Genomic DNA, 57,671 nt, shown 5'->3' with positions numbered 1-57,671 from the left:
CATCATGCTGGCCATGGACCATGACCCGCTGCCCTTCTCCGGGCAGACGCTGATCGCCAACAACGCGCTTCACCGCACGGGAGGGGCGTTCTGGGGCGAGGCCCAGGAATTCGGCGCGATCACGTTGTTCGCGGCGGGCCAGGACATCCCCGGCGTGACCATCCGTGACACCGACATCCACGACTCCACCTACGACGGGATCCAGTTCAAGTCGGGAGGCGGCTCCGTGCCCGGAGCGCAGATCTCGCACGTCCGCATCGACAATTCCGTCAACGGATCCGGGATCCTGGCACATGGCGGCGCACGGGGCAGCGCGACCCTGACCGATGTCACCGTCACCGGCTCCGCCGACGGCGACGTGGTCATCGAACCCGGATCGCAGTTCGTCATCAACGGCAGCGCCGGGGGAGCGGCAGCCCGGAAGTAGATCCGGCCCCCGGACGGGACATCACCCGGCCTTCCGGCCGGCCCGCCTGAGGAGCGGGCCGGCCGGAAGAGCCGGGCGGACGGGTAACGGCCCGGCCGGGAGCGGACCGCCGGGGAGCGGAGCAGCTGTAGGGCCGCGCCGCGGCTACGCGCTCCGGGGCAGCAGACCGGCGTCGATGACCTCAGCGACGAGGGCGGCGCCGCGGCTGTTCTGGTGGATGTGGTCGGTCGTGAGTACGAGGCCTCGCCGCCGCGAGATCGTGTCGAGGCTGCGGCGCAGCACTGCGTGCTGGACGAGGACGCCGACGGCCGCTGCGGGCGTGACCTCCCGGTACGAAATCGGCGGAGGGTCCGCTCGGCGCAGTTCTTCGGTCTGGCGTTCGTGGAGCGGAAGGTAGGCCACCTCGTTGGTGGTGGCGACCTCGGCGATCATCCGGCTGTACGCCCGCGATGCCTGTGCCGCCGCTCCGTCGAGCTGCTGGCCGAGTACCGGTAGCGACAGCAGACCGATCGTCGCGTCGGTCTCCGCTCGCAGCCGTGCGACGACGTCCCCCAGGCACTGTTGGAACCAGCCGGTCGAGGGGCGGTCAGGGAGCTGCTTGCGCTTCATGGCTTGCTCGACGGGGTAGCCGGCAAGGCTCGCCCGGGCGTCGTTGGTCCCGATCAGCACGGTGATCACATCGGGTGGGTTCGTGACGACGGCATCGAGGCGCTGCAAGAGGTTGTAGGCGAAGTCGCCGTTGGTGCCGAAACGGGCAGGCTGCACATCACCGGGAGGGTGGCGTCGTGCGAGAAGATCCAGGTAGTCCACGCTGAACTGTGCGCGGGTGAGGCTGTCGCCGAGGCACGCGATGCGTGTCGTCACGGCGCTTCCTCCGGGCCGGGCGTGCCGACGCGTTCAGTCGGGCGGGTGCCGGTCCGAGGGCGGTGGTCGGTGCCGAGGGTCGGGGTGATGGCCAGGAGGGACGCAGGCCCGTCCGTGTCGACCACGTGCCATACCCCTGCCGGGTTGATCGTGGCCTCGCCCGGTCCGAGCAGAACGCGGTCGAGGGCCCCGTCCACGTCGCGGGTCACCGTCACGGACCCGGTGAGGCAGACGACCAGTTCGTCGCCCGCGGGGTGGCTCTCCCAGTGGTCGCCGAGCCCGTCGTCGTCGAAGATCATCACCATCCGGCCCTCGGCGCCGTCTGCCGCGACCGCGGCGCTGTAGGCACGGAGCACCTCCGGGTCCCAGGTGAAGCCCTCGACGGGTCTCGCTCTCGATCCCAGTCCCAGGTGCACGGGGGTGGTCCGCAGGTCCGTCGCATCGCGTTCGTGGTTGACGAGTCTCATGCCGACGATCGTCCACGACGGCGATCGGGCGGTCTTGAAGAAAATGGAAGAGATGCCGAGGCGACGACCAGACGGCTCGCTGCTACCCGGCTCCGAGGAGGACTTCGCCGCGACGCCAGGCCGTCGGCGATCGGCCGGTGAACTCGCGCCAGTCCCGCACGAGATGGGCCTGGTCGGCGTAGCCGGAGACGGTCGCCACGTCGCCCCACGGGAGCGGGTCCCGCGCCGCCGCCAGCTCGTGCGCGTGCTCGAAGCGCAGGACTCGGGCGAAGGTCTTCGGCGACAGGCCCACCTCACCGCGAAACCGCTCGGTGAGGTGCCGATGGCTCCAGCCGAGTTCCGCGGCGACCGCACCGATCTGGACGCAACCCCGCGCGGCTACGAGGTGGCGCCATGCCTCGGCCACCTCGGGGCGCACCCCGCGCACATGGTCGCCGCAGGCGCCACGGCCGACAGCTCGGAGGAGCGATTCGTCCAGCGCGGTGAACCGCGTCGCCCATGTCGTCGCCGATCGGAGCCGGTCGACCAGCTCGACGGCAAGAGCTCCGAGAAGCTCGTCAAGTGGGACCAGCCGGTGGGCGAGCTCGGCGGCGGGCATGCCGTAGACGGCCCGGGCCCCGAGCGGTGTCAGCGATACCTGAACACCTTGCTGGCGTCCGTCGTGGTGAATCGCGACGGACCGGCACATCAGACCGCCGGCCACGCTGCCGAATCGGGTGACCGGTGACCCGTCGTCGACGCCCGCCGCCACCTCCAGAGGATCCGACAGGCTGATCACCGCGGTGAGCGCGCGGCCCGGCGGGCCGCAGTGCACACCCGTAGGGAGCCCGCGGAGGTCGAAGCCGACATACGAGTCGACGTACTCCCGCAGGGCGGGCGCCGGACGTGCACCGATCCCGGTGGTTGTCTGGTGGTCCTGCATTCTCGTCAGTGTACGAGCCGCCCAGCCCAGGAGGATCAGCATCCAGGGACCGATCACCGCTGTCTGCGGCGAAAGCGGTGCAGTCCATGGCGATGCCTGCTGGCTCAGGAGCATTCGGACCCCACGGACGTACAAGTACGAGCCTTCACGCGAGAGTTGTCCGGTCGGTGCGCGGCCCGGGTGGGGGCAGCGCCGAGATGCGGGTCGAAGGCGATGAACCGGTCTCGAGTCTCTGAGCGCCCCGCCCCCGTCAGGCCCTCCGGTGGATCCCCTCGGCGGTCGTCTCCTCCGGCACGGTCTGCTTCCGCCACGGTGAACCTACGGCCCCAGCAGCACTTTCGCGCCCGTCCTGCCGCCGCCGAGATCGCTTCCCGCCCACGGAGGACGGTTGGGCACGATCCGTTCCCGCGCATGCATTGATACGTTTCAACCCCTTGTCGGGATGTGCCGGAGCTGCTTAATCTCGCCGCAGCGGACCATCGGGGAAGGGGCTCTTGGTGACTGACGACATCTCCACCGCGGTGCTCGACGGGGCTCTCGTCCCCGTCCGGCGGCGACCTGCGCGTGTAGGACTGGTGTCCGGCGGGCTCGGTGCGTACTGGCCGCAGTTCCCCGGTCTCCTCGACCGGCTGCGGGAGTCGGCGCGCTTCGTCACGCGACGGTTCGAGGGGATGGGCTGTGAGGTGGTCGACGCGGGCTTCGTCTCCGACCCGCAGGAGGCGTCCAAGGCCGCGGAAGTGCTGCGCAGGGCCGACTGCGACATCGTGGTGACGTTCCTGACGACGTATCTGACAGCCTCCATGGTGCTGCCGATCGCCCAGCGCGCCCACACCCCGGTGCTGGTCATCGACCTCCAGCCGACCGAGGCGATGGACCACCCGAACACCGGCACCGGCGAGTGGCTGGCCTACTGCGGCCAATGTCCGCTGCCCGAGGTCGCCCAGGTCTTCCGGCGAAGCGGGATCCCCTTCCGCTCGGTCTCGGGCCATCTGCACGACGACAACGCCTGGACGCGGATCGGCAGGTGGATCGGGGCGGCGGGTGTGCGCGGGGTGATGCGTCACGGGCGGCACGGTCTGATGGGGCACCTCTACCCCGGCATGCTGGACGTCTCGACGGACATGACGATGGTGTCCGCTCAGTTCGGCGGGCATGTGGAGGTGCTGGAGTTCGACGACCTGCGCGTCAGGGTCGCCGCGGTGACCGACGGGCAAGCGGCTGAACGTGTCGCACTGGCCCGCAGGGTGTTCACCCTCGACGCTTCGGTGAACGAGGCGGACCTCGACTGGGCGGCCCGCGTCTCCGCGGGGCTGGACCGTCTGGTGGAGGACTTCGGGCTCGACAGCCTCGCCTACTACCACCGCGGCCTCGACGGTGAGATCCACGAACGGCTCGGCGCGGGCATGATCCTGGGTGCCTCTCTGCTGACGGCGCGCGGGATCCCGGTCGCAGGGGAGTACGAGCTCCGCACCAGTCTCGCCATGCTGATCGCCGACACGCTCGGTGCGGGCGGGTCGTTCACGGAGCTCCAGGCGCTCGACTTCCGTGACGGAGTGGTCGAGATGGGGCACGACGGGCCGGCGCATCTCGCCATCTCGTCCAAGGACCCCCTCCTCCGGGGCCTGGGTGTGTACCACGGCAAGCGTGGCTACGGCGTGAGCGTGGAGTTCGACGTGAGACACGGGCCGGTCACCACCTTCGGGATCGGCCAGGAGGCGGACGGCGCGTTCAGCTTCATCGTCTCCGAGGGCGAGGTCGTCCCGGGACCCTTGCTGGAGATCGGGAACACCACCTCACGTGTCGACTTCGGCTTCGACCCGGGGGAGTGGACCGATGCCTGGTCCTCGGCCGGCACCGGCCACCACTGGACCCTGTGCACCGGCCACCGCGCCAAGGACCTCAAGGCCGCGGCCGACCTGCTCGGCATCCTCTTCCGGCAGGTCGACGGCCCCAACGACCTCTGAGGGGAACCCGTTTCGCCGGCCTCCAGGGCCGCGCACGCCGGACCGGGCCTCCGGCCGACGCCCGTGCGGACCCCTTCTCGCGTTCACGCGTGGGAGAGGCCACAATCCGTCCATGTCTCTCACCGCACGGCAGCTCGTCCTGGCGACCCTGGACCGTCAACTCCTGCTCGAGCGGCGGCGACTCGACGTCGCCGAGGCCGTTCGCCGGGTCTGCGCCCTCCAGGCGCAGACGCCCGCCTCGCCCTATCTGGCACTGTGGAACCGCGTGCAGGACTTCGTGCCGGCCGACCTCGACGCGGCGTTCGCGGACCGGCGGGTCGTGAAGGCCACGCTCATGCGCATCACTCTGCACGCCGTCCACGCCGACGACTACGCGCCTTACCACGCTGCCATGTCCAGCTGTCTGCGGGCGTCTCGGCTGCACGACCGCCGCTTCACCTCGACAGGGCTGTCCCGTGCGGAAGCCGACGTCCTGCTCCCCGAACTCGCCGAGTTCCTCGCGCTGCCGCGTACCGGGGCCGAGGTCGAGGGGGAGCTGGCAGGGCGCTTCGGTGAGCACGCGCACCGCGTGTGGTGGGCCCTGCGGACGTACGCGCCGGTCCATCACTTCCCCTCCGGAGGCCCGTGGTCGTTCGGTCCCCGGAACTCCTATCGTGCCGCGACGGCGACGCGGGAGAAGGCGGCTCCGCCGGAGGCGGCTGCCGGTGTCCGGCGACTGCTCTGCGCCTACCTGCGGGCTTTCGGTCCCGCGTCCGCACAGGACTTCGCCCGGTTCACCCTGCTTCCGCGCGCCACGGTCACCCGTGCGCTGGACGAACTCGGCGGCGAGGTCGTGCGGGTGGCCGGCCCGGGCCGAGCTCCCCTGTTCGACGTCGAAGGCGCCGCCGTGCCCGCCGAGGACACTCCGGCGCCGCCGAGGCTGCTGGCGATGTGGGACAGCACGCTGCTGGCCCATGTCGTCCCCGGCCGCCTCATGCCCCCGGAGTACCGTCCGCTGGTCGTCCGGCGCAACGGCGACGTGCTTCCCTGCCTGCTGGTCGACGGCCAGGTCGCCGGTGTCTGGCGCGCGGTCGACGGCGGAGTCGAACTGTCCTCCTTCCACACGCTGGGCAGAACCGCGTGGATGGAGCTGACCGAGGAGGCGGGCAAGCTGTCGGCCCTGCTGGCCGACCGGGAACCAGCCGTCTACCGGCGGTACGGACACTGGTGGGACAAGGGTTTCCCCGTGGCCGAGACCAGGGTCGTCAAGGGCTGACCGGCTCGCCGGACCCGTGCGACCCGACGGCAACACATGGGGAGGCGGCACCTCTCTGCGTCAGGCAGGTCTCATCATCGGTGCGGTCGGACATCGGGTGGGGGCTGCTGGACGTCAGCCGCGTCCTGGCCGAGCGCCGGGAGATCCTCCGAACCGGCTCCGTGCGGCGCGATCGCGCGAACGGGTGCAGGACGGAGCTCAGTTCTTGACGGAGCCCGCGATCTCCCGGGCGGCCTCGGCGGGTGTGAGGTGGGTGGTGTCGACGACCTCGGCCTCGCTGTGCAGCCAGGTGCGGGCCGCCTCGGCATACGGTTCGAGGTGGGCGAGGCGGAACGAGGAAGGGCCGAGAACGGTGTCACCCTGGATACGCCCACGGAGGGTGTCCTGGTCGGCATGGAGGACGAAGTGCCGTACGGGAATGTCATGTCGGGCGAGACCGGAGCTGATCTCGCGCCAGTACTGCTCGACCAGGACGGTCATGGGCATCACCAGGATGCCTCCGGTGTAGTCGAGCACCCGGCGGGCGGTCTCGACCACGAGTGGCCGCCACGGCGGCCAGTGCTGGAAGTTGTCCGTACCAGGCAGCCCCGGCGTGATGTCCATGAGCGTCTCGCCGACCTTCTCGGCGTCGAACACCCGGGAATCCGGGATCAGTTGCTGCACGAGAGCACTGGTCGTCGTCTTGCCTGCGCCGTGAGTGCCGTTGAGCCGTACGATCATGGGACCCACGCTGGTGCCGTATCAGCCGACGTTCGCCTCTTCGGACGTCGACAGGTAGGCGGCCTGCACCCTGCACCCTGGTCCTGCCGGCTCTGCCGGGCAACCGGCACGGGGACAACTTCACAACATGAGGAGCGGCCGGCACCGTGACTGGGCCGAGGTCCGCCCGCCGGGAAGACGAGGGCCCGCGCGCGCCCCGAAGGCCCCTTCGCTTCCGGTCAGTTGCGGATGTCCGTAGCGAATCCAACGGCTGTCCGAGGGCAACCTTGTGGCCCCATGCGTGGTCATACCGGCGTGACCTCCCCCCTGATCCTGCGAGGCCGTGGCACCACGGCCCATTTCGAAGGCCAGTCCGTCCTGCTGAAGCAGAACGGCACCCACCGCCGCATTCCGGTGCGGGCGATCCAGGGGGTACGGGCGGCCGGGGCCAGGGGCGACGCGGCCGAGATCGAGCTGACCAGCGCCGGAGGCGATCCCACCGTCTTCGTGGTGACCCGGTCCTCCCCGGCGGCCGTGACGGCCTTCGTCTCAGCGGTGACCTCAGTACTGCCCGAGCGGCGTGCCCCTCGCGACGGTATGGAGCTGGTGAGCGAGGAGACGTCTGCGGCTCCGTCGTGGCGGCTGTTCCTGACACGGTACTCCGGGGCGGTAGCGGCGGCCGTGTGCGCGGTGGTCCTCTGGACCGCCCTCGTGGTTTACGTCGCGGCGACGGGAGAGCCGGGCCAGTGGCTCATGCCACTCTTCGGGGCGCTGTTCCTGCTTGCCGCGGGCCGCTATCTGCAGCTGGCCGGCGGCATCATGCGTGACCACTGGTCCACCCGTCGTAATGGCATCACGGTCGCCGCGACCTTCGCAGGACGGAACAGCGCGCGCAAGGAGATCTGGCGGTTCACCGATGCGGAGGGCCGGGCACGCACCTACGTCGGCAGCGGGAAGACCGTCAGTCGCGACCCGCGCAGGATCGAGGTGCGCTACGACCCACGCCACGCCGACAAGCTGTACGCCCCTCAGCCGGTGCTCGTGTACGTGGTGGTCGGGGTCGTCGTGACCCCCATGCTGGCGGGTCTCCTCGCCATTGGGCTGTGGCTCACCCTCTGGCAGCTCGTCGACGTGCTCATGGGCTGACCCAGGCTGGGCCGCGCCGCGAGGAGGCCCGGACCGTCGGCGGTGCACTGGTGCCGTATCAGCCGACGTTCACCCTGTCGATGACGGCGCGTAGACGTCGGTCGTCGGTGTGGCGGTTTCGCCAGATGATGTAGCGGCGGATCATGCTGCCCTGTTCCTATGGGTGGCATGGTCGGTGCAACGGCGCGTCACGACAGGGCGAACGTTGCCTGATGCGGCACCAGCCCTCCGTCTTCTGGCGGGTCGCTGATTCGGCCGGCCGCTCGCCACGCCGGTGTTCGTCATGACGCACCACCCGCGCCCGTCGTTCACGCTCTCCGACGCCACGTTCCACTTCGTCGACGGCGACCCGGCCGCAGTGCCCAGGCGAAGCGGGCCGCGCAGGGCAAGGACGTCCGGCTCGGCGGCGGGGTCACGATCACCCGGCAGTTCCTCGAGGCCGGCCTCCTCGACACCTCGCATGTGGCGGTCGCGCCGACGAAGCCCGGCTCCGGGGTCCGGCTGGGGAGTCCCCCCGACGAGCTGCTCGAAGGTTCCACCGGGATGTCGCCCCCAGCCCGAGGGACGCCGTGGGTCGAGCCGCAGGGGGCAGGTCGCGCGGGCTGCGGCCCTCCTGCGCGGGCGGCTGAGCGGTCTGAAGGGAACAGTTTGGCTGTCGTACTTGCATTCGAGTTCAAGGAGCGGGATAAATGGTGTGAAGAAGGGCACAGGTAACTTTTCGGGAAGGCTGCGGTCCGCCGACCCGAACGACACGAGGTGAAGATCCATGGGCAAGATGACCTCCGCGATCAAGCAGTTGCGCGGACGGATCATGGAAGCGGACGGCAAGGCCCTGCAGAACCCGCGGCTGCGGGACGAAGGGCGCCGCCTGCAGGAGAAGGAGCGCGAGGGTCGGTAGCACCCACCCACTCCGCCCCCCTCAGGATGCCGGGCCCTGAGCTCCGGCGCCGTACACCCCGTGCTCAGGCAGTCCCGTCGACTCGAAGGTGTGCACCGAGAGCCCTCGCGGTGTCGTCCGGTGGCTGACGAGCCGCAGGCCGGCCGGGGCGCCGTCGTCCGGGAAGAGCCGTCGGCCCCGGCCGACCACGACCGGGGCGATCGCGAGCCGCAGTTCGTCGACCAGGCCCGCCGCCAGCAGCGACCGGGCGAGCCGGGAGCTGCCGTGGACCTGGAGGTCCCGGCCGGGCCTGCGCTTCACCTCGGCGACCTGTGACGGAACGTCCCCGTCCAGGATCGTCGTCGGGTTCCACCCGGCCTCGGCCATGCTGTGGGACGCGACGTACTTGGGCAGGCCGTTCATCAGGGGTGCGAAGGGGTGGTCGGTCATCGTCGGCCAGTCGCGGGCGAAGTTCTCGTAGGTGCGACGCCCGAAGAGCAACGCGTCAGCCGTGCCGAGCCAGCCGGCCGCCACCTCGATGAACTCCTCGTCCAGGTGCGGCACGAACCAGCCGCCCTGGTCGAAGCCGTCCGAGGGGTCCTCGTCAGGGGACCCCGGGCCCTGGGAGACACCGTCCAGGGTCAGGAACTGCTGAACGACAAGCCTCATCACGCATCGCTCTCTTCCGCTCCGGTGCGGTCCGGGACCACGTGGTCACGGGGCCGACTCTGCCACTTCTCGTGGGGCGGGACGGGGAGACACCCGACGGTTCTGCCGGGGTCGTACGGATGCCGTACGAGGAAGGCCGGCGGAAAGCCGGCCGGTCGGGGGTGCGGGAGAAGCGCCGTGCGGCCGGCGCCTCTCCCGCACCCCGGCGGCACGAGGGCTGCCGCTCAGCAGATGTCGGCCTCCACGGCCGGGCCGTCCCCCCGGGTGCTGTTGATCTGGGCCCGCGGTGAGATCTCGTCGTGGACGCGGAAGTGCCCCGGACACCCCACCGGCGTCCGGGGCCCCTTCTGCGGCAGCCCGGTCAGTCCGTCAGCCCCCGCAGCGCCGTGAGGACGGCCAGGGGGGTCGCCGCCGCCCACGCCTGCGGTGAGCAGGAGTGCGGATACGGCACGGGGCGGGGGTGCCGGTCGCGCGAGTAGCCCGCCATCACCTCGGGCAGCCGGTGCCCGTGGTGCGCCGACGCCTCCAGCAGACCGAGGGCGACCGTGCGGGCCTCGTGGTCGAGCCCGCACCGGGCCAGACCGAGCAGTACCACGGCGTTGTCGTGCGGCCAGGACGTACCCCGGTGGTACGAGAGCGGGTGGTACGCGGGCTGGCCGGACGCCAGGGTGCGGATGGCCCAGCCGGAGAAGAAGTCGGGCTCCAGCAGGCGGCGTCCCACGCGCTGGGCGCGAGGGCCGTCCAGGATTCCCGACCACAGCAGATGCCCGGCGTCCGAGGCCAGCGAGTCGACCTGCCTGCCCCGGCCGTCCAGAGCGAGCGCCGGGAAGTCGGGACCGGTCATCCAGAAGTCCCGCAGGAACCGCTCCCGCAGATCCGCGGCCGCACCGTCCAGCCGGTCGGCGTAGGCGGCGTCGCCCCACAGGGAGCGGGCCGCGCGCGCGGTGCGGACCAGCGCGTCGTAGGCGTATCCCTGCGCCTCGGCGACGGCGATCGGCCCCTCGGCCTGGGTGCCGTCGAGGAAGCAGATGGCGCCCTCGGAGTCCTTCCAGTTCTGGTTCACCAGGCCCCGCGGGTCGGGTGAGTAGACCAGGTATCCGCCGTCGTCCAGGCCTCCGTCGCGGAACATCCAGTCCACGGCGGCCCGTGCCTGGGGCTCCAGACGGGTGGCGAGCGTGTGATCGCCGGTCGCCCGGGTGTAGCTGTCCAGGAGCACCAGGAAGAGCGGGGTGGCGTCGACCGAGCCGTAGTAGCGGCCGTACGGCACCTGGCGGAAACGGGCCAGCTCGCCGTGCCGGATCTCGTGGACGATGCGCCCCGGCTGCTCGCCGCGGCCCGTGTCGTACACGGTTCCCTGGGTCGCGGCGAGGGCGAGAAGGGTCCCCTCCGCCAGTTCGGGCCGGTAGGGCAGCGCGAACAGCGAGGTGAAGAGGGAGTCCCGTCCGAAGAGGGTGAGGAACCAGGGGATTCCCGCCGCGGGCACCCGGACGTGCTCACCGTCCGGGCCGGTCGCGGGGACCCGCAGGGCGGCCAGGTCCCTCAGCCCGCGGGCGCACGCGGCGGCCAGACCGTCGGGTGCGTCCGGCGGGACGGGCAGCGCCGCGTCCGTGAAGGCGGACGTGTCCGCCGTCTGCTCCGCGACGGCCTCGGAAGGCGTGCCGACGAGGGCCGGCGAAGGGGCGCCGTGCGCGTACGCCGTGACGGTGAGCAGGAGTTCGGCCGCACCGTGGGCGGGCAGTTCCAGATGCCAGTCCAGCTGGTGAGCGGTGTCCTGTACGCCGGCGGGCCGGACGGCGGCCGGAGCGGGGGTGGCGCACACCGCCGTGCGGGAGACCCAGTCGCCGCGTTCGTAGGTGAACGTGACTCCGTCCGCGTGGACACGTGCCGTGTGCCGGGCGCCGTCCTTCTCGTAGCGGCGCTTGTCGGAGCGCAGTTCGAACTGGTCGGCGAAGTCGGCGTCCGCGGTCAGCGAGAGCACCGCGGTGACGGGCGCGGGACGGTTGTTGACCAACCGCAGACTCTCCGTCAGGACACCTGCGGCGACGGCCTGTTCACGGAAGACGGTGTAGGCGGCCGGTTCGTCCCGGGTGCCCGGGGGCGTGAGCACGCACAGGGCGGACGTCTCGCCCCCGGACGGGACGAGCACGTCGGGCGCGGTGCCGTCGACGGTGAGCGTCCAACGGCTCAGATGCCGTGCGTCGCGGTGGAACAGGCCGTCCGGGGAGGTGCCGCGGCGGCCCCGGACGCCGCCGTCCGCACCGAGGACTGCGAAGGTGCCCGCGCGCACCAGGGTGGTGTCCGTGCCGTTCACCCGCGTGCTCCGTCCGAGAAGACGTCCATCGCCCTGCCGGCGCCGTCCCGCCCGTCCGAGGCGGCCAGCAGATCGAGGGTGAGGGCCGCTGTCCAGCCGAAGGACCGGGTGCCACGGGCCCCGGCCGTGAAGGGGTCCACGTACTCCGCGAACGAGCTGGACCCGGCGGCGCCCAGCATGGCCGTGCGGAGCGTGTCCGCCGTGCGGTGGTGCCCGTACAGTCGCAGCCCCCGATCGAGCAGCCAGTTGGTGTTGAACCAGGCGGGACCGCGCCAGTAGCGCGAGGGGTCGAACGCGTGCCCCTCGATGTCGTACGACGGTGCCATCGGGACCTCGCCGAGGCGGAAGCCGCTCCCCGTCGCCGTGCCGAGCAGGGCCTCGACGACGTGCCGGGGGAGACCGGGGACGATCAGCGGGACGAGTCCGGCGACACTGCGCTCGGGGATCAGTTCGCCGCCCACCAGGTCACGGCTGAGGAACATGCCGTCAGCGGGTGACCAGAGCCGCTCCACCAGGGCCGCCGTGAGGCGCTCGGCGCGTGCCTCGTGGGGGGCGGGGTCCGCCCCCGTCTCGGCGGCGATCCGGGCGAGGGCGTACTCCGAGACGATCAGGAGCGCGTTGACGCAGGGGTCCTCGACCGCGAAGGCGTGCCCGCCCGGTACGTCCGCGTAGCCGCTGTCCCGGTAGTCGGCGGCGAGCCGTACGTACCGGCCGTAGTCCAGATCGGTGGGGCGCTCCGCGGCCTGTCCGTGGTCGAGGTCGGCGCGCCGGTACGAACCGGGCGGCGCGGGCTCGACGCGCTGCAGCGGGCCGTCCCAGCAGGGGCTGTTGTCCATACCGGGTTCCCACGGATGCACCATCGCCGCTAGCCCGCCGCCGCCGAGGTCACGGCTGCCCGTGAGGTAGTCGTGCCAGGCGACGAGGCGGCCGTACACGCGGGGCAGGAAGCCGCGGCCGCGTGAGGTCTCCGGATCCGCCTCGTGGACGAGCCACGCGGCGAGCGCGTGTACCGGAGGCTGCACGATGCCCGAGGTCTCGGTGCCGGCCGGCGCACCCGCCGGGGCGCCGTCCGTGGAGGAGCGCCAGAAGTCGGGGCTGGGGAAGTACGCGTCGAGAGGAACCGAGGGGCTGAACACGATGTGCGGCACGCGTCCGTCGGCCCACTGGGCGCCCAGCAGACTCTCCAGCTCGCCCTGGGCGCGGCGCACCGACAGATGGCGCAGGCCGATCGCGATGAACGCCGAGTCCCAGCTCCACTGGTGCGGATACAGGCCGCGCGACGGGACGGTGGAGGAGCCCGTCCAGTTGGTGAGGAGTACCCGTGCCGCGCCGCGCCGAAGGGTCAGGTCATCGGCGGCGGCGGGCACGGGGGTTTCGAGGAGCGTCGTCACGCGCCCGACCTCCGGAGGAACGCGGGGACGGAGCGGACGGCCGCGACCGGGTCGCCGGTCAGCCGGCACTCGGCGGCGAGGTAGCCGTCGTAGCCGATGCTGTGCAGGGCGCCGATCCAGGCCGGCCAGTCGAGGTGGCCGGCGCCCGGCTGGAAGCGGTTGGAGTCGCTGACCTGTGCGTGGCCGATGTACGGGGCCGCGGCGAGGATCGAGGCCGAGGGGTCGGCCTCCTCGATGTTCATGTGGTAGCTGTCGATGCCGATGCGGACGGAGTCCAGGCCCACCGTGCGGATGAGGTCCGCGGCCTGTTCCAGCCGGTTGACCATGTGGTCCTCGTACCGGTTGAGCGGCTCCAGGTACAGGGTGACGCCCTCGGCGCGCGCGTGCTCACCCAGCTCGGAGAGGCCGGCGAGCAGCACCTCGCGGTCCTGCTCCTCGCTGCGCGGCGGCTCGAAGGGCGGAAGCCTGCGCGAGAACATTCCGTACGACGCGGGGGTCTGCACACCCAGCGCCCCGATCTCGGCCGCGACGGAGAGCTGCGACTTCATCTGCTCCAGCGCGTCACGGCGCAGCCCGTCGTCGAACGCGGCGAAGAAGTGCAGCATGTCGACGCAGACGGTAGGCATGACCACACCGTCGGCGAGGGCCTGCTTCAGCTCGGGCAGGCGGTCGCGGAAGTGGAAGTCGCCCTTGGACCGCAGTTCCACGGCGTCGAAGCCGGACTCCTGGGCGAAGGCCCACTTCTCCTGGAGCGTGTCACCGGGGAGGAGCTGTTCCTGGCAGGCGGTTTTCAGCATGGGATGCCTTTCGGCGCCGACGGAGGGCGCTCGGGGGTTCTGGCTGTTCGTACGGGGGAGGGGGTGCCCGGTCGCCCGGGCCGACGGGCTCAGAACTCCAGGACGACCTGGAGGGCGTCGGCCGGCGTCTCGTCGAGCAGCACGTACGCGTCGGCGGCTTCCGCCACCGGGACGACGTGGCTGACCAGCGACTTCACGTCGACCTGGCCTTCGGCGACCAGCGAGAGGAAGGTCTGCTGGAGCCGCTCGACGGTCCAGCGTCCGGCCAGCTGCGGGGGCACCCCGCCGATCTGGGAGCAGATCAGCTGGATCCGGTTGTGGTGGAACTCGTCGCCGAGGCGCAGTCCGGCACCGTCGCCCTGATAGAAGCCGGACGCCACGACACGGCCGCCCACGGTGACGGAACGGACGGCCTCGTGCAGGGCCGGGTACACACCGCTGATCTCGATGGCGACATCGGCGCCGGACCCGCCGGTCGCCTCACGGATGCGCTCGGCGACGGTGTCGGTCCGCGCGTTGAGGGTGTGCCGCGCGCCGTACTCACGGGCGGTCGCGAGACGGCCGTCGAGGGCGTCGACCGCGGTGACCCGCGCGCCGTTGAGCTGCGCGAGGCGGGTGGTGAGCAGCCCGATGACGCCCTGGCCGAAGACGGCGACGTCCTCGCCGAGGTGGATGTCGGCGGCGAGGATCGCGTTGTACGCGATGGCGCCGACGCGGGCGAAGGCCCCGGCGAGCGGTTCGAGACCCGCGGGCAGGGTGTGGCCGACCATGCGCTCGGCGGGCACGATGCCCTCGCTGCGGTGGCCCCAGATGCCCCAGACCAGATCGCCGGTGACCGGCATCCCGGGTGCGCCGACGAGCTCCGGCGAGACCTCGGTGACCTCGCCGACCTCGGAGTAGCCCCAGCCGGCCACCGGGTACTCGATCCCGGCCGCTCCGTCGCGGAAGATCCGGGCCTCGGCGTCCCAGGTACGCGTCAGGTACGGGTTCGTACCCCTGTAGGCGGTGAGTTCGGTTCCTGCCGAAATGCCGGAGTAGCGGGTGCGTACCCGCAGATGTCCGGCGGGAAGCGGAGCGCTCTCGTGCTCGGCGACTTCGACCTGACGGGGGCCGGTGAACTGGACGACGCGTTCCACGGGGGGCTCCGGTAGCGCTGGGAGGGGTGTTGCTCGCTGACTTCAGTCGAAGATATCTCAGAGTTATGTCTTGTCAACACGCAAAAGTAATGCTGAGATGCATCAGGAAAGTGCGTAAGTGGCGTGAGGACAGAGCATGGTGATGAAGACCCGACGGTCGAGGGCGACCCTGTTCGGGCTCGCCGCGACCCTTGCGGCAGGCCTGCTGGCCGGCTGCTCGGGCGGCTCCGGCGCGGAGCGGCCCGACAACAGGATCACGGTGTGGTCGCAGGAGAACCTGCCGCCGAGGATGGCGGCGACCAGGAAGGTCGTCAGCCGCTTCGAGAAGGAGACCGGCGTCCAGGTCGATCTCGTCGGCGTGGACGAGGCCCAGCTGCCGCAGCTGATCATGTCCGCGGCGGCGGCCGGCAAGCTCCCGGACGTGATCGGGGCGGTCCCGATGGGCCAGGTCTGGCAGATGTACGGCAACGGCCTGCTCGACACCGAGGTCGCGGACCGCATCGTCAAGGACCTCGACCCGGGCACGTTCAACAGCAACGCGCTCGCGCTCACCGCGGACGACGGCACCCGCCTGGGCGTCCCCTCCGACGCCTGGCTCCAGATCCTCGTCTACCGCAAGGACCTCTTCGCCGAAGCCGGACTCGACGCCCCGGACGACTACGCGAGCGCCCTGAAGGCCGCCGCGGCTCTCGACAAGGGCGGCCGGGACGGCATATCCCTGGCCACCGACCCCTCGGACGTCTTCACCCAGCAGAGCTTCGAGGACCTCGCGCTCGCCAACGGCTGCGAGCTGGTCGACGAGGAGGGCGAGCCCGCCCTCGACTCCCCGGCGTGCCGCAACGCCTTCGCGGCGTACGACGATCTCGCCCGCAAGCACGGCGCGCCCGGCACCCAGAGCGTGGACACCACCCGCGCCACCTACTTCGCCGGGCAGTCCTCGATGATGGTCTGGTCGTCCTTCCTGCTCGACGAGCTGGCGGGACTGCGGTCGGACGCGCTGCCCAGCTGCCCGGAGTGCAAGAAGGACCCGAAGTTCCTGGCCCGCAACACCGGCGTCGTCACCTCGCTGAAGGGCCCCGACGGCAAGGAACCCGCCCAGTTCGGCGAGATCACGTCATGGGCCGTCACCAGGACCGCGGAGACGGGCGCCTCGAGGAAGTTCATCGAGTACATGATGGGCAAGGGGTACGCCGACTGGTTCGGCATGGCCCCCGAGGGCAAGATCCCCGTCCGCACCGGCACGGTGCAGAAGCCGGGCTCCTTCGAACAGGCCTGGCGCGCCAGCGTCATGGGCGTCGACCGCCGGGAGTCCATGCGGAAGGCCTACCCCTCGGCCCTCCTCGACCGGCTCGTCGCCGGTGTCGGCGACATGAAGCGATGGGGTCTCACCCAGGGGCAGGGCACGCTCGTCGGCGCCACGAACGGCGAACTCCCCGTCGCCAAGGCCATCGGGGCGATGACCAGCGGCCAGCTCTCGCCCGACGAGGCCGCGAAGGAGGCCGACGACGAAGTGACCGCCCTCCAGAAGTCCCTCCAGTAGCCGCACGCCGCTCCCTCACGAGGTAACCGACCCATGAGCACAACCCAGAGCGGCGCGAAGAAGCGCCGCGCCCCCTCGCAGAGCTCGAGCAGCCGGGAGAACCGCGCCGGCCTCGCCTTCGTGACCCCCACCTTCCTGGTGGTCCTGGTCGTGGTGATCCTGCCGATCCTGTGGACCGTCCTGCTCGCCTTCCAGAACGCACGGCTCGTCGACATCCAGGAGAACGGCCTCTTCGGCCGCTGGACCCTGGACAACTTCTCCCAGGTCTTCGGTTCCCCAGGCTTCTGGAGCAGTCTCGGCACCACGCTCCTCTACACCGTCGGTGCCACCGCCGGCTCCGTCGTCCTGGGCCTGATCGCGGCCCTCGCGCTGCGCCGCCCCTTCCGCGGCCGGGGTGTGCTGCGCGCCGCCATGCTCCTGCCGTACGTCGCCCCCGTGGTCGCGGTCTCGTTCGTCTGGGAGGTGGCGCTCAGCCCGCAGTACGGCATCGTGAACGAATGGGGCCAGAAGCTCTTCGGGTGGGACGACCCCATCGCCTTCCTCTCCACCAGGTCCTACGAAGTGGGCCTGTTCGGCGTCCACTTCGACATCCCGCTGGCGCTGCTCACCGTCATCGCCTTCGAGACCTGGCGCTACTTCCCGTTCGCCTTCCTCTTCATGCTGGCCCGCCTCCAGGCGGTGCCCGCCGGGCTCGAGGAGGCGGCGGAGGTCGACGGCGCCACCCTGTCCCAGCGCTTCCGGCACATCCTGCTGCCGCAGCTGATGCCCGTCATCGCCCTGCTGTCCGTCCTGCGCTTCATCATGACGTTCAACAAGTTCGACGACATCTACCTGCTGACCGGCGGCGGATCGGGCACGGACGTCGTGGCCGTCCGCGTGTACGACTTCCTCACCTCGCGCTTCGACGTCGGTGCCGCCTCCGCTCAGGCGCTCGTCCTGGCCGTCGTGCTCATGGCCCTCCTGGGCGTCTACTTCAAGTTCTTCGGCAAGAAGATGCAGGAGGAATCGGCATGACCGCCACCCCGACCATGACCCGCGACGAGGCCGAGCGGACCACGCGCCCGGCCCCCGCGCCCCGGCGGCCCCGGCTCACCCGCGCCCAGTTCGAGGAACGGTTCTTCGGCGTCCTGCGCTGGGTGGTGATCGCCTTCCTCGCGGCGATCACGATCGTGCCCTTCTACTACATGCTGATGCTGTCGGTGAAGCCCATCGACGCCCTGCTCCTCGACCCCGGCAACTTGTGGGTCTCGGCGAAGGACTTCACCCTCGACACCTACGACAGCGTCCTCAAGTCCTCCGAGGACGGCGGTCAGGGCTTCCTCGGCATGCTGGTCAACTCGGCGCTCGTCGCCGTCGCCACGGTCCTGCTCACGCTGGCCGCCGCGGTACCGGGCGCCTACGCGGTGAGCCGGCTGAAGTTCTTCGGCAACCGGCAGGTCAGCGCGGTCTTCCTGGCCGTCTACCTCTTCCCGGCCACGCTGCTGGCCGTGCCGCTGTTCGTCATGTTCGCGAAGATGGGACTCTCCGGCAGCCTGGTCGGGCTCGCCATCGTCTACATCGCCCAGACCGTGCCCGTCTCGATCTACATGCTGAAGAACTACTTCGTCACCATCCCGTACAGCATCGAGGAGGCGGCGTCGATCGACGGCGCGTCGCGGCTGCAGACCGTACGCAAGATCATCCTGCCGCTCGCGCTGCCGACCCTCATGGCCACCGGGCTGTACGTTTTCATGATCGCCTGGAACGAGTTCCTCTTCGCACTGCTCTTCCTGGCGGCCGACCCCGAGCGGTGGACGGTGTCGCTGGGACTCCAGCAACTGGCCAACGGCATCGAGGTGTCGAAGACGGTGCTGATGGCCGGGTCGGTGGTCCTCACCATCCCTGTGGTACTCCTGTTCTTCTCCGCCGAACGGCTCCTCACCGAGGGCCTGACCAGCGGTGCGGACAAGGGCTGACGCCGGGACAGGGGGCCGGCGGACGGACCGCCGGGACCCTCGGGCAGCAGGCACGGACGCGACAGACAGGGTGAGGACAGCAGGGATGGCAGGAAACCAGGCCAGCGCGGGGCATCTCCTGCAGCTCATTCGCAGCGGCGAGGCCACCACGCGCGGAGAGCTCCAGCAGGCCACCGGGCTGTCCCGTTCCACGGTGGGCCACCGGCTCGACCAGCTCTTCGGAGCGGGCTGGCTGCGCGGCGCCACCGGGACCTCCACCGGCGGACGACCCTCCGCCCGGCTGGAGTTCGACGCGACGCACGCCGTGGTGCTCGTGGCCGACCTGGAGACCCGGCATGCCCGCGTCGCCGCGCTCGACCTGGCGGGAAACATCCTCGCGGAGCACACCGGGGACCTGGTCATCGCCGACGGCCCCGACCGCGCGCTGGACCAACTGGCCCGCTGGTTCGGCCCGTTGCTGGCCGAGGCGGGATCGGGGGCAGACCGGGTCTGCGGTATCGGCCTCTCCGTCCCCGGCCCCGTCGACTGGGAGTCGGCCCGGATCGTCCAGCCGCCGATCATGCCCGGGTGGGACCGCTTCCCCGTACGGGAGCGCATGCGCGAGGCCTGGACCGAGCACGTCGGCCCGATGCCCGCCGCGGGACCCCTCCCCGTGTTCGTCGACAACGACGCCAATCTGATGGCTCTGGCCGAGCAGCGCGCCGGCCATCCGGAGTGCAGCGCCTTCGTCCTGGTCAAGGCTTCCACCGGGATCGGCGCCGGAGTCGTCGTGGGCGGTGAGATCTACCGGGGCATCGACGGCGGCGCGGGCGACATCGGCCACATCCGCCTGCACGACCGCCCCGACGCGCTGTGCATGTGCGGCTCCTACGGCTGCCTCGCTGCGGTCGCCAGCGGCCGGTCCATCGCCGGGCAGCTCACTTCGGCCGGCGTGCCCACCGCCTCGGGATCCGATGTCCGCGAGCACCTCGCCGCGGGGCAGCCGGACGCCGTGAGGCTCGCCCGCGAGGCCGGGCAGCGCGTCGGCGAGGTCCTGGTCACGGTCGTCACCCTGCTCAACCCCGGTGTGCTGATGCTGAGCGGGGACCTGGCCGGCACCCCGTTCCTCACCGGGGTCCGCGAGCTCATCTACCAGCGCGCCATGCCGCGCACCACGGCCAACCTCCAGGTCGTCACGTCCGAACTGGGCGACCGTGCGGCCCTGACCGGAGCCGCCCGTATGGTCATCGACCACCTCTACGCCCCCGACCGCGCCGATGCCCGCCTCGGAGCCCTGGCCCGCGCCGGCGCCTGAACTCCCCGGCACCGGCACCGGCCCCGGACGCACCGGGCGGCGAGCGCACCCGCACCCACCCACAGCAGAACGACGGAGAAGCACCATGCCCACCGCCCCCCTCCCGGACGCCTGGCCCTACGAACCGGTCCGTGTCGGCCTCGTCGGCGCCGGCCCCTGGGCCCGCGCCATGCACGCCCGCATGCTGGCGGCCGGGCCGGAGACGGCGCTCGCGGCGGTCTGGGCCCGCCGCCCCGAGGCCGCGGCCGAGGTCGCCGGACCCTACGGAGCCCCGGTCGCCGCCTCCTTCGAGGAACTCCTCGACCGGTGCGAGGCGGTCGCGTTCGCCGTGCCCCCGGCCGTGCAGGCGGTCCTGGCCCCGCGCGCGGCCGCGGCCGGCCGGGCACTCCTGCTGGAGAAGCCCCTCGGCGCCGACCTCGACGCGGCGCGCGCGGTGGCGGACGCCGTCCGCGAGCACGACGTGATCTCCCAGCTGGTCCTCACCAAGCGGTACCACCCGGCCACCCGGGCCTTCCTCGCCGAGGCGGCCGCCCGCGAGGTGACGGGCGCCCGCTCCTGCTACCTGCACGGGGCTTTCCTCGGCGGGGAGTTCGCCACGTCCTGGCGTCTGGAGCACGGTGCCCTGCTCGATCTCGGCCCCCACCTCCTGGACATCCTCGACGGCGCGGTCGGCCCCATCGTCTCCGTACGGGCGACGGGCGATCCGCGGCGCTGGATCGAGCTCACCTGCGAGCACGAGACCGGCGCGGTCAGCCAGGCGTCCCTCTCGGGCAGCGTGCGGCTGGAGCGGGCCAGGACGCGGGTCGAGCTCTTCGGCCCGGGGGAGGAACTGGTCTACGACACCGCCGGCATCGACCACGAGGAGTGCTGGCCCGTCCTCCGGCGCGAGTTCGCCACCGCCGTACGGACCGGCCGGGGCACAGGGATCGACGCGGCCCACGGCCTGCACATCCAGAGGCTGCTCGACATGGCCGTGCGCACGGCCGGCTGACCTCCGAGGGCCGGAGCCCCCCGCCGTCCCGGCGTCCCCGTCCCGTAACAAGCCGTGATACCGGCCGAAACACCCGGAACCTACCGTCCAAGCGTCACAGCGGTATACCAAAGCCGGGAGGGCCCGTGGCCGTCATCACGAGTGGAACAGACCGCGAGAAGCCGCAGCAGGGTGAAGGCGGCCCGCTGGGCGAGGAGTACGAGCACGAGCCGGTGCCGGAGCGGGCGCGCCGCGGGCTGCTGTCGGTGTCCGCCGTGTGGTTCGGCTTCCCGATGAACCTGGGCAACGCCGTGTTCGGCGGCGTCATCGTCTACAACCTCGGCCTGGCGCGCGGGGCCGCCGCGATCGTCCTCGGCAACCTCGTGCTCTTCGCCTACGTCGGCGCCCTCAGCTGGCTCGCCGGCCGTACCGGCGAGAACTTCTCCCACCAGGCAGCCCGGACGTTCGGCACGCTCGGCAGCCGGATACCCTCCGGATTCCTGTCCACGGTCGTCATCGGCTGGTACTCCTTCCAGATCGGGCTGAGCGGGACCACGCTCCAGGAAGCCCTGGGCTGGGCGCCGTTGCTGGGCGCGCTCGCCGGGGGAGTGTTCTACACCGTGCTCACGGTCCTCGGCATCAGGGCCCTTTCGCTGATCGGGCTCGTCGCCACTCCGCTCTTCGTCGTCCTGGCGGGCGTCGCCCTCTGGTTCGGTGCGGCCGACGGGGGCGTCTCGCCGGGGGACGCCCTGTCCTACGAGGGCGCCGGCCACGCACTGTCCTTCGGTGCCGCCATGAGCATCGTGGTCGCCGGGTTCTCCGACTCGGGCACGATGACCGCGGACTTCACCCGCTGGGCCCGCGACGGCCGGGCCGCCGTCGTCGCGGCGAGCTGCGCGTTCCCCTTCGCCAACAGCGTCGCCTACCTCGTCGGCGGTCTCGTCGTGGCCGTCGGCGGAGCAGTGGACCCCGCGGTCAACGGAGGCGGATTCCTCGGGCTGCTCACCGGCCACGGGCCTCTGCTCACCTCGGTCGCCGTCCTGTTCGTCTTCGTCAACCTCGGCTCGGTCGCCTCGCACTGCCTCTACAACGGAGCCGTCGGCTGGTCCGCCATCACCCCCTTCCGGATGCGGCCACTCGCGATCGTCCTGAGCGTCCTCGGCCTGGTGGCGGCCCTGACGGGGGTCTGGAGCCTCTTCCTCGACTGGCTGAACCTGCTCGGCATCTTCGTGCCGCCCATCGGCGCCGTCCTGATCACGGACCAGCTGTTCCTGCGCCGGCGCACGGCGGGACGCGAACCCCGGCCGTACCGGCCGACCGCCCTCGTCGCGTGGGCCGCGGGAGCCTGTGCCGCGACGGTGGCCCACTACCTGCTGCCCGGTTCCGTCGACGCGGTCATCGGCATGGCCGTCGCGTGCGGCGTTTACCTGGCCGTCGAGCGTGACACCGCGCCCTCGCCGCTCACCCGGGCAGCCTGACCCGTCCAAGGAGGACACCCCGTATGGACCGCACCGCACGCGACGAGATCTGCCGCCTGTCCGTCACCGAACTCGCCTCCCGTATACAGAAGTCGGAGGTGTCTCCCCTCGAAGCCGTGGACGCGGTCCTCGACCGTACGGCGGAGGTGGACCCCGCTCTGCACGCCTTCTGCACCCCCGTCCCCGACCAGGCGCGTGATCGTGCCCGCCGCATCGGTGAGCGCCTGGCGCACGGTGAGGACGTCGGCCCGCTGGCGGGCGTGCCGATCGGGGTGAAGGACCTGATCGCGACCCGGGGCATCCGCACCACGTCCGGCTCGCCCGCCTACGAGGAGTTCGTGCCGGACGAGGACGACATCGTGGTGGAACGCGTCCTCGGCGCCGGCGCCGTGGTGCTCGGCAAGACCAACGCCACCGAGTTCGGCTACAGCGCCGCGGGCCACAACCCGCTCTTCCCCGCCACCCGTAATCCATGGAACACGGCGCTCACACCCGGTGGTTCGAGCGCGGGATCGGCAGCGGCCGTCGCCGCGGGCCTCGGGCCGGTCTCACTGGGGTCCGACGGGGGAGGCTCGGTGAGGGTGCCGGCCGCGCACTGCGGGCTGGTCGGCTTCAAGGCGGCGATGGGACGGGTCCCGGTGTGGCCCGGCTGCCGCGACGAGCGCTACCCCGGGGTCTCGGGTTGGGAGTCGCTCGAACACATCGGCCCGCTGACCCGCACGGTCGCCGACGCGGCTCTGATGATGTCCGTGCTGGCCGGGCCCGATCCGCGTGACCGCCACTCGATCCCGTGCGGTGACGTCGACTGGAACGGGGCGCCCCACGAGGCGGGTGTCCAGGGACTGCGCGTCGCCTACAGCGCCGACCTCGGCTACCTCGCCGTCGACCCCGAGGTGCGCCGTGTCGTCGACGCCGCGGTGGGCGTCCTGGAGAGGGACCTCGGCTGCCGGGTCGACGCGGTGGATCCCGGATGGGACGACCCCGCCGAGGCCTTCGCCGCCCTCATCGCCGCCGAGACGGACCTCACCGGCATGCGCCGCCTCGTCGATGAGCACGGCGACCGTATGACGCCCCATCTCGTGGCGATGATGCGACGCCGCTGGACGGCCGAGGAGTTCACCGACGCCAACATCGTCCGCAAGGGCGTCGTCAACCGGACGGCGCGGATGATGTCCACGTACGACCTGCTCGTCACGCCGACCGCCGCCGTGCCGCCCTTCGCCGTCGGCATCCAGGGGCCCGAGCGCATCGACGGCCGGGAGGTGGCGGACACCGCCTGGACCGGCTTCACGTTCCCGGCCAACCTCACCGGCCAGCCCGCCGTGAGCGTGCCCGCCGGCTGGACCCGCGACGGTCTGCCGGTGGGGCTCCAGATCGTGGGCCGGCACCTCGCCGACGCGCAGGTCCTGCGTGCGGCGGCCGCGTTCGAGCGCGCGGCGCCGTGGGCCCACCGGTGGCCCGCCGAGCCCGCGGTTCAGCCGGAGCGGGACGCGCCGGGTTCGTCGAACAGGAGGCGCAGCGCCTCCTCCCGGTAGTGGCGTACGTGCCGGAGCGCACAGGCGGCCGCCGCCTCGGCGTCGGCCGCGGCGATCGTCTCGTACAGGCGGCGGTGCTCCTCCCGGACCGAGGAGGGGGCGTCTCGCCCGTGGCCCGGCCGCCGCCCACCGAGTCGCCGGGCAGATCGCCGCCGTGGCCCCGGCAGACCCCGCCGAACAGGCCGTCCCAGAATGCGTTGAGGTCTTCGGGCGTGGAGGTCGCCCTGGCAGGGTCATTGCCGAACGACCGGCCGGCCCGTGAAGCCCGGGCCCCCGGTCAGTGTGACGGCGAGCAGGGCCGGACCCCGGTGAAGGGTGCATCCAAACCCCTTTGCAGAAAGGAGAGTTGTGTGCGTCAGGGAGGCTCGGAGGTGTCCCTGACCGGTGTGTCCTCGACGCGGGAGCCCGGTGCTCCGCGGTTGGCGGCGGCCGGGCTGTGTCCGTGCTGGGGCGGTGCCTCGTCGTCGCCGGCGCCGACTCCGGCCGGCGGGGTGCGCAGGACCAGCAGGGCGACGTCGTCGCCGCTGGGGTCGATGCGGGCCAGGAGCTCGTCGAGGAACTCCTCGACGTCCCGGCCGGCGAGCTCCGCGGCGTGCCGGCGCAGCGTGGCGAGACCGGCCGCGATGTCACGGGTGCGGCTCTCGACCAGCCCGTCGGTGTAGAGCAGAAGAGTCGACCGGGGCGGGAGATCCGCGCGGGCGTCGGGCCACCCCAGCCCCATGTGCAGGGCCGAACTGAGACCGAGCAGGGGGCCGTGACCGTCCTCGAGGAAGCGCGTGCGGCCGTCGGCGGTGATCAGGAGGGGCGGCGGATGCCCGGCGTTGACCCAGTGCAGTTCCCAGGGCCCGCCCTCGGCTCCTTCCACGCGCGCGAAGACACAGGTGGCCATGGGGGCGTCGCTGGTGTGGGTCATGGCCTCGTCCAGGCGGCGCATGATCAGGCTGGGGGGCTCCGTCCGGTCCCAGGCCAGGGCACGCAGCATGTTGCGCACCTCCGCCATGTGGGCGGCCGCCTTGAGGTCGTGCCCGACGACGTCGCCGATGACCATCGTCAGGACCCCGTCGCCGAGGAGGAAGGAGTCGTACCAGTCCCCGCCGATCTCGGCGGCGCTCTCGGCCGGCCGGTAGCGGGCCGCCAGCGTGAGGTGGTCGACCTGCGGCAGTGGGGTGAAGAGCTGGCGCTGCATGGTCTCCGCGACGTGGCGCTGCTGCTCGAAGAGTTCGGCGGCCTCCATGACGAGGCCGGTGCGACGCGCGATGTCGGCCAGTACGAAGACCTCGGCATCGGTGTAGGAGGAGCCGGGCGCCACGCGTGCCACGGTCAGCGCGCCGAAGACCTGTCTCCGGGTGTGCAGGGGCACCACGACGGCACAGGTGCCTCCCAGGTTCTCGAACAGTTCCCGGTAGGCGCTCGCCAGAGGGCTGTCCGGCTGCTCACTCAGGGCGTCCGCGTCCAGGACGACGGGCTCGACGCCTCGCAGCGCCTGGACCACCGCCGACCGGGTCGAATCGGGGAGCGGCGGCAGCGCCCCGGTGAGCCCCGACACCGCCCCTTGGCCGCCCGGTGTGCGCACGGCCACCCGCTCCATCCCGCCCGGCTGTCCCGCCGTACGGGCGTCGATCGCCGCCCAGTCGCCCAGGTCGGGCACGAGAAGCCCGGCCAGCCTGTTCAGCATCTCCGGCGTCTCCAGGGTGGAGATGAGGACGGTCGAGACCTCCGCCACCATCGTCAGCCGGGCGGTGAGTCCCTCCAGCGCCGCCAGGTAGGCCGCGGTCTGCTCGGCCGCGTCCCGGTGCAGGCTGAAATCGTGGAAGACGACCACCGTGCCCTCCACGCGCCCCTCGTGCCTCAGGGGGGTCGCCGCCCAGATGACCGGGACGAGGCTGCCGTCCCCGCGCAGGAAGAGCTCCTCGCTTCCCTCGGCCGGCCTGCCGCTGTCCAGGACGGCCAGCAGCCCGCACTCCTCGCGCGGTACCGTCCCGCCGTCCCGGCGGCGGTGCAGCAGATCGTGCATGTCGTGACCGAGCATCTCCTCCTGCCGGCGGGCGAGGAGCTCCTGCGCCCGCGGATTGCACGCGGTGAGCAGGCCGGTGGTGTCGGCGACGAACACCCCCGCTCCCAGACTGTCGAAGACCGTGCGCATGAAGCCGAACTCCAGAAGCCCGTCCGATGACCTCACGGTGCGGGCCTCGCCGCCGTCGGACGGCCCCCGGCGCCCGCGCCCACCGGCGTCACGCCGCCCGGGCGGTCCGGCGACGGCACCCGCACGGGTGGCACCAGGTCCGCCACCGGGAACGTGGTCTGGGAGGTCATGCGCTCATGCCTTCCGCGTCGTGGACGAAGCAGGCCCGGTCCGTCCGGCGAGGGCGCCGGACGGCACCACCGCATCTGTTCATCATTCATCCGGTACGCCCGTTCCGCCGCTCGGGCAGGCAGCGGGACGCGGGGGCACGCGCGGCGGCACACGCCTGCCGGGGACCACCGGGGGTAGGCGACCGGTCGGCGGGGCGTGCGTCCCCGCCACCCGCGCCGGGCGCACGGACGTCCGGCGGGCATCGGGCGCTCCACCGCACCGCCGGGCCCGCTCCGGGTGCGGAGGAAGCCGAGTGAACCGAGGATGCGAAGGGGTGGCGAGCCGCACCGACCGGCCCCGTCGTACCGAGAAGCGACATCCGAGGGAGACAACACAATGGCGCCCGAGCGATCCTCTTCCGGCAGCACGGCAACGCGAGATGCCGGGCTCGCCCTTCCCGTGGCCGAACGGGCGGGCTGGAGCGATGTGGACGTGCGCGCGGTGGACACCGTCAGGGTGCTGGCCGCCGACGCCGTCCAGAAGACAGGCAACGGCCACCCCGGTACGGCGATGAGCCTGGCACCCCTCGCCTACCTGCTGTTCCAGCAGGTCATGCGCCACGACCCCGCCGACGACCAGTGGGTGGGCAGGGACCGCTTCGTCCTTTCCTGCGGCCACACCAGCCTCACCCTCTACATCCAGCTCTACCTGGCCGGCTACGGCCTGGAGATGGACGACCTGAAGGCGCTGCGGACCTGGGACTCGGCGACCCCCGGCCATCCGGAGTACCGGCACACCCGGGGCGTCGAGATCACCACCGGCCCGCTGGGCCAGGGCATGGGCGCCTCCGTGGGAATGGCGATGGCGGCCCGCCGGGAGAGGGGTCTCCTCGATCCCGACGCCGCCCCCGGTGCCAGCCCGTTCGACCACCACGTCTACGTGCTGGCGTCCGACGGCGACATGATGGAGGGCGTCGCGTCCGAGGCCGCGTCCCTGGCCGGCCACCAACAGCTCGGCAACCTCATCACCTTCTACGACTCCAACCACATCTCCATCGAGGACGACACCGACATCTCGTTCAGCGAGGACGTCCCGGCCCGCTTCGCGGCGTACGGATGGCACGTCCAGACGGTGGACTGGACCCGGACGGGCGACTACGTCGAGGACGTCGACGCGCTGCTCGCCGCGATCGAGGCGGCCAAGGAGGAGCGGTCCCGGCCCTCGTTGATCATGCTGCGCACGATCATCGGCTGGCCCGCCCCGACGAAGCGCAACACCGGCAAGGCGCACGGGGCGGCGCTGGGTGACGACGAGGTGGCCGGCACCAAGCGGCTCCTCGGCTTCGACCCCGAGGAGTTCTTCCCCGTCGAGGACGACGTCCTGGCCCACACCCGGGCGGTGGGGGAGCGGGGCCGGGCGGCCCGGGAGAGCTGGCAGCGGGCCTACGAGGAGTGGCGCACCGCCGACCCGGAGCGGGCGGCCCTGCTGGACCGGCTGCGCGAGCGGAAGCTGCCCGTGGGCTGGACCGACGCCCTGCCGGTGTTCCCGGCCGACGCCAAAGGCATGGCCACCCGAAAGGCGTCCGGCAACGTCCTCACCGCCCTCGCGCCGGTGCTGCCCGAACTGTGGGGCGGCTCGGCCGACCTCGCGGGCAGCAACAACACCACCATGGACGGCGAGCCCTCGTTCGTCCCCGCCGACCGGCAGACCGACGAGTTCGCCGGAGGCCCCTACGGCCGGACCCTGCACTTCGGCATCCGCGAGCACGCGATGGGCGCCGTGCTCAACGGCATCGCCCTGCAGAGCCTGACCCGCCCCTACGGCGGCACCTTCCTCACGTTCAGCGACTACATGCGGCCCGCGGTCCGCCTCGGCGCCCTGATGAAGCTGCCCGCCACCTACGTGTGGACCCACGACTCCATCGGCCTGGGGGAGGACGGCCCCACCCACCAGCCCGTAGAGCACCTGGCCGCGCTGCGCGCCATCCCTGGCCTCGACGTCGTACGCCCCGGCGACGCCAACGAGACCGTGGTCTGCTGGCGGACGATCCTGGAGCACACCGACCGCCCCGCCGGCCTCGTCCTCACCCGGCAGAACCTGCCGGTGCTCGACCGCGACGACGGTGTGCACGCCGCCGCCGAGGGAGCGGCGCGCGGCGCCTACATCCTCGTCGAGGCGTCCGAGAGCGTCCCCGACGTCATCCTGGTGGCGACGGGGTCGGAGGTCCAGATCGCGCTCGACGCCCGCAAACTGCTGGTCGACGAAGGGCTGGCCGTACGCGTCGTGTCGATGCCCTGCCGCGAATGGTTCGCCGCGCAGCCGCTGCCGTACCAGGACGACGTGCTCCCGCCCGACGTGCGCGCCCGCGTCAGCGTGGAGGCCGCCGTGGGCCAGGGCTGGCGCGAGGTGGTCGGTGACGCGGGCCGGATCGTCAGCCTGGAGCACTACGGCGCGTCCGCCGACTACCAGCGGCTGTACGAGGAGTTCGGCATCACCCCGGAAGCGGTCGCCGCTGCGGCGCGCGCCAGCATCCGGGACGCGGTGGAGCCTCCCAGGCCGGGTGGGCGACGGGCCTAGCCGGGCGGGCGACGGGCCTGGTGGTGCCAACGAAGCACTACCAGGAGCTGTCCGCAGTCTCGGTGGACTCCACCGTCCGCCGGGCTCACCAGCATGCGGCCGGAGCCAGGAAGGGGGGCACCCGGCCGCTTCGGACCCGAGGATCACGCACTCGGACGCTCCCGCGGTGGCTTGAGCACGAAGGTCCACCTGGCCAGTGACAGCCGGGCACGGCCTCTGTCCATCCACGTCACCGCGGGCCAGGCCGGAGACGCGCCGGCCTTCGAGGCGGTCATGGCCGGAATCCGGATCCCGCGAAGCGGACTTGGCAGGCCAAGAACCCGCCCTGCGGTCGTTCTTGCGGATCGCGTCTACTCTTCCCGCGCGATCCGTGGCCACCTCCGTCGACGCGGCATCCGTGCCGTCATCCCGCAGCCCGCCGACCAGATCAGCCACCGTCTGCGGCGAGGCCGCCCGCCCGGCTTCGACGCTGAGACATACAAGGAGCGCAATGCCGTCGAGTGTTGCAACGCCCAACTCAAGCAGTGGCGCGGCCTCGCAATGCGGACGGACAAACCCGCCATCGTTTACCAGGCCGCCCTCCACCTTGCTGCCATCCTCATCTGGACCCGGCATTGAGCAAGGTGTCCGAGAGGTTCGTCAGGCCAGTGCGTGGACGACGAACCGGTTCCGCTCTCCGTCAAAGATGCCAGCCAGGAGGTCGTGGCTGTCGGTCACCTCAGAGATGCCCCGGGTCTCGATCCTGTCCGACCACGCGTCCAGGTTCGACCGAACCACTCTGGCAGCCCGTACGGCTCGCTCACCGCGTCCCAGAAGAGTCGTTGAGTGACTCGATCAGCCGACCGCGCAGGTCAACGATCAGCTCGCCGTCCGTCATCGCAGCAGACCACTGAATCCTGCGAAGCGATCCACAGCGTGGCCCAGGTGAGTCTTCACGCGGTGGTATCTCCCTGTCACCAGGACAGGAGATACCACCGCGGTCATTTTCAGGGCAGGAATTCGAAGAACGCACGGTCAGGCGCGAAGTTGCGAGAACACACCGTCACGTCCCTACCCTTGAGATAAGCCAGCAACCACTCACTGAACGTCATCTCGTGGAGAGTCCAGGCCGGACTGTCGAACTCCTGGACAACGACGCGCCAGGGCGACGAGGGCTCGGCGGGCACGCGAAGGAAAACCGCCTCGCCCGTCGTGGCCGTCGCCACCGGCATCAGTTGCCCGGCGTTCGAGCCCACCGGACTGGGCAGGAACTCCGCCATATCCTCCTCGCGCCAGAGCTCGAGGTCCCTCCTGATCATTGCTCCCAGATCGTGCAGAAGATGATCGGCGGGATGCTTCAAATACAACTGCTTGTTGACCACAATCGAACCATAGGCGTCAACGATCTCACGGAAGTCCGCAGGAAATTCGATGCCGAGTTCCTGCTCCAGTTCGATCCATGGCGCCGGATCCGACCAGTTGAACCGGGGTTCGCCCAACAGGGCTGTGATCTCTGGAAGCGTTGCCACCACTAGGTCCTTCTAGGACATCGAGCCGATGCTTGTCTTGGAGTTGACCGTAGTACAGGAGTACGTCTCCTCGACCCCCTGGGGTCCGCAGACCGGAGGGAGAAGCCCGTGCAGTCCGGCCAGGTGGATGGCCGCTGTCTCTTCGGAACGGGTCGGCGATCCCACGCCAGCGCTCCGAGCGGGTGACGCGGCGTTCGACGGTGGTGCGCCGGGTGTACGCCTCGCGGTCTTCGGCCCGGGGGTGGTGGGTCAGTCCCAGCGGTCCTGGTTGATGAAGCGGCTGAAGCCGCGCCAGGAGTTGGGGCCCATCACGCCGTCGATCGCGCCGGTGTAGCCATGAGCGGCGGCCAGCCGCTGGACCGCGGCCCAGGTCTGGGTACCCGGGACCCCGTCGACGGGACCGGTGTATCCCCAGTCACGCATGTTCCGCTGGAGCGCCGCGTACGTGTTGGCGCCCGGGACCCCGTCGATCGGACCGGTGTACCCCGACTCGATCCGCAGCCAGTTCTGCGTCCGCTGCCACATCACCGGACCCGGCACACCGTCCTGCTCGGTCGACGTCTTCGGCAACCCACCACCGCCGGGCGGCGGATCGGTCGGCTCGGTGAAGTCGAACGCCCAGGGGCGGGCCCGGTCGAGGTCGACGGGCGAGGTACCGGCGACGGAACCGACGGAGGTGTACTGGTGGACCGCCCAGTCGGGGTAGCGGCCTCCGAGGTCGGGCGCACCGGGCCAGGTGCCGTCGTTGGAGCCCCAGGAGGCGGCCCATAGATGGGCTCCGGCGGCGATGGTGCGGTCCCATGTGCCCGAGCGCAGCGCTCCCGTACTGACGTAGAACCACGGGACGTACGCACCGACCCGTTCACGCACACGGTTGAACCAGGTGGACACATCCGCGTCGTTCCAGAGCCGGGTGGAGTCGTCGAGCACCTCGACATCCAGGGCGAGCACGTCGCCGGCCCGGTAGTCGTGCAGGTGGTCCACGAAGTAGTCGGCTGCGGCCGTGGGCGTGAGGAAGTCCCCCGTCAGCCAGTAGTGGCCCACGCGCAGACCGGCGGTGCGGGCACCGTCGACATGGCCGGGGTAGGAGGACGAGACGTACGGCCCCTGGGCGAGCTGGCACCCCCCGGCCTTGGCGATGACGAAGCTTCGGCCTTCCACGGCGGCGCGGGCGTAGTCGATGCCGGCCTGGTAGTTCGAGACGTCGACGCCCTCCAGGTCCGCCGCGGCCCGCGTGGGAGCCGGGCTTCCGGCGACCGAGGTTCCGGCGGTGGTGACGATCGCCGCCGGCGCCAGGGCGGTCGCCACGGCGCCGCGTATCAGAGTTCTCCTGCGCATGGTTCCTCCGGTGGTGGTGGGGGACACCCGGGTGGATATGTCATGTGCTTATCAAGTCTATGCGCGTAGGCTACCGTGATCCCGAGTCCCATCACCAGGTCAATTCGTATTACTGCCAAGGGAGTTGACGTGTGCGAGAACCACGTGTCCGACGATGCCCGGGATGAACGGCCTCGGAGGGAACTGAGCCGGCGCACGCTGCTGCGCGGCTCCGTCACCACGCTCGGCATGGCCGCCGGCGGTGTGCTCCTCTCGGGGGGCCCCGCCCAGGCGCTGGACATCTACAACCCGTTCAGCGGCTACCGGATGACCGGCACCTGGCAGGACCACCTGAACGACGGTTCACTGGGCGGCCTCGACTACGGGATGGGGGTCGGCACCGCGCTCCCCGCCGCGGGCGCCGGTGTCGTCACCAACATCCCCGACAACGGGACCGGCGGACACACGGTGACCATCACCCACAGCGACGGTTACCGGACGCAGTACATGCATCTGTCGCGGTTCCTGCTGGCCAACGGCACCTCGGTCGGCCAGGGCGGCATCGTCGGGTACTCCGGGGGTGCCGTCGGCGCACCCGGGTCCGGCAGTTCCACCGGACCGCACGTGCACTGGCATCTGATCACCCCGGGCGGCACCCGGGTCAACCCGCTGAACTACCTGGGAGGCGGAGGGGGTGGTGGGTTGCCGAAGACGTCGACCGAGCAGGACGGTGTGCCGGGTCCGGTGATGTGGCAGCGGACGCAGAACTGGCTGCGGATCGAGTCGGGGTACACCGGTCCGATCGACGGGGTCCCGGGCGCCAACACGTACGCGGCGCTCCAGCGGAACATGCGTGACTGGGGATACACCGGTCCCGTCGACGGGGTCCCGGGTACCCAGACCTGGGCCGCGGTCCAGCGGCTGGCCGCCGCTCATGGCTACACCGGCGCGATCGACGGCGTGATGGGCCCCAACTCCTGGCGCGGCTTCAGCCGCTTCATCAACCAGGACCGCTGGGACTGACCCACCACCCCCGGGCCGAAGACCGCGAAGGGCGCGGGGAAGGGCCACGGACGTCGCCCTCCCGCCGCACCGCTCAGCCCGACGGATGAGCTCGACCGATCAGCTCAGGGGCACGCCGCCGGGGCGCGCGGCGACTGCGGGCGCCCGGCGCGGTGGCGGCACACCAGCCGGATTCCGGTCCGGCAGGTGTGCCGCGGTTGTGCTCCCACCGAGGGCGGCGGATTCTGTAGGGGACGAAGGGCGGCCGGTGTGGCGCCATGACTGCATGGAACACGGAGCATACTGCCGATTTTCGTGGCCCCCTCGATGTCACCAGGGCCGCCACGGCGGTGCTCGACGCCCAGGACACGGTCATCGGATGGAGCCCCGCCGCGGAACGGCTGCTCGGGTACCGGCCGCACGAGATCGTCGGCCGGCCCCTGGCCACGTTCCTGTCACCCGGTCCGGCGCCCCACGCCCACCCGGTCCCCCCTCGGCAAGGGGGCAACGACATCAGGGCCGCCCGGCACCGGGACGGGCATGAGCTGACCGTCGTCACCGCGGTGTGCCCTCTGCCCGGTGCCGGTACGGCGGAACGCGTCCTCCTCGCCGCGGAGCTGGGGGATCTCCGGCGGTGGGAGTCCCGGCTGGCCCTGTTGAACGGACTGGCCGCCCAGTCGCCGCTCGGCCTGGCCATCTACGACACCGATCTCTGCCTGACCTGGTGCAACGCGGCGTTCGAGCAGGAGATGGGGCGGCCGTTCGACCATTTCCGCGGCCTCCGGGCCGACGAGCTGTACTCCGACGGAAGCTTCGTGACACAGGGGCATCCGCCCACACTCGACACGGTCATGCGGCATGTACTGGACACCGGCGATCCGTTCGTCGACCTGCACTTCCGGGGCCGGCCGCCCAGTGACCCGGACACGGACCACGTCTGGTCCTGCGCCTACTACCGGCTCCAGGACGCCGATGGTCATGTGTTCGGAGTGTGCGAGGACGCCTTCGACATCTCCGACCGCTACGAGGCACAGCAGCGCCTGGCCCTTCTCGTCGAGGCGGGCCGCGGAATCGGCACCGCCCTCGACGTGCGGGTCACCGCCGAGAAGATCGCCGAGGTCGCGGTTCCCGAGTTCGCCGCCACGGTCACGGTCGACCTCTCGAGGGTGGTCCTGGAGGGCGAGGTGCCGGCCACCGGCGACCCCTCCGCGATGTCCCTGGTACGGGTCGCCCGCTGCGCGGCCGAGGACCCCGGTGCACAGAGGCAGTACCCTCCCGACGCCCGCCCCCCACCGGTGGACTACCCGCCCGGTTCGCCGCAGGACCGCAGCCTGTCCTCGGGCGGCCTCGTGGTCGACGACACGGTCCTCGTCGTGCCGCTGCGAGCCGGGAACAGCACGCTGGGACTCGTCACCTTCATCCGCGGCACCGGCTCGGCCGCCTTCGACGGCGGCGAGGTGGCACTGGCCGACGAGCTGGCCGCCCGGACGGCGGTGTCCATCGACAACGCCCGCCGCTTCACCCGTGAACGCGCCGCGTCCCTGGCGCTCCAGCGCCGGCTGCTGCCGCACCACGTGCCGGAGCAGTCAGCGGTCGAGTTCGCCTACCGCTACCTGCCCGCCGACGACGTGATCGGGGTCGGTGGTGACTGGTTCGACGTCATCCCGCTGTCCGGGACCCGGGTCGGGCTCGTCGTCGGGGACGTGGTCGGTCACGGCCTGCAAGCGGCCGCCACGATGGGGCGGCTGCGCACGACCGTACGGGCGTTCGCCCAGCTGGACATGGATCCCGTCGAACTGCTCTCGCGCCTCGACGACCTGGTCGGCCAGTCCGCCGAGGGGCGCCGGGGCGAGCCGGGCACACCCGACGGCACGGACGCCGACGTGACCACCGGGGCGACCTGCCTCTACGCGGTCTACGACCCCGTCTCGCGGCGGTGCGTCATGGCCAGGGCCGGGCACCTGCCGCCGGCGGTCGTCGCCCCGGACGGCGGGCCGTCGCTCCTCGACCTGCCGGCCGGCCCGCCCCTGGGCCTGGGCGGCCTGCCGTTCGAGTCCATGGAGTTCGAGCTGCCGGTGGGCAGCCTGCTGGCCCTCTTCACCGACGGCCTCGTCGAGGCCCGCGACCGCGACATCGATGATGGACTCGACACCCTGGGACGTGTGCTCGGCGACCGGCGCGCGTCGCTCGAAGCGCTGTGCGACCGTGCCGTGGCGGAACTCCTGCCGGACGGCTCGGCACCCGACGACACCGCCCTGCTGCTCGTCCGCACCCGCGAACTCGACAGTTCGCAGGTCGTCGAATGGGAGCTGCCCTCGGAACCCGCCGCCGTCGGCCGGGCGAGGGAGCTGGCCACCGGACAACTGGGCCGCTGGGGCCTGGAGGAGCTGTCGTTCGCGACCGAACTCGTCGTCAGCGAGCTGGTGACCAACGCGGTCAGATACGCCGAAGGGCCGCTGCACGTACGCCTCATCCGCGATCGCACCGTCCTGTGCGAGGTCGCGGACGCGGGCCACACCTCACCGCACCTGCGCTACAGCGGCGACGAGGACGAGGGCGGGCGCGGCCTGTTCATCGTCGCGCAGCTCGTCCAGAGGTGGGGCACGCGCTACACCCGCTCCGGGAAGACCATCTGGACCGAGCAGCCCCTGCCCGCGGGATGAGCGCGGCCACGGACTCCGGCGGGCCCGCCCTCAGCTCATCTGGCGCCGGACCAGCTCGTGGAGCCGCCCGCCCGTGTCCGCGAGGAGCTCGGCGGGCGGCCCCTCCTGGACGACACGGCCGTCCGCCATGACGACGACGCGGTCGGCATCCATGACCGTGGACAGCCGGTGCGCGATCACGACACGGGTGGCCCGCAGGGATCTGGTGCTCTCGATGACGGTGCGCTGGGTCTCGTTGTCGAGGGCGCTGGTCGCCTCGTCGAAGAAGAGGATGCGGGGGCGTCGCACCAGTGCCTGGGCGATCATCAGCCGCTGGCGCTGGCCCCCGGAGATCGAGCCGCCCCCGGAGATCATGGTGTGCAGCCCCATCGGCATGCGCTTGATGTCCTCGGCCAGCCCCGCCATCGCGGCGGCCTCCCACGCCTCCTCCTGCGTGAAGACCTCGGCGCCGCAGATGCAGTCCAGGATCGACCCGGACAGCGGCTGGGCGTTCTGCAGGACGACCCCGCACTGACGGCGCACGGCCGCCCGGTCGAGCGCCGCCAGGTCCTGGCCGTCGTACAGGACACTGCCCGAGACCGGCTTGTCGAAGCCGATCAGCATCCTCAACAACGTCGACTTCCCGCATCCGCTGGGACCCACGATCGCGACGAACTCGCCGGGCCGTACGGTCAGCGACACCTCGTCGAGGACGACGGGTCCGTCGTCGGAGTAGCGGAAGGTGACTCCGCGCGCCTCGATCCCCCCGGAGAGCGCGCCCGGCTGGGTGCTGGTGCCACGTACCTCGGGTGCCTCGTCGAGCACCGGCCTGATCTGCTCGAACATCGGCAGCACCGCCGCGGCGGACACGAACGCACCCGTCAGCTGGGTGACGGCGGTCAGCAGCATGGTCACGGACGTGTTGAAGGTCAGGAACTCACTGGCCGTCAGGGAACCGCGTGCCGGACCGGCCAGCAGGACGAAGATGACCAGTGAACACAGCGGAAGGTAGACCGCGTTGAGGACCGTCGTCAGGTTCTTGATCCGGCCCGCCCGCTTCTGCAGCTCACGGCTGCGCGCGAACTCCGCCGCCCAGGCCCCGTACGCGAAGCTCTCCGCCGCCGCGACGCGCAGCTTGGGCAGCCCCCGGAGCGTCTGGAACGCCTGGTTGTTGAGTCTGTTGCCCAGCTCGACCAGCCGGCGCTGCCAGCGGAGCTCCCACATGCCCATGGTGAGGAACACCCCGGCGATGACCACCAGCATGGCGACGGCGGTGAGAGCCAGCGGGACGCTGAACCAGAGCAGCAGGCCCAGGTTCATCGCGCCGAGTGTGCCCGCCTGCACCACGACGGGTCCGGTGCCGGAGAGCACCCGGCGGATGGCGCTCACTCCCATCGCCGCGCTCGCCAGCTCTCCCGTTGAACGCTCGGTGAAGAACTTCGTCGGCAGCCGCAGCAGGCGGTCCCAGACCGCGGGCTGGAGCGTGCTCTCGACACGCCCCTCCATCCGCAGGATCGTGAGGTTCTGGAGCAGCATGAAGGCGGCCGAGACGACGCCGGCGATGATGACGGCCAGCGAGACCTGCACGATGAGGTCGTTCTGCGCCTGGGGGACGTACACGCCGAGCACCTTGCCGGTCGCGACCGGCACCAGGGCCCCCAGAGCGACCGTCACCAGTCCCGCGAGCAGCAGATTGCGCAGGTCGCCCCGGGTCCCGAACAGGGCGAAGCGCAGCAGTTGCCGCTTCCTGAGGGGCTGTTCCGGCAGTGGCCTGTAGAACATCACCGCCCTCTCGTCGAACTCCCCGGCCGAGGCACCGTCGATCCGGCTGCGCCGCCCGGTCAGCGGGGTGACCGCCTCGTAGCGGCCGCGGCGCCAGAGCAGGGCGACCGGCGCCCCGGACGCGGCCCGGTGACCGACCAGCGGACCGGCGTTCTCGCGCCACCAGCGCCCGTCCAGCCGCACCGCGCGGGTGCGGACACGTGAGGCGACCGCGACCCGCTCGACCGGGTCGACGCGCTCGCTCACCGCCCCGCCCGTCACGGGCTCCGCGAGGACGATCCCGGAATCGCGGGCCACCAGGCGGCAGGCCGCGTACACCGCGTCGTCCGATCCGCCCGTCGTGGGCGAAGAACCCCTGCCGGACCGGCCGATCGAGGTCAGCAGAGCCCGGTCGGCCTCCTTGCGGACGGCCTCGCCCGCCTTCATGCCGGCCGCGGCCCTGTCCTCGTGGGCGCGCTCCAGCTGCTCGATCCAACGGTCCAGCGCCGACAGCAGCCGGTACTGCTGGTTGACCATGCCCTGCCACATGTCCGGGTCGACGAGCAGGTCACCAGCGGCTTCCGCGCTGAACGCGGCGCCGTACTGGACGCTGCCGGGCGACACCGGCAGCCACAGGATGTCCTCGTCGCCCGCAGTCTCGTCGAAGGCGGTCCGTCCGTCCAGCGGGGCCTCGAACAGCACCCGCTGGCTGCGGCCCACGCCGAGGGAGAAGGCGTGCTCCAGCAGACTCAGGGTGGCGTCACCGGTGTCGTAGTGGCTGCGGTACTGCCCCTCGTGCGTCCCTTGGCCGGCGTACGCGGGCCGGTACAGCTCACGCAGCGGGATGCGGCGCAGCGCGCACTCCTGGAGCGGTCGTCCGACCAGGGTGTGCTGCGGGCCTTCGACCGGGCCCAGGACGAGGGTCCCCGGCTCGAGTCTGCCCAGGAAGTGCCAGTGCCCCTGCTCCAGCGCGTCCACGGCGAACAGGTCGAGGGCACCGCCCACGACGAGCCAGAGCACCTGGGGGCCTTCCAGGGACAGGCTGCGCAGTCCGGTGCAGTCGACGGGCTCGCCCAGGGCCCCGAGCGCGCCGGTCACCGGGTCCTGCCCGGGGGCCCCGGCGCCCGCGACGGGATGTGCGGATGTCACGTCAGTGCTCCCTGACCAGTTCGGCGTAGGCGCCCCCGGCGGCCACCAGATTCTCGTGGCGGCCGCGTTCCACGACCGTCCCGTGGTCCAGGACCACGATCTCGTCGCTGTCGCGGACGGTGCTCAGCCGGTGTGCGATCACGACGCAGGCACAGCCGCGCCGCCGCAGGTTGTCGATGATGATCCGCTCCGTCTCGGCGTCCAGCGCGCTGGTCACCTCGTCCAGGACCAGGACGCTGGGGCGGCGCACGAGGGCCCGGGCGATCTCCAGGCGCTGGCGCTGCCCTCCGGAGAAGTTCCTGCCGTCCTGTTCCACCCGGCTGTGGAGGCCGCGGGGACGGCGGGCGACCACGTCGTACAGGGCGGCGTCCCGCAGGGCCTCGGCCACGGCCTCGTCGGGGACCGAGGGGTCCCACAGCGCCACGTTGTCCCGGACCGTCCCCTCGAAGAGGAAGACGTCCTGGTCGACGAAGGACACGGACGCGGCCAGCGCGCCCCTGGGAACGTCCTCCAGACGCTGACCGTCGATGCGGATCGTCCCCTCCCACGGGCTGTAGAGCCCCGAGATGAGCCGCGAGACCGTCGACTTGCCGCTGCCCGAACCGCCGACGAGCGCCACCTGCTGCCCCGGCCCCACGGACAGGGAGAAACCGGTGAGCAGAGGCTTGTCGAGGGGGCTGTAGCCGAAGGTGATGTCCTCCAGCGTCACATGGCCCTTGAGACGTCGGGTGCTCGCCGCCGGCTCGGGGCGGGAGTACAAGGCGTCGACCGGGAAGTTCTCGACGTCCTTGAGGCGGGCCACGTCGGCGGCGAAGTCCTGGACCCGGCCCGCCACCCCGTTGAGCCGGGTGACCGGCGCGGTGAAGCGGGTCACCAGCGCCTGGAAGGCGACGAGCAGGCCGATCGATAGGTGCCCCTCGACGGCCCGCAGCCCGCCGATCCACAGGATCAGGGCGCTGTTGAGCGTCGCGAGGGCGGGAGCGACGACGCCCAGCCAGGCGCTCGGCACCCCGAGGCGCTGCTGCTCCTCCAGTGTCGTCGCGTGCTGCCCCGCCCACCGGCGGAAGTACCCGTCCTCGCCGCCGGTGGCCTTCATCGTCTCGATCAGCTGGAGACCGGTGTACGAGGTGTTCGTCAGCCGCGCACTGTCCGCCCGCAGCTTCTGGGTGCCGGTGGCACGCATGCGCACGACGACGCGCATGGCGACCACGTTGAGCAGCGCGATTCCCACGCCGATGACGGTCAGTTGCGGATCGTACGTCCACAGCAGGAACGCGTAGAGCAGCACGACGATACCGTCGACGCCGGCCGCCGTGAGGTCCCGGGCGAGCGTCTCGGCCACCGCGTCGTTCGACTGCAGTCGCTGGACGAGGTCGGCGGGGCTGCGCTGCGAGAAGAAGGTGACCGGCAGCCGGAGCAGGTGCCGGAAGAAGCGCGCGCTGCCGAGCGTGGACGAGATGATGCGTCCGCGCAGCAGATTGGCCTGCTGCAGCCAGGTCAGCACGACGGTGAGGGCGACCATGGTGCCCATGGCGGCGAACAGGACGCCCAGCAGCGAGGTCTGTTCGCCAATCATGAACATGTCGATGTAGGTGCGGCTCAGGGCCGGGAGCGTCGCACCGACGGCCACCAGCAGGAGACTGGAGAGCAGGGCGACCAGCATCGTGCCCGTGGTCCCGCGCAGCCGGGCCGGGAGAGCGGCCATGACGCCCGGCTTCCGGCCGCCGCGCCGGAAGTCCTCACCGGGTTCGAGGACGAGGACGACCCCGGTGAAACTGGTGTCGAAGTCCTCGGTGGGCACGAACCGGCGCCCCTTGTCGGGGTCGTTGATGTACACGCCGCGCCGGCCGAGCCGGCGTCCCGTGCCGTCGTACACGACGTAGTGGTTGAACTCCCAGAACAGGATCGCGGGCGCCTGGACGTCCGCGAGGGCGGCGGGCTCCATCTGCATGCCCTTGGCCCGGAGGCCGTAACCGCGTGCGGCCTTCAGCACGTTGCTGGCGCGTGAGCCGTCACGTGAGACGCCGCACGCGATCCGCAGCTCCTCCAGCGGTACGTGGCGGCCGTGGTGGCCCAGCACCATCGCGAGCGAGGCCGCACCGCACTCCAGGGCCTCCATCTGGAGCACGGTGGGCGTGCGCACGGACTTCGTCCGCCCCGGCTTCGGCGCGGGTGCCCGCCGCCTGGAGCCCGGCGTGCCTTCGGGACGGTGCCTGCCGCGGCCCGGAGGGGGGAGCTGCCGGGTGGCGGCGGGGGAGGGGTGAGGTGCGGTCACGGGAGCAGCCAATCGATCGGTCGCTGGTCGGCGAGACGGACGGAGCCGGTGGCCAGGGTCATCGAGCCGATCGCGTACGGAGGACCCTCGGCAGAGGACCACCGGTAGCCGGACTTCGTGGAGTCCGAGCGTTCGATCCTCACCAGGACCGCCAACGGCCTCCCGTGCCGGGAGAAATGCTGGCCCAGCTGGGCGTCGCCGAGGAATCGGGTGATCTGCTGCCGCGTCTGCGCGGCCCCGCCGACCGCGGCCACCTCGCCGCGCAGCACCCCGTACTGCTGGGCGGGCACCGACTGGACGGTGACGTCCACGGAGGCGCCCACCGGGACCGATGCCGCGCTGCTGCCCGAGACGTACAGGAGGACCACCAGCGGGTCGTCGTCGCCGTCGATCCTCTCGACGCTCGCCACGTCCGCGCCGGTGGTCACCACGGCTCCGATCGTGGCGGTCACGGAGGTGAGCCGGCCCGCGTCGATCGTACGGACGACGCGTTCCCCCTTCTCCGTACGGACCTTGAGCAGGGGGGAGTTCCGGGGCAGCGTCTCGCCCTCGTCGGCGAGCACCTCGGTGATCTGTCCCGCGACCGGGCTCTGCAGGATGTAACTGCCGCGCGTGTGCGTGAGGATGCCGGACGCGTCGAGCGTGCTCGCGACCGAACCGGTCACGGCCCAGAAGCAGGCGGCGGCCATCACGGCGACGGTGACGCAGAGCACGAGCAGGCCCTGCGGGCGGGCGAAGCGCACCGGAAGGTCGAGCTGTTCGGGCGACTGCAGCTTGGAAAGGGCCTGCTGGCGGAACTGCACGTAACTCTTCCCTCACCTGTCAGCGGTCGGCACCGAGCCCCGGAACCGACGGGTTCCGGGGCTCGGTGGGGTACTGCCGTGTCTCAGAGACCGGCGGTGAGGCCGGTGGCCAGGCCGGTGACCGCGCCGGTGTTCACGCCGGTGGCACCCTCGACGAGACCGGTGACCGAGCCGACGACGCCGGCGACCGGGACGATGCCCTCGACGGTGCCCGTGACGTTGCCGAGCACGCCGCCGACGAGGCCGCCCGAGACGTTGTCGAGGTCGCTGTCGGAGATCTCGGCGGTCTCGACCTGGGGGGTGTAGTTCATGATGAGCGCTGCCCTTCGTATGGAAATTGCTTATGTACGGAAACCCGTACCGCGGCCTCCGTATGGCCCAGGATCAAAGCACGCCTGTGCCTCGCACAGCCAATCGGACTGCGGCGCATCCGTGGTTATCGGACCGCTGGAATCGACTTACGTGCAGAAGTGTTCATTCCGTGGCGGCAGATTCTTCACGAGCTTCACCGGATGAATTCCGAGCAGTCGCCCCGTCGCACCCCCCAAGTGGGGCACTCCCACCCCAATCGCCCCAAGGGCTCGCCCGGACCAGGCGTTTCGTGCCGGGTCGCATGGTCGGTGTGCGCACGCCGTGTGCAGATTTCCCCGATCCCGAGCTTCCCGCAATTCCGGTCGCCAGGCGTGCGGGTCGGTGCGGAGAATTCGGAAGCTATCGATATTCACGCGTTCGTGAAAGGTGAACACGACTCTATTTTCGTATGTGCCGTCCGGGAATGGAAGGCGCTTTCATGGAGTGCATTCCGGTATTTCGTGCCCACCGTGGCACGCGACCTCCTGATGTATGGAGAAGATGTGCCGTCCCTCGTGGCGGGTGCGGGGTGGATCGGGCGTGGGCGGTGAGGGCCTGAGGGGGCGTCGCGGAGTGAGGGTCTGATTCATCCGATGAAACGACTGCACCACCCTTCTCTCGGGTGGCGCGCGGCGCTACCATCGGGGTGCTTCATGGGAGCGCTCCCACCTCTGTGTCAGTCCCGTACCGCCGCAGTTCGGCGGACCAGCTCGGAGAGGACGTTTCCGTGCGCCTGAGCGCCAGACCGATCGCCGCCCTAGTGGCGGCACTTGCCCTCACTGCCGGGTTAACGGCCACCGGAACCCCGGCGGTCGCACGCCCGGACGACAGGCCCGCCGTGGCCGAAGCATCGGATGTGTCCATCGCCGCGGACACGTACACCTGGAAGAACGCACGGATCGACGGAGGCGGCTTCGTCCCGGGCATCGTCTTCAACCGGTCCGAGAAGAACCTCGCCTACGCGCGCACCGACATCGGCGGTGCCTACCGCTGGGACCAGACGGGCAAGCGGTGGACTCCGCTGACGGACTGGGTGGACTGGGACCGGTGGGGCTGGTCCGGGGTGGTGAGCCTCGCCTCCGACACGGCCGAACCGGACAACGTGTACGCCGCCGTCGGCACGTACACCAACAGCTGGGACCCGACGAACGGGGCGGTCCTGCGCTCCTCGGACCGGGGCGCCTCCTGGAAGGCCGCCACGCTGCCCTTCAAGCTCGGCGGCAACATGCCGGGACGCGGCATGGGGGAGCGGCTCGCGGTCGACCCGAACAAGAACTCCGTGCTGTACCTCGGCGCCCCCAGCGGCAAGGGCCTGTGGCGGTCCACCGACTCGGGCGTCACCTGGTCGGAGGTCACCGCCTTCCCCAACCCGGGCAACTACGTCGCGGACCCCACCGACACCAGCGGATACGGCAACGACAACCAGGGCATCGTGTGGGTGACCTTCGACGAGCGCTCCGGAAGCGCGGGCAGCGCCACCCAGGACATCTACGTCGGGGTCGCCGACAAGCAGAATACCGTCTACCGCTCCACGGACGGCGGCAGCACCTGGTCCAGGATCGCCGGCCAGCCGACCGGATACCTCGCGCACAAGGGCGTACTCGACTCCTCGACCGGCCACCTGTACCTGACCACGAGTGACACGGGCGGCCCGTACGACGGTGCCAAGGGCCAGATCTGGCGGTACGACACGGACTCCGGAGCGTGGACGGACGTCAGCCCGGTCGCGGAGGCCGACGTCTACCACGGCTTCAGCGGCCTCTCCGTCGACCGGCAGAAACCGGGAACCCTGATGGCGACCGCCTACAGCTCCTGGTGGCCCGACACCCAGATCTTCCGCTCCACCGACAGCGGCGCCACCTGGTCCAAGGCCTGGGACTACACCAGTTACCCCAATCGCTCCAACCGGTACACCCTGGACGTCTCCTCCGTGCCCTGGCTCAGCTGGGGTGCCAACCCCTCGCCGCCCGAGACCTCCCCCAAGCTGGGCTGGATGACGGAGGCCCTGGAGGTCGACCCGTTCGACTCTGACCGGATGATGTACGGCACCGGTGCGACGGTCTTCGGCACGGAGAACCTCACCTCCTGGGACTCCGGCGGCCAGTTCAAGATCACACCCATGGTGAAGGGGCTGGAGGAGACGGCCGTCAACGACCTGGCGAGTCCTCCCTCCGGCGCGCCGCTGCTCAGCGCGCTCGGCGACATCGGAGGCTTCCGGCACACCGACCTCGATGCCGTGCCGGCGATGATGTTCACCTCCCCGAACCTGGACTCGACCACCAGCCTGGACTTCGCGGAGACCTCCCCCGGCACGGTCGTCAGGGTGGGCAACGCGGACGCCGCTCCGCACATCGGCTTCTCCACCGACAACGGGGCCAACTGGTTCCAGGCGTCCGAGCCTTCCGGTGTCACCGGCGGCGGCACGGTCGCGGCGGCGGCCGACGGCAGCGGGTTCGTGTGGAGCCCGGAGGGCGCGGGTGTCCACCGCACCACCGGCTACGGGAACACGTGGACCGCCTCCACCGGGATCCCGGCCGGGGCGACGGTCGAGTCCGACCGTGTCGATCCGAAGAAGTTCTACGGGTTCAAGGCCGGAACCTTCTACGTGTCGACCGACGGCGGCGCCAGCTTCACCGCCGGGGCGACCGGCCTGCCGGCCGAAGGGAACGTCCGCTTCAAGGCGCTGCCCGGCACCGAGGGCGACATCTGGTTCGCGGGCGGCGCGGCCGCCGGCTCCTACGGGCTGTGGCGTTCCACCGACTCGGGCGCGACCTTCACCAGGTTCACCGGCGTCGAGCAGGCCGACAGTGTGGGCTTCGGCAAGGCGGCCCCGGGCGCTTCGTACCAGACGGTCTACACCAGCGCGAAGATCGGCGGGGTGCGCGGCATCTTCCGGTCCACCGACAAGGGTGCCACCTGGACGAGGATCAACGACGACGCCCACCAGTGGGCCTGGACCGGAGCGGCCATCACCGGTGACCCGAGGGTGTACGGGCGCGTCTACGTCTCCACCAACGGCCGCGGGATCCAGGTCGGCGAGACCTCGGACACCGGCGGAGGCGGCACGGACCCGGATCCCGACCCGGATCCCGACCCCGACCCGGGCGACTCCTCCTGCTCCGTGACGTTCAAGGTCACCAACCAGTGGTCCGGCGGATTCCAGGCGGATGTGACGGTCACGAACACCGGCACCACCGCCTACGACGGCTGGCAGCTGGGCTGGTCGTTCCCCGGGAACCAGAAGGTCACCCAGATGTGGAACGCCTCCCACCAGCAGTCCGGGGCGAAGGTGACCGTGACGAACGTCGGCTGGAACGGCAAGGTGGCACCCGGATCCTCGGCGGGCTTCGGCTTCACCGGCACGGTGACGGGCGCCAACGCGAAGCCGGCCGCGTTCACGCTGGGCGGTGAGACCTGCACCGTCGGCTGAGGCTCGCGGGCCGGTGCGGGGAGGAATCGGTCCCCGCACCGGGCCGCAGGTGGATGAAATAGACATATCGACCCCGGTGTGGTGCATTGAAGTGAACGCACCACACCGGGGAGGTACCCGTGGCCGACGTCGATGTGCTGATCGCGGGGGCGGGCCCGGTGGGCCTGACGGCCGCGTCCGAACTGTGCCGGCGCGGCGTGTCGTGCAGGGTCGTCGACCAGCTCCCCGCCCGCCTCCCCTATGCGCGGGCGGTGGGCGTCCAGCCACGGACGCTGGAGATCTGGGACCGGATGGGGATGGTCCGCGAAGCGCTGGAGGCGGCCGTCCCCCTCAAGGGCCAGCTGCTCTACGTCAACGGCGAGGAAGGGCCCCGGATCGATCTCCGGCTGCCGCCGGAGGTGCCCTACGGCTTCGCGGCCCTCCCGCAGTACGAGACCGAACGGCTCCTCGAGGAGCTCCTGCTCCGGTGGGGAGGTCAGGTCGAACGCGCCACCGCACTCGTCTCCTTCGAGCAGGACTCCGACGAGGTGAGGGCGGTCCTCTCCCTGCCCTCCGGCAGTACCGAGGAACTGACGGCCCGCTACCTCGTGGGCTGCGACGGGGCCCACAGCGCCGTCCGCAAGGGGCTCGGACTGTCCTTCGAGGGCGCGGCGCTTCCCGAGGAGTACATGCTGGGGGACGTCGAGGTCGACTGGGACCTGCCGGAGGGATACGGGATCCGGGCCTCGCACGTCGTCGACGGGCGCACGGACGACATCCTGGTCTGCATCCCGCTGCCCGGTGAGAAGCGCTACCGGATGTCCATGGCCACACCACCCGAACTCTCCCGGGCCACGAGGGCGGACGCGGACGGCGTGACGCACGGTCTGAGCGGCGATCAGAGTCCGGTGCCGGGGATCGGCCACATCCAGACGGTGCTCGACCGGCTCTCCCCCCGCCCCGCGACCGCATCCTCGCTCCGCTGGTCCTCGGTCTTCCGCATCAGCCACCGCATCGTCGGCCGGTACGGCCGTGGGAGGGTCTTCGTGGCCGGCGACGCCGCTCACATCCACCCGCCCACAGGGGCCCAGGGGATGAACACAGGGGTCCAGGACGCGTTCAACCTGGGATGGAAGCTCGCCGCCGCGGTACGAGGTCACGCGAGTGCGGGGCTGCTGGAGAGCTACGACGCCGAACGCCGCCCGATCGGCGAGGAGGTGGTCGCGAGGACACTGCGCCACGTGAGGAGCGGCGTCCAGGACGACCCGGCCGACCCGGAGACGATGATGCTCCGCGAGGCCCAGCTCCTGCTGGGCTATCGCGGCAGCCCGGCCGTGGCGCCCGGCGGGTCGGAACCGGACGGCCCCGCACCGGGTGACCGCGCGCCCGACTGCGGCGGCCTCCTGTACTCCCTGGGAACCTTCCCCGTCCGGTTGTTCACCCTGCTGCGGGAACGGGAGCACACGCTGCTGCTCTACGCGGACCGGGAGGACCTGCCGACATCGTTCGACGAGGTCGCGAGGGAGGCCGCCCGGGCCGCGCACGGCCTGCTGAACACCTGCGTGATCCTCGCCCCGCACCTGCGCGCACCCACGCCGCACCTGCCCGCCCTGCACGACGGGGTCGGCGAGTTCCGCCGTGCGTACGGCGTGGTGGGCGGCGAGGCGGTCCTCGTGCGGCCCGACGGGTATGTCGGGGTGCGGGCCGCTCCGGCGGACGGCCTCGAACTGCGCGCGTACCTGGAGACGCTCTTCGGCACGTGACGCCGCCAGGGAAGTGCCGGTCGGGAGGGGACGGGCATGACGCGGGGCCCGGCAGTGACCGCCGGGCCCCGCGCCGTCCGATGAGCCGACTCCGCTCATCTCACCCCGGCTCAGGGAAAGGACACCACCTGGGACGGGATGGTCGACGTGCCGGACGTGGGGGATCCGGTGTTGTTGATGACGTGCTCGTACTGCCCCTGGCCGCCGAGCGAGACCACGAGCAGGTCGTGGAACTTCACTCCGGGCTTCACCGGGGCCTGGAATCCGTGCTGCTGGCGGATGGTCGGGTCGACGTTGAAGTAGCAGTAGCTGCCCATGCCCCAGCCCTCGTGGGTGGTGACGGAGTCGCCGACCTTGTAGGCGGCGTAGCCCTTGATGTCACCGTTCTGGATGGCGGCCTGGTTCGGGGCGTCGTACGCCTTCTCGTTCTGGAAGAAGATCGTCTTCCCGTTCTCGCCGTACCACTGGACGTCGTACTTGTTGAAGTGCTCGACGAACAGACCCGTGGCCAGCACGTCGTCACCGTTCACCCGGAGTCCGTAGTCGGAACGGTTGGTCTCCCACCCGACCCCGTCGCCGTGGTCGGCCCGCCACAGCCAGGTGTGGTCGATGATCGTGTCGTCGCTGTTGACCACCATGCCGGTGGTCGCCTTGCCGGCGCCCGCGCCGCCGACCCGGACGAAGACGTCCTGGAGGCTGGTCGGGTTCGCCGAGTGGTCTGCGGCCGCGCCCTCCGGTCCGACCTGGACGAGGACCGAGGAGTTCTGCGTCCCGGCGTCGACGAGGAGTCCGGCGAGCTTGACGCCGTCGACGTCGCCGACCTTGATCGCGGTCACACCGTTGTCCGGGATGATCGTGGCGAGGCCGAGCCCGAGGGCGACGGTGTTCGCACGGTTGATCTCGATGGCCTCGTTGACGTGGTAGACGCCCGGGGTGAACAGCAGGTGCAGCCCCTGGCGTACGGCCGCGTTGATCGTCTGCGCGGTCGCGCCGGGCTTGACCACGTAGAACTGGCTCAGCGGGATGGACTCACCCTGCGGGGTGCCGTTCCACGAGACGCCGCGCGCGTTGGTGCGCTTGGCGGGGACGAAGACCTTGTAGGTGTTGCCGTCGAGGTAGAGGAAGGGCTTCTCGCGGGAGACCGGGGTGTTGTTCAGGGTGGTGTAGGGCGGCTCCGGGAAGCTCTGGGCGGGGGCGCCCTCGACGCCGGAGAACGTCATGTTCCAGACGCCGTTGCCCCAGCTGCCGATGGAGCTGTCGCGGGTGTACCACTGCTGCTGCGAGTAGGGCCCGACCTGGCCGTCGATCTTGCTGTCGGCGATGTAGCCGCCGCTGGCCCAGCCGTAGCCGTTGGGCGCGAGGTTGAGGCCGCCCTTGACGTGCATGCGGCGGAAGGGGGCGGCCTGGGAGACGGCCCAGCGGTTGGTGCCGCTGACCGGGTTCAGGGCCAGGTTCTCGGCCGAGCGCCAGAAGTTCTGGGTGGCGTTGCCGTTGAACCAGCCGGCGTCGACGGTGACATCACCGTTGAAGGTGGTGTCGTCGGGCTTGAGGCCGAGGCCGGCGATGGAGGTGTAGAAGCCGATCTGGGCGTTGATGTTGCTGTAGGTGCCCGGCTTGAACATCAGCGCGTAGCGGTCGGTGCCGAACTGGTTCGACTCCTGCTTCCTGAAGATCTCGTCGACCTTGCCCTGGATGTTGGGCGTCGCGGGGTCGAAGACCAGGACGTTGGGGCCGAGGTCACCGCCGCCGGGGATCTGCGGGTCGCCCCCGCCGGTGGTGCCGAACACCTGGAACTCCCAGAGCGAGTGGCCGTATCCGGTGGCGCGGGCGGTGCCCGTCAGCCGGACGTAGCGCGCGGTGCCGGAGACGTTGAGGGTCTCCGTGCCGCCGGGACCGGTCGTGGTGGAGTACGCGGTGCTCCAACTGCTGTTGTCGGAGGAGAACTCGATCCGGTAGCCGGTGGAGTAGGCGGCCTCCCAGCGCAGCACGATCTGGCTCACCGACGCGGCGGCGCCCAGGTCGACCTTGATCCACTGAGGGTCGGAGAAGGCGCTGGCCCAGCGGGTACCGGTGTCACCGTCCACCGCGGAGGCGGCGGGGGTGCCGCCGTTCTCCTGGCTGGAGGCGGTGACCGGCTTTCCCTGGGAGAGCAGCGTGGGCGCGGCGCTCGCGGAGGTCTGGGGGAGGAACGCGAGGAGTGAGAGGACCAGTCCGGCGACGACGGCCAGCACGCCGCTGCGTCTTCCGGTCAGTGCGAGAAGGGGTCTGTGGAGGTTCGGGGGTGCGTACATCGGGGGTCTCCTGAGTCGTGGGGCGGGTACACGACGCGCACAGGCAGAGAGCGCTCTCTCCGACTGTGCGCGATACTCCACCCTTGTTACGAACGCGTCAAGAGATGTGCAACAACAGATGTATCAGGGCCTGTTGACGACAAGTACTGATGGTGTGTCCCGCTGATGACCCTCTCCGTGTGACCCGCCCGGTGACGGAGTGTGAGATCCGACGCGCCGTGGATTCAGGAAATGGCGTCGCGGTTCACGGGGCGGCGTACGTCCGTACGTAGTCGAAGTCCGCCGTGGTGCCCGCGCGGTTGTGGGAGACGAGACCGATCCTCAGCTCGCCCTGGACCGGAAGCGTCCATACGCCGCCGGCCGACCAGTGAACGCCGTCACGGCTGGTGGACGCGCGTACCTCGTGCTCCCCGTGCGCGGCGTCGTGGTGGTACGCCATGCGCAGCCACATGGTGCCGGCCGTGGGTCCCCCGAACATCGGGGCGTTGGCCACGGCGGTCGGCGGGGTGGTCGTGGGGCGCTCGCCCTCCTTGCCGAACTCGCTGACATCGAGGACCGCGCCGTTGCCGTTGGTGAGCGGAAGGACGGAATGGACGAGCTTGAACCAGCGGTCGTCGTCCTCGTACAGCACGAGACCGGCCTGCTGGGCGGTCCGGTCGGGGGTGAACCGGAGCTTCGTCTCGACCGTGTAGTCGCCCTTCGGCGCGTCCCGGAGCAGCACGGAGGCCGTGTTGTCGTTCAGATGAAGCTCGGCGTCCTGTGTCGGCCAGGAGAACGAACCGCCCGAGACGGTGACGCCCGCCGACGGTCCGCGCACCCACTGCCAGGGGGAACCGGCGGCAGTGCCCGGAACCGTGGCCCCGTCGAACTCGTCGCTGTGACCGGGCAGGAGACGCCCCGGTGCGGCGGTGGCGACCCGCTTCGTCACCGGCCGGTACAGGGCGGCGGCGCCCACGTTGTCCGCTGCGGCCCCCGCGCCCCGGGCGGCGGCCCCCACCGACCCCCTGCGCACGGCGGCGGCCGGCAGGTCACGGGACTGCACGGCCACCGGGTCCCGCAGCCGGTCGCCGGTCACCTCGGCCGTCAGCCGGGTGCCGCGCAGTTCGACGGACACGTTGTTCCAGGTGTCCCAGGAGAATCCGGACGGCAGCGCGGTGGCCTGCTCGCCGCGGCTCCTGCCACCCACCCGGACGTCGGTGACGAGGGCGCCGCGCGCCCGGTCCAGCCAGGCGACGATCCGGTTGCCGGGATCGCGGTAGGCGACGGCGAGCCCCGTCGCGCCGTCCGCCGACGTCACCTTCAGATCGGCCTCCGCGCGCAGGTCGGCGGGCGCGCGTCCCCCCGCCAGGAGGTACGAGGCGCTCTTGCCGGCAGCGGCCGGGGTGTGCACCGCGTACCCGCGCGCGTCCGGGTCGGTCGCGGTGGACCAGCCGGAGCCTCCCTCGGTCCGCCAGCCCTTCAGGCCGTCGTCGTTGAACGTCCCGCCGGCAACGGGAGAGGTCACCGGTGCGGCCGTCGGCCCGTCCGAAGGACCCGCGCCCGCCCGTACCACGGGCCATCCGTCGATCCAGTCGAGCCGGTCGACGAGCATCGGGCGCCGGGTCAGCTTCAGCGTGCCGTTCGAGGCCGGGGCGAGGTCCGGGGACTCGGCGGGGATGCCGTGGTAGACCAGCCAGTCCTGACCCGCCAGGTCGGTCTGCAGCGCGTTGTGACCAGGACCGATCCACCGGTTGCCGTTGGCCCCGGCGACCACACCCGCCTTGCTGGTGAGGGCCATGAGGCCGGTGCCCTCGTCATCGGTGAACGGACCCGTGGGACTGGTGGACCGGCCCACCTTCACCTGGTAACCGCTGTACGCGCCGTCGCAGCAGCCCGCGTCGGAGTAGAAGAGGTAGTAGAAGTCGTCACGCCGCACGACGAAGCCGCCCTCGACACGACGGCCCCGGGCCACCTGGGTGACCTCCCCCTCCGTCCGCGTCAGGTCGGCGTTCATCCTCGCCACGCAGATCGTGTCGTAACTGCCCCAGTACAGGTACGGCGTGCCGTCCGTGTCGGTGAACTGGGCCTGGTCGATGTTGCCCGCCGGGCATCCGCTCGGGGAGGGCAGGACGGCCCCCCGGTCGGTCCACGGGCCGGTGGGGGTGGCGGACGTGACCACGCCGACCGTGTTGCGTCCCGGCACGGAGTAGTAGAGGTGGTACAGGCCTGCCGTGTAGCGCACATCGGGTGCCCACAGACGCGAACCCCCGTGCCAGGCGGGCTTGTTCCCGGGCGTGAAGACCTCGCCCGCGTACTCCCAGGTCACCATGTCGGCCGAGCGCAGGATCGGCAGCATGCGTTCGCCGTCCTCGCCCTTGCTCTGCATGACCGGGTTCTGGGTGCCGTAGGCGTACCAGAGACCGTCCTTGCCGCGGATCACCGCGGGGTCGGGGAACGTGTCCACGGTGCCCGCGGACACCGGGTTGGTGTACGTCGTCGCGGCGGCAGGACGGTCCTGCGCGTTCGCGGCGGCCGGACCGCCCCGGGCGCCGTGCGACGGAGCGGAGCCGAGGGTGAGGATCCAGACCAGGGCAGCCGCCCCGGCCGCCCACCGGGGCAGGGAGGTCCTTCGCGTGCGTCTCATGAGGTCTCCGTGAGTGTCCCGCCCGGATCCGCGGCCGCGGTCCAGGTCGTGTCATCGGTCTCGAAGGCGCTGAGGCTCGGGTCGTGGTCGGATGCGCCGATGTCGTACATCGACGTCATCCAGTGGTAGAAGTTGTCCCCGCGGTCCCTCAGCAACTCGTAGAGCCGCCGCATCAGACGGGCCCGCACCGCCCCGAACTCCGGATGCGTGTAGCGGTTGCTGAGCTCGTGGGGGTCCGCCACCAGGTCGTACAGCTCGTTGACCGACTCCGGGTTGACGACGAGCTTGTAGCGGTCGTCGCGGATCATCCGCTGCGGGTAGGGGAAGTGATGGCCGTGGAACTCCGCCACCAACTCCTCGGGCCAGTCGCGTTGTTCGCCCGTCACCAACGGGACCAGGCTGCGGCTGTCCACCGCCGGGGACGGGTCGCAGCCCGCCAGTTCGAGCAGGGTGGCCGTGCAGTCGGTGAGGCTCACCAGCTCGTCCCTCACCTGCGGGGCGGCCCCCGGGATCCGGATGATGCCGGGGATGCGGTAGATGTCCTCGTACATCGCCGGCCCCTTGTCGTGGAGCCGGTGGGCACCGGTGAACTCACCGTGGTCCGCGGTGAAGAACACCGAGGTGTCCCCGCTGAGTCCCAGTTCGTCGAGCCTGGTGAGGATGCGCCCGATCTGCTCGTCTATGAGGGTGACGTAGCCCCAGTAGACGGCGATCAGCTTGCGGGTCGTCTCGATAGGGATGGTGTCGAAGGCCCAGTGCGCGCTGTAGTTGCGCTGTACGGGCGGTTTGCCCTCGAAGGTCTCGGCGATGGACGGGGGCAGTTCGACGAGATCCGGGTCGTAGAGGTCGAAGTAGGCGTCCGGGAGCAGATAGGGCAGATGCGGGCCGAAGAAGTGCGTGGCCAGGAAGAACGGCTCGTCGCCGGCGGCGTACCTCTCCAGGTGCTCGATGGCCCGGGTGGCGAGGTAGTGCTCGAACGTCGCCTCCACCGGCTGGTGCAGCCGGGCGGCCAGCAGGTTCCCCGGGTTCCCGCCCGGCGCCGTCCCCCGGATCGGTTCCGAGATGCGGTACGGCGGGAGCCCGTTCTCCTCCAGGTACGCCAGGTAGTCCGGGTGGTCGACCGGATTGTGCCAGCCGGGCAGGTCGGGGCCCTCGAAGCCGTACGAGGCGGCGTTGCGACGGGTGCCGCCGTGCCACTTGCCGATCAGGCCCAGCCGGTAGTCGCGTTCGGCCAGCGCGGCCGGGAAGGTGAACGCGTCCTCGCGAAGGTCCTCCAGATAGCCCACGTTCCGCTCGTAGTTGGCGAGCAGCCGGTGCCGGAACGGCGCCTGTCCGGTGAGCAGGCTCGCACGGGCCGGGGTGCAGATGGCCGTGGGCGTGTAGAAGCGGCCGAAGCGCGTACCGGTGGCCGCCAGCCGGTCCAGGTGGGGTGTGGCGACGTGCGGATTGCCGTAACAGCCGAGGGTGTCCACCCGGTGCTGATCGGTCATCAGGAACAGCAGGTTCACTTCTTGTACGCCTTCGAGTAGAGGTCGCCCTCGTAGTACGTGTCCGCCGCGGGGGCCTTCGCGAGCTGGCCCGTGCCCACGAAGAACTCGCTGAGGCCGTCCAGCCAGCCGTCCACGGTGCCGTCCTCGGTCCTGGCCACCAGATCGGCCGTCGACAGCGTCTCCACGTTGGCGGCGTCGGCCGCCACCTTGGCGCGGTCGATCTTCAGCAGCGAGGCGGCCGCGGCGATGGACTCGTCGGGATGGGCGGCCCGCCAGTCGTTGGCCTTCTGGAGGACCTTGACGACCTTGGCGTTCAGCGCGGCATCGCTCCTGGCGGGCGCGACGAAGGCGGTGGGGAACGCCCGGTCCGTGAAGTCCGCCGTGCTCGCCACCTCCTCGAGCCCCGGCCTCTTCGCCTTGATCGTGTCGATCAGCGGATACCAGAGACCCGCCCCGTCGATCTGCCCGGAGACGAACGCCGAGACGATGGTGGAGGGGTCCATCGGCACCTTCTCGATGTCCTTCTCCGACATCCCGGCCTTCTGCAGTGCGAGGCTGAGCGCCATCGCACCGGACGTGCCCTCGGGCACACCGATCTTCTTGCCCTTGAGGTCCTCGACGGAGGTGATGCCGGGCTGGGCTATGACCCGGTCGGCGCGGGCGAGCGTGTTGACCGCGACGACCTTCGCCTTGCCGGAGGCGGGCAGCCACATCGCCCCGGGGCCGATGTATCCGAAGTCGAGGTTGCCCGAGCCGAGTGCCTGGATCTGCAGGGGGCCGTTGGTGAACGTCTCGTACTCGGGGCTCAGCCCTTGCTCCTTCCACAGCCCCTGCTCGTCCGCGATGGCGAGGAGACTTGCTCCGTTGTAGTCGCTGATGTAGCCGAAACGGACGGTGGAGGAGCCGTCGGCCGACGAGTCACCGGAGCAGCCGGTGACGGAGAGTGCCAGGGCGGACACGGCGGCGACGGCCGCCAGGGCGCGTTGAGGTAGACGCATGACGCAGGCTCCTTGAGGGAGTTCGGGGAAGCGGGTGAGGGGGCGGGGCTTCAGGCGGCCGGGGCTGCCGGGGTCTGGTGGTAGACGGCGGTCCACACGGCATTGCGGATCCGGGCGAACGCGGGGGAGAGGCGCATGGCCTCGGTGCGCGGGTAGGGCAGGTCCACGTGGATGACCGAGTGGATCCTGCCGGGCTTCGCCGCCATGACCACGACGCGCCGGGCGAGGTACACCGCCTCTTCCACGTCGTGCGTGACGAACAGGACCGTGCGCCGGTCCCTGCTCCAGGTCTCCAGGAGCTGGTCCTGCATCTGGACCCGTGTCAGCGCGTCCAGAGCGCCGAAGGGTTCGTCCATCAGCAGCACCTGCGGATCGACGGCGTAGGCCCGGGCGATGGCGCAGCGCTGCTTCATCCCGCCGGACAGCGTCTTGGGCAGCGCGTCGGCGAAGTCGGTGAGGCCGACCAGTTCGATGGCGAGCTCCGCCCGCAGCCTCCGTTCCGCGGCGGGGACGGAGGCCAGCTTCAGCCCGAACTCGACGTTGCCGCGCACGGTCAACCAGGGGAACAGCGCGTACTGCTGGAAGATCACCCCGCGGTCCGGACCGGGGCCCGTGACCGGCCGGCCGTCGACGAGGACCTCCCCCGAGGTCGGCGTGGCGAGCCCGGCCGCCAGATTCAGGAGGGTGCTCTTGCCGCAGCCGGACGGGCCGACGACGGTGACGAACTCCTCGTCACCGATGTCCAGCGACACCTCGTCCAGCGCGGTGAAGGCGGTCCTCTTCAGCGGAAAGGTCCGAGAGACCTTCCGGAAGGAGATCTTGGCGTTCATCGGGTCTCCTGCCAGCGGGTGAGGCGTCGTTCGGCGAGCAGCAGCAGCCGGTCCATCAGGAGGCCGAGCAGGCCGATGGTGATCAGGACGACGAAGATGGTGGGGAGGTCGTAGTAGAGCTGGGCCTTCTGCATCTGGTAACCGAGCCCTTCCTGCGCCGCGATCAGTTCCGCCGCGACGAGGGTTCCCCAGGCGGCTCCCAGGCCGATGCGCATCCCGACGAGGATGAACGGTGCGGAAGCGGGGACGACCACCTTGAGGAAGATCGTGCCGTCGCGGGCGCCCAGCACCCGCGCCGCGTCGATGAGTGTCCGGTCGACCCCGACGACCCCCTGGAAGGCGGCCACGACGCTCGACAGGAAGGCCGCCAGGAAGATCACGAAGACCTTGGGGACCTCGCCGATGCCCAGCAGCACGATGGCCAGCGGAATCATGGCCAGCGGCGGCACCGTGCGGAAGAACTGGACGTACGGCTCCAGCAGCCCGCGCGCCACCGGGTACCAGCCCATCAGGAAGCCCACGGGCACGGCCAGCGCGGTGCCCAGCGCGAATCCGGTCAGGACACGTCGCAGGCTGGCCAGGGAGTCCTCGGCCAGGGTGCCGTCCGCGATCAGCTCGCCCGCCCTGCCCGCCACGGCGGCCGGGCCGGGCAGCGCCTGGACCCCGAGCGAGGCCAGCCAGGCCCACAGACCGACGCCTGCCGCCAGCGCGATGAGATTGAGGGCGAACGCGGGGATGCGGAGGCCCTTCGGGCGGGGCTCGCGGGTGCGTTCCGCCGCGTCCCGCGCAGGTGCGGTCCGCTTCAGTGGTGTCTCCGTGGAACTCATGCGGTGTCCTCGGGAAAGTCGTCGCCGCCCGCATCCGGGTAGCGGGCGAGCAAGGGGGATTCATGGAGGGCGAGGGCGACGCCGCCGAGCGCGCCCCCCGCTTCCCCGAGTCCGGACGGCAGCAGCGTCACGCGCCCGCGGGCAAGCGGCATGACATGTGCGTCGAGCGCCTCCTGCACGGGGCCGAGCAGTGCCTCCCCCGCCCGGGCGAGCTCACCGCCCAGCACGATCACCCCCGGACCGACCGCGTTGACGACCCCGGCGAGGACCGTGCCCGTCCGGAGCCCCGCGGTGCGCAGGACCTCGTGCGCCGCCCCGTCGCCGTTCCCGGCCGCCCGCAGGAGGGTGGGGATGTCGTCGGCGCGGCCGCCCAGAGCGCGGTAGGAGGCGAGGACGGGGCCGATCGACGCGATGGTCTCCAGGCACCCTCTGCCCCCGCACTCGCACGGCTCGCCCGTGGGATCGGCGGTGATGTGCCCGAGCTCGCCCGCCAGGCCGTCCACGCCCCGGTGCAGCGAACCGTTCACGACGAGTCCGCCGCCCACTCCGTGTGAGAGTCGCAGGTAGAGCACGTCCTGGCTCGCTGCGGCCGCCCCCCAGGTGGACTCCGCGAGGGCGGCGAGCCGGGTGTTGTTGTCCAGCAGGACCGGAGCACCGAACCGCTTGCCCAGCAGCTCGGCCAGGGTCGCGAGAGGTTCCTCCGGTGCGCCCGCCGCGGTCCGCACCGGCCCCACGACACCGACGCCGACGGCGCCGGTCGTGCCGAGCGAGGACAGCCGCAGGGTGCCGCCGGCCAGCGACGCGACCAGTCGCTCGGCCAGCTCCACCCGCCGCTCCAAGGAGAGCCCGGGCGGATGGGCCCGGCTCGCCGAACCGATCACCTCGTGCGCCACATTGGCGGCGGCCACATGGACGGCGCGGCGGGCGAAGTCGATGCCGACGGCCTGCCCTGCTGTGGGATTCAGCGTGAGGTGCTCCACCGGCCGGCCGCGCCTGCGCGGACCCGGGTCCGCGGCGGCCGCCACGACGGCACCACTCGCGACCAGGGTCCCGACTATGTCGTACAGCGTGGTGCGTGACAGTCCGGCCTGGCGTCCGAGCTCGGCTCGGCTCTGCGGTCCGTGCCGGCGCAGCAGCCCGAGTACGCGTTCCTCGTGCCCGCGCCTCAGCCGCGAGAGAGGTCCACCGTGTGAGTGCATGGCCACCAGCATGCGGACCACGCGATTTTTTCGTCAATGACCCGGAAAAATATTCATGTTGCCGCAATGACGGCGGGTCGGGCCTCGTGCGCACGTGGCGGAGGCCGAGATTCCCCGTGGTGCTGCCCGGCCGCTCCGGACATGCCGTCAGGCCCGCCGCGCCCGGGAGCGTGGCAGCCGGGGACGCGATGTCGTCCATGCCGCCGGCCCTGTGGCTTCCTGTCCCGGCGGTTCGCCGCGGGCGAGAGATGAGGAGGAAGCCGAGGAGCACCGTGCGGACTTATACACCGATGACCGCCCCCTCCCAAACCTCCCTCCGGCGTGGCGTGCCGTCCAACGGGTGACATCTGGCTCCCTGTCACACGTTGGGCCCACCGCATCCCTCTCATGCGGCCTCCCCGAGTGGTGCGCCCCGGGATTTCGGCTGACGGTGGATCACGTCGCACCCGTGATCCGATGAGCCGGCAACCAGCCGGTCAGCGCGGGAGTGGCGAAAGGACTGTGTATCCATGCGCTCTGCCCGCACCCTGTTCGCATCGGCCGCCGTCACGGCGGTCCTCGCGGTCTCCGTCCCCGCCGCATACGCCGTGACCTCGGCGGACGACTGGGAGAAGGACAGCGGCTCCTCCGCCAGCAGCAACGACGACCGTGAGAAGCCGGACTCGTGGAAGCACGAGAAGCCCGAGGGCGGTGTGCACACCGGCGGTGGCGCGCTGGCCGGTGTGTCGGCGGACGACTGGGAGAAGGACAAGGAGTCCGGCTCCGGCAGCAACGACGACCGTGAGAAGCCGGACTCGTGGAAGCACGAGAAGCCCGAGGGTGGTGTGCACACCGGCGGTGGCGCGCTGGCCGGTGTGTCGGCGGAC

At 71.1% G+C, this 57,671-nt stretch carries 41 protein-coding genes and 4 pseudogenes (1 of these 45 cut by a window edge); 20 read left to right on the top strand and 25 right to left on the bottom strand.

Translation table 11 applies throughout. From position 1 onward, the window contains the following. On the top strand, window positions 1–427 hold the end of the coding sequence (locus ACIRJR_RS16540) for a CARDB domain-containing protein (protein WP_403780227.1). It extends 2,972 nt beyond the left edge of the window; 427 of the gene's 3,399 nt are visible here — the last part of the coding sequence; its start codon lies off the left edge, out of view; it ends in the stop codon at window positions 425–427. Between the two features lie 144 nt (window positions 428–571). Here ACIRJR_RS16540 and ACIRJR_RS16535 read toward each other — a convergent pair whose 3' ends face one another. The 3 genes from ACIRJR_RS16535 to ACIRJR_RS16525 form a co-directional block, all read right to left on the bottom strand. Beyond that, window positions 572–1,291, bottom strand: coding sequence for an SGNH/GDSL hydrolase family protein (locus ACIRJR_RS16535; RefSeq protein ID WP_403780224.1), 720 nt, complete (start codon window positions 1,289–1,291; stop codon window positions 572–574). Next, window positions 1,288–1,758, bottom strand: a complete 471-nt coding sequence (locus tag ACIRJR_RS16530; RefSeq protein ID WP_403780221.1) for a cupin domain-containing protein — start codon at window positions 1,756–1,758, stop codon at window positions 1,288–1,290. The genes ACIRJR_RS16535 and ACIRJR_RS16530 overlap by 4 nt, the downstream gene beginning before the upstream one ends. A gap of 82 nt (window positions 1,759–1,840) precedes the next feature. Beyond that, window positions 1,841–2,680, bottom strand: coding sequence for a helix-turn-helix domain-containing protein (locus ACIRJR_RS16525; RefSeq protein ID WP_403780218.1), 840 nt, complete (start codon window positions 2,678–2,680; stop codon window positions 1,841–1,843). A gap of 509 nt (window positions 2,681–3,189) precedes the next feature. Between ACIRJR_RS16525 and ACIRJR_RS16520 the strand changes: the two genes are divergently transcribed. Beyond that, window positions 3,190–4,644 carry an arabinose isomerase gene (locus ACIRJR_RS16520; RefSeq protein WP_403780374.1) on the top strand — a complete coding sequence of 485 codons (1,455 nt, stop codon included), beginning with the start codon at window positions 3,190–3,192 and terminating at the stop codon, window positions 4,642–4,644. A 112-nt stretch (window positions 4,645–4,756) separates the two neighbouring features. Further along, on the top strand, window positions 4,757–5,899 hold the full coding sequence (locus ACIRJR_RS16515) for a winged helix DNA-binding domain-containing protein (protein ID WP_403780215.1): 1,143 nt from the start codon (window positions 4,757–4,759) through the stop codon (window positions 5,897–5,899). A gap of 198 nt (window positions 5,900–6,097) precedes the next feature. Here ACIRJR_RS16515 and ACIRJR_RS16510 read toward each other — a convergent pair whose 3' ends face one another. Next, the gene (locus ACIRJR_RS16510) at window positions 6,098–6,619 is read right to left on the bottom strand and encodes an ATP-binding protein (RefSeq protein WP_403780212.1); all 522 of its coding nucleotides are present in this window, start codon (window positions 6,617–6,619) and stop codon (window positions 6,098–6,100) included. A 294-nt stretch (window positions 6,620–6,913) separates the two neighbouring features. On the opposite strand from ACIRJR_RS16510, the gene ACIRJR_RS16505 reads away from it, so the two are divergent. Continuing rightward, window positions 6,914–7,744 (top strand): hypothetical protein, encoded by an 831-nt coding sequence (locus ACIRJR_RS16505; protein WP_403780209.1) that lies wholly within the window; start codon window positions 6,914–6,916, stop codon window positions 7,742–7,744. Window positions 7,745–7,802: 58 nt separating this feature from the next. Here the strand turns inward: ACIRJR_RS16505 and ACIRJR_RS16500 are convergent. Continuing rightward, window positions 7,803–7,921: pseudogene (locus tag ACIRJR_RS16500) on the bottom strand (IS630 family transposase); the annotation flags it as partial. Between the two features lie 82 nt (window positions 7,922–8,003). On the opposite strand from ACIRJR_RS16500, the pseudogene ACIRJR_RS16495 reads away from it, so the two are divergent. Both ACIRJR_RS16495 and ACIRJR_RS16490 read left to right on the top strand, forming a co-directional pair. Beyond that, a pseudogene (locus ACIRJR_RS16495) lies at window positions 8,004–8,373 on the top strand (hypothetical protein); the annotation flags it as partial. Window positions 8,374–8,510: 137 nt separating this feature from the next. After that, on the top strand, window positions 8,511–8,642 hold the full coding sequence (locus tag ACIRJR_RS16490) for a hypothetical protein (RefSeq protein ID WP_403780206.1): 132 nt from the start codon (window positions 8,511–8,513) through the stop codon (window positions 8,640–8,642). Between the two features lie 21 nt (window positions 8,643–8,663). Here ACIRJR_RS16490 and ACIRJR_RS16485 read toward each other — a convergent pair whose 3' ends face one another. The 5 genes from ACIRJR_RS16485 to ACIRJR_RS16465 all read right to left on the bottom strand — a co-directional run bounded on the left by ACIRJR_RS16485 (window position 8,664) and on the right by ACIRJR_RS16465 (window position 14,925). Continuing rightward, complete coding sequence (locus tag ACIRJR_RS16485) at window positions 8,664–9,290, bottom strand: dihydrofolate reductase family protein (RefSeq protein ID WP_403780203.1); 627 nt, start codon at window positions 9,288–9,290, stop codon at window positions 8,664–8,666. Window positions 9,291–9,651: 361 nt separating this feature from the next. Then, window positions 9,652–11,601, bottom strand: a complete 1,950-nt coding sequence (locus ACIRJR_RS16480) for a glycogen debranching N-terminal domain-containing protein (RefSeq protein ID WP_403780200.1) — start codon at window positions 11,599–11,601, stop codon at window positions 9,652–9,654. Then, a complete protein-coding gene (locus tag ACIRJR_RS16475; protein ID WP_403780197.1) occupies window positions 11,598–12,992 on the bottom strand; it encodes an MGH1-like glycoside hydrolase domain-containing protein in 1,395 nt (464 codons plus the stop codon). The genes ACIRJR_RS16480 and ACIRJR_RS16475 overlap by 4 nt, the downstream gene beginning before the upstream one ends. Further along, complete coding sequence (locus ACIRJR_RS16470) at window positions 12,989–13,789, bottom strand: sugar phosphate isomerase/epimerase family protein (protein WP_403780194.1); 801 nt, start codon at window positions 13,787–13,789, stop codon at window positions 12,989–12,991. Before ACIRJR_RS16470 ends, ACIRJR_RS16475 begins: the two co-directional genes overlap by 4 nt. Window positions 13,790–13,878: 89 nt before the next feature. After that, window positions 13,879–14,925: a zinc-binding alcohol dehydrogenase gene (locus ACIRJR_RS16465; RefSeq protein ID WP_403780191.1), complete on the bottom strand. Its 1,047-nt coding sequence runs from the start codon at window positions 14,923–14,925 to the stop codon at window positions 13,879–13,881. Between the two features lie 136 nt (window positions 14,926–15,061). Between ACIRJR_RS16465 and ACIRJR_RS16460 the strand changes: the two genes are divergently transcribed. The 7 genes from ACIRJR_RS16460 to ACIRJR_RS16430 all read left to right on the top strand — a co-directional run bounded on the left by ACIRJR_RS16460 (window position 15,062) and on the right by ACIRJR_RS16430 (window position 23,697). Beyond that, complete coding sequence (locus tag ACIRJR_RS16460) at window positions 15,062–16,465, top strand: ABC transporter substrate-binding protein (protein ID WP_403780188.1); 1,404 nt, start codon at window positions 15,062–15,064, stop codon at window positions 16,463–16,465. Window positions 16,466–16,498: 33 nt separating this feature from the next. Next, the gene (locus ACIRJR_RS16455; protein ID WP_403780185.1) at window positions 16,499–17,479 is read left to right on the top strand and encodes a carbohydrate ABC transporter permease; all 981 of its coding nucleotides are present in this window, start codon (window positions 16,499–16,501) and stop codon (window positions 17,477–17,479) included. Window positions 17,480–17,493: 14 nt separating this feature from the next. Continuing rightward, entirely contained in the window at window positions 17,494–18,420 is a 927-nt protein-coding gene (locus tag ACIRJR_RS16450) for a carbohydrate ABC transporter permease (protein WP_403780371.1), read from the top strand. Between the two features lie 85 nt (window positions 18,421–18,505). Then, complete coding sequence (locus ACIRJR_RS16445; protein WP_403780182.1) at window positions 18,506–19,714, top strand: ROK family transcriptional regulator; 1,209 nt, start codon at window positions 18,506–18,508, stop codon at window positions 19,712–19,714. A gap of 85 nt (window positions 19,715–19,799) precedes the next feature. Further along, complete coding sequence (locus tag ACIRJR_RS16440; protein ID WP_403780179.1) at window positions 19,800–20,705, top strand: Gfo/Idh/MocA family protein; 906 nt, start codon at window positions 19,800–19,802, stop codon at window positions 20,703–20,705. A 125-nt stretch (window positions 20,706–20,830) separates the two neighbouring features. Beyond that, entirely contained in the window at window positions 20,831–22,162 is a 1,332-nt protein-coding gene (locus ACIRJR_RS16435; RefSeq protein ID WP_403780176.1) for a cytosine permease, read from the top strand. Window positions 22,163–22,185: 23 nt separating this feature from the next. Beyond that, window positions 22,186–23,697: an amidase gene (locus ACIRJR_RS16430; protein ID WP_403780173.1), complete on the top strand. Its 1,512-nt coding sequence runs from the start codon at window positions 22,186–22,188 to the stop codon at window positions 23,695–23,697. On the opposite strand, the gene ACIRJR_RS16425 is transcribed toward ACIRJR_RS16430, so the two are convergent. Both ACIRJR_RS16425 and ACIRJR_RS16420 read right to left on the bottom strand, forming a co-directional pair. Then, window positions 23,637–23,864: an FCD domain-containing protein gene (locus tag ACIRJR_RS16425; protein WP_403780368.1), complete on the bottom strand. Its 228-nt coding sequence runs from the start codon at window positions 23,862–23,864 to the stop codon at window positions 23,637–23,639. The genes ACIRJR_RS16430 and ACIRJR_RS16425 overlap by 61 nt on opposite strands. Before the next feature lie 188 nt (window positions 23,865–24,052). Then, window positions 24,053–25,876, bottom strand: coding sequence for a SpoIIE family protein phosphatase (locus tag ACIRJR_RS16420; protein ID WP_403780170.1), 1,824 nt, complete (start codon window positions 25,874–25,876; stop codon window positions 24,053–24,055). Between the two features lie 510 nt (window positions 25,877–26,386). Between ACIRJR_RS16420 and tkt the strand changes: the two genes are divergently transcribed. Together tkt and ACIRJR_RS16410 are read left to right on the top strand one after the other, a co-directional pair. Continuing rightward, entirely contained in the window at window positions 26,387–28,567 is a 2,181-nt protein-coding gene (tkt, locus tag ACIRJR_RS16415) for a transketolase (protein ID WP_403780167.1), read from the top strand. A gap of 56 nt (window positions 28,568–28,623) precedes the next feature. Continuing rightward, window positions 28,624–29,185: pseudogene (locus tag ACIRJR_RS16410) on the top strand (IS5 family transposase); the annotation flags it as partial. Between the two features lie 368 nt (window positions 29,186–29,553). On the opposite strand, the gene ACIRJR_RS16405 reads toward ACIRJR_RS16410, so the two are convergent. Further along, on the bottom strand, window positions 29,554–30,075 hold the full coding sequence (locus ACIRJR_RS16405) for an SMI1/KNR4 family protein (protein ID WP_403780164.1): 522 nt from the start codon (window positions 30,073–30,075) through the stop codon (window positions 29,554–29,556). A 249-nt stretch (window positions 30,076–30,324) separates the two neighbouring features. Continuing rightward, the gene (locus ACIRJR_RS16400) at window positions 30,325–31,413 is read right to left on the bottom strand and encodes a GH25 family lysozyme (RefSeq protein WP_403780162.1); all 1,089 of its coding nucleotides are present in this window, start codon (window positions 31,411–31,413) and stop codon (window positions 30,325–30,327) included. 129 nt (window positions 31,414–31,542) lie between these two features. Here ACIRJR_RS16400 and ACIRJR_RS16395 point away from each other — a divergent pair, with 129 nt between their 5' ends. Both ACIRJR_RS16395 and ACIRJR_RS16390 read left to right on the top strand, forming a co-directional pair. Beyond that, window positions 31,543–32,415 (top strand): peptidoglycan DD-metalloendopeptidase family protein, encoded by an 873-nt coding sequence (locus ACIRJR_RS16395; protein ID WP_403780159.1) that lies wholly within the window; start codon window positions 31,543–31,545, stop codon window positions 32,413–32,415. A gap of 257 nt (window positions 32,416–32,672) precedes the next feature. Then, the gene (locus tag ACIRJR_RS16390) at window positions 32,673–35,057 is read left to right on the top strand and encodes a SpoIIE family protein phosphatase (RefSeq protein WP_403780156.1); all 2,385 of its coding nucleotides are present in this window, start codon (window positions 32,673–32,675) and stop codon (window positions 35,055–35,057) included. Between the two features lie 30 nt (window positions 35,058–35,087). Here ACIRJR_RS16390 and ACIRJR_RS16385 read toward each other — a convergent pair whose 3' ends face one another. The 4 genes from ACIRJR_RS16385 to ACIRJR_RS16370 form a co-directional block, all read right to left on the bottom strand. Continuing rightward, window positions 35,088–37,946, bottom strand: a complete 2,859-nt coding sequence (locus tag ACIRJR_RS16385) for an NHLP bacteriocin export ABC transporter permease/ATPase subunit (protein ID WP_403780153.1) — start codon at window positions 37,944–37,946, stop codon at window positions 35,088–35,090. 1 nt (window position 37,947) lies between these two features. After that, window positions 37,948–40,221 (bottom strand): NHLP family bacteriocin export ABC transporter peptidase/permease/ATPase subunit, encoded by a 2,274-nt coding sequence (locus tag ACIRJR_RS16380; RefSeq protein WP_403780150.1) that lies wholly within the window; start codon window positions 40,219–40,221, stop codon window positions 37,948–37,950. After that, complete coding sequence (locus tag ACIRJR_RS16375; protein WP_403780147.1) at window positions 40,218–41,024, bottom strand: HlyD family efflux transporter periplasmic adaptor subunit; 807 nt, start codon at window positions 41,022–41,024, stop codon at window positions 40,218–40,220. Before ACIRJR_RS16375 ends, ACIRJR_RS16380 begins: the two co-directional genes overlap by 4 nt. Before the next feature lie 83 nt (window positions 41,025–41,107). Beyond that, the gene (locus tag ACIRJR_RS16370) at window positions 41,108–41,335 is read right to left on the bottom strand and encodes a type A2 lantipeptide (RefSeq protein WP_103515690.1); all 228 of its coding nucleotides are present in this window, start codon (window positions 41,333–41,335) and stop codon (window positions 41,108–41,110) included. A 767-nt stretch (window positions 41,336–42,102) separates the two neighbouring features. On the opposite strand from ACIRJR_RS16370, the gene ACIRJR_RS16365 reads away from it, so the two are divergent. Beyond that, window positions 42,103–44,805 (top strand): cellulose binding domain-containing protein, encoded by a 2,703-nt coding sequence (locus ACIRJR_RS16365; RefSeq protein ID WP_403780144.1) that lies wholly within the window; start codon window positions 42,103–42,105, stop codon window positions 44,803–44,805. Between the two features lie 119 nt (window positions 44,806–44,924). Continuing rightward, window positions 44,925–46,547 carry an FAD-dependent monooxygenase gene (locus ACIRJR_RS16360; protein ID WP_403780141.1) on the top strand — a complete coding sequence of 541 codons (1,623 nt, stop codon included), beginning with the start codon at window positions 44,925–44,927 and terminating at the stop codon, window positions 46,545–46,547. A gap of 110 nt (window positions 46,548–46,657) precedes the next feature. Here the strand turns inward: ACIRJR_RS16360 and ACIRJR_RS16355 are convergent, their stop codons facing one another. From ACIRJR_RS16355 to ACIRJR_RS16325, 7 genes are all read right to left on the bottom strand, one after another. Beyond that, entirely contained in the window at window positions 46,658–48,838 is a 2,181-nt protein-coding gene (locus tag ACIRJR_RS16355; protein ID WP_403780138.1) for a discoidin domain-containing protein, read from the bottom strand. A gap of 244 nt (window positions 48,839–49,082) precedes the next feature. Next, window positions 49,083–51,461 carry a family 43 glycosylhydrolase gene (locus ACIRJR_RS16350; protein ID WP_403780134.1) on the bottom strand — a complete coding sequence of 793 codons (2,379 nt, stop codon included), beginning with the start codon at window positions 51,459–51,461 and terminating at the stop codon, window positions 49,083–49,085. Beyond that, window positions 51,458–52,969 (bottom strand): sulfatase-like hydrolase/transferase, encoded by a 1,512-nt coding sequence (locus ACIRJR_RS16345; RefSeq protein WP_403780131.1) that lies wholly within the window; start codon window positions 52,967–52,969, stop codon window positions 51,458–51,460. Before ACIRJR_RS16345 ends, ACIRJR_RS16350 begins: the two co-directional genes overlap by 4 nt. Then, the gene (locus ACIRJR_RS16340; RefSeq protein ID WP_403780128.1) at window positions 52,966–53,949 is read right to left on the bottom strand and encodes an aliphatic sulfonate ABC transporter substrate-binding protein; all 984 of its coding nucleotides are present in this window, start codon (window positions 53,947–53,949) and stop codon (window positions 52,966–52,968) included. The genes ACIRJR_RS16345 and ACIRJR_RS16340 overlap by 4 nt, the downstream gene beginning before the upstream one ends. A gap of 50 nt (window positions 53,950–53,999) precedes the next feature. Then, window positions 54,000–54,779 carry an ABC transporter ATP-binding protein gene (locus ACIRJR_RS16335; RefSeq protein ID WP_403780125.1) on the bottom strand — a complete coding sequence of 260 codons (780 nt, stop codon included), beginning with the start codon at window positions 54,777–54,779 and terminating at the stop codon, window positions 54,000–54,002. Further along, window positions 54,776–55,606, bottom strand: coding sequence for an ABC transporter permease (locus ACIRJR_RS16330; protein ID WP_403780122.1), 831 nt, complete (start codon window positions 55,604–55,606; stop codon window positions 54,776–54,778). Before ACIRJR_RS16330 ends, ACIRJR_RS16335 begins: the two co-directional genes overlap by 4 nt. After that, a complete protein-coding gene (locus ACIRJR_RS16325; RefSeq protein WP_403780118.1) occupies window positions 55,603–56,817 on the bottom strand; it encodes an ROK family protein in 1,215 nt (404 codons plus the stop codon). The genes ACIRJR_RS16330 and ACIRJR_RS16325 overlap by 4 nt, the downstream gene beginning before the upstream one ends. Window positions 56,818–57,314: 497 nt before the next feature. Between ACIRJR_RS16325 and ACIRJR_RS16320 the strand changes: the two are divergent. Beyond that, window positions 57,315–57,671: pseudogene (locus ACIRJR_RS16320) on the top strand (hypothetical protein); the annotation flags it as partial.

Source organism: Streptomyces sp. NPDC102402, assembly GCF_044765765.1.
In the GTDB taxonomy this organism is placed as follows: Bacteria; Actinomycetota; Actinomycetes; order Streptomycetales; family Streptomycetaceae; genus Streptomyces.
The sequence above is the reverse complement of the archived record's forward strand: the minus strand, read 5'-3'. Positions and strand labels throughout refer to the sequence as shown.

Bases quoted from the DNA above. Each gene is read 5' to 3' on its own strand.
- ACIRJR_RS16470 (WP_403780194.1), bottom strand. From the start codon at position 13,789: ATGCTGAAAACCGCCTGCCAGGAACAGCTCCTCCCCGGTGACACGCTC.
- ACIRJR_RS16515 (WP_403780215.1), top strand. From the start codon at position 4,757: ATGTCTCTCACCGCACGGCAGCTCGTCCTGGCGACCCTGGACCGTCAA.
- ACIRJR_RS16510 (WP_403780212.1), bottom strand. From the start codon at position 6,619: ATGATCGTACGGCTCAACGGCACTCACGGCGCAGGCAAGACGACGACC.
- ACIRJR_RS16355 (WP_403780138.1), bottom strand. From the start codon at position 48,838: ATGTACGCACCCCCGAACCTCCACAGACCCCTTCTCGCACTGACCGGA.
- ACIRJR_RS16525 (WP_403780218.1), bottom strand. From the start codon at position 2,680: ATGCAGGACCACCAGACAACCACCGGGATCGGTGCACGTCCGGCGCCC.
- ACIRJR_RS16330 (WP_403780122.1), bottom strand. From the start codon at position 55,606: ATGAGTTCCACGGAGACACCACTGAAGCGGACCGCACCTGCGCGGGAC.
- ACIRJR_RS16445 (WP_403780182.1), top strand. From the start codon at position 18,506: ATGGCAGGAAACCAGGCCAGCGCGGGGCATCTCCTGCAGCTCATTCGC.
- ACIRJR_RS16400 (WP_403780162.1), bottom strand. From the start codon at position 31,413: ATGCGCAGGAGAACTCTGATACGCGGCGCCGTGGCGACCGCCCTGGCG.
- ACIRJR_RS16460 (WP_403780188.1), top strand. From the start codon at position 15,062: ATGGTGATGAAGACCCGACGGTCGAGGGCGACCCTGTTCGGGCTCGCC.
- ACIRJR_RS16450 (WP_403780371.1), top strand. From the start codon at position 17,494: ATGACCCGCGACGAGGCCGAGCGGACCACGCGCCCGGCCCCCGCGCCC.
- ACIRJR_RS16335 (WP_403780125.1), bottom strand. From the start codon at position 54,779: ATGAACGCCAAGATCTCCTTCCGGAAGGTCTCTCGGACCTTTCCGCTG.
- ACIRJR_RS16325 (WP_403780118.1), bottom strand. From the start codon at position 56,817: ATGCTGGTGGCCATGCACTCACACGGTGGACCTCTCTCGCGGCTGAGG.
- ACIRJR_RS16530 (WP_403780221.1), bottom strand. From the start codon at position 1,758: ATGAGACTCGTCAACCACGAACGCGATGCGACGGACCTGCGGACCACC.
- ACIRJR_RS16370 (WP_103515690.1), bottom strand. From the start codon at position 41,335: ATGAACTACACCCCCCAGGTCGAGACCGCCGAGATCTCCGACAGCGAC.
- tkt (WP_403780167.1), top strand. From the start codon at position 26,387: ATGGCGCCCGAGCGATCCTCTTCCGGCAGCACGGCAACGCGAGATGCC.
- ACIRJR_RS16440 (WP_403780179.1), top strand. From the start codon at position 19,800: ATGCCCACCGCCCCCCTCCCGGACGCCTGGCCCTACGAACCGGTCCGT.
- ACIRJR_RS16390 (WP_403780156.1), top strand. From the start codon at position 32,673: ATGACTGCATGGAACACGGAGCATACTGCCGATTTTCGTGGCCCCCTC.
- ACIRJR_RS16485 (WP_403780203.1), bottom strand. From the start codon at position 9,290: ATGAGGCTTGTCGTTCAGCAGTTCCTGACCCTGGACGGTGTCTCCCAG.
- ACIRJR_RS16455 (WP_403780185.1), top strand. From the start codon at position 16,499: ATGAGCACAACCCAGAGCGGCGCGAAGAAGCGCCGCGCCCCCTCGCAG.
- ACIRJR_RS16490 (WP_403780206.1), top strand. From the start codon at position 8,511: ATGGGCAAGATGACCTCCGCGATCAAGCAGTTGCGCGGACGGATCATG.
- ACIRJR_RS16340 (WP_403780128.1), bottom strand. From the start codon at position 53,949: ATGCGTCTACCTCAACGCGCCCTGGCGGCCGTCGCCGCCGTGTCCGCC.
- ACIRJR_RS16430 (WP_403780173.1), top strand. From the start codon at position 22,186: ATGGACCGCACCGCACGCGACGAGATCTGCCGCCTGTCCGTCACCGAA.
- ACIRJR_RS16350 (WP_403780134.1), bottom strand. From the start codon at position 51,461: ATGAGACGCACGCGAAGGACCTCCCTGCCCCGGTGGGCGGCCGGGGCG.